At 59.7% G+C, this 56356-nt stretch carries 53 protein-coding genes and 8 pseudogenes (2 of these 61 cut by a window edge); 16 read left to right on the forward strand and 45 right to left on the reverse strand.

Going from position 1 to position 56356, the window contains the following annotated elements:
• The 5 genes and pseudogenes from melA to J3P73_RS38325 form a co-directional block, all read left to right on the forward strand.
• On the forward strand, positions 1-1183 hold the 3' portion of the coding sequence (gene melA / locus J3P73_RS29365) for an alpha-glucosidase/alpha-galactosidase (protein ID WP_130774322.1). It extends 188 nt beyond the left edge of the window; 1183 of the gene's 1371 nt are visible here — the last part of the coding sequence; the start codon falls outside the window, past its left edge; its stop codon occupies positions 1181-1183.
• Between the two features lie 358 nt (positions 1184-1541).
• Positions 1542-1781 carry a DUF982 domain-containing protein gene (locus tag J3P73_RS29370; RefSeq protein WP_075225209.1) on the forward strand — a complete coding sequence of 80 codons (240 nt, stop codon included), beginning with the start codon at positions 1542-1544 and terminating at the stop codon, positions 1779-1781.
• A 185-nt stretch (positions 1782-1966) separates the two neighbouring features.
• A complete protein-coding gene (locus tag J3P73_RS29375; protein WP_018069897.1) occupies positions 1967-2173 on the forward strand; it encodes a hypothetical protein in 207 nt (68 codons plus the stop codon).
• A gap of 211 nt (positions 2174-2384) precedes the next feature.
• Positions 2385-2606: a hypothetical protein gene (locus J3P73_RS29380; RefSeq protein WP_018069898.1), complete on the forward strand. Its 222-nt coding sequence runs from the start codon at positions 2385-2387 to the stop codon at positions 2604-2606.
• A gap of 169 nt (positions 2607-2775) precedes the next feature.
• Positions 2776-2907, forward strand: a pseudogene (locus J3P73_RS38325) (thermonuclease family protein); the annotation flags it as partial.
• Positions 2908-3246: 339 nt separating this feature from the next.
• Here J3P73_RS38325 and J3P73_RS29385 read toward each other — a convergent pair.
• Positions 3247-3543: a PRC-barrel domain-containing protein gene (locus J3P73_RS29385; RefSeq protein ID WP_128404151.1), complete on the reverse strand. Its 297-nt coding sequence runs from the start codon at positions 3541-3543 to the stop codon at positions 3247-3249.
• A gap of 511 nt (positions 3544-4054) precedes the next feature.
• On the opposite strand from J3P73_RS29385, the gene J3P73_RS29390 reads away from it, so the two are divergent.
• On the forward strand, positions 4055-4723 hold the full coding sequence (locus J3P73_RS29390; RefSeq protein ID WP_130698319.1) for a hypothetical protein: 669 nt from the start codon (positions 4055-4057) through the stop codon (positions 4721-4723).
• Between the two features lie 101 nt (positions 4724-4824).
• On the opposite strand, the gene J3P73_RS29395 is transcribed toward J3P73_RS29390, so the two are convergent.
• The 3 genes from J3P73_RS29395 to J3P73_RS29405 form a co-directional block, all read right to left on the reverse strand.
• Complete coding sequence (locus J3P73_RS29395; protein WP_130655405.1) at positions 4825-5196, reverse strand: RT0821/Lpp0805 family surface protein; 372 nt, start codon at positions 5194-5196, stop codon at positions 4825-4827.
• Between the two features lie 188 nt (positions 5197-5384).
• Entirely contained in the window at positions 5385-5873 is a 489-nt protein-coding gene (locus tag J3P73_RS29400) for a cupin (protein ID WP_024319925.1), read from the reverse strand.
• Positions 5874-6694: 821 nt separating this feature from the next.
• Positions 6695-7306, reverse strand: coding sequence for a L,D-transpeptidase (locus J3P73_RS29405; RefSeq protein ID WP_024319926.1), 612 nt, complete (start codon positions 7304-7306; stop codon positions 6695-6697).
• Between the two features lie 228 nt (positions 7307-7534).
• Between J3P73_RS29405 and J3P73_RS29410 the strand changes: the two are divergent.
• Positions 7535-7783: pseudogene (locus tag J3P73_RS29410) on the forward strand (SDR family oxidoreductase); the annotation flags it as partial.
• Between the two features lie 356 nt (positions 7784-8139).
• Here the strand turns inward: J3P73_RS29410 and J3P73_RS29415 are convergent.
• A complete protein-coding gene (locus tag J3P73_RS29415) occupies positions 8140-9231 on the reverse strand; it encodes a nucleotidyltransferase family protein (RefSeq protein ID WP_018069904.1) in 1092 nt (363 codons plus the stop codon).
• Between the two features lie 201 nt (positions 9232-9432).
• On the opposite strand from J3P73_RS29415, the pseudogene J3P73_RS29420 reads away from it, so the two are divergent.
• Positions 9433-9726 (forward strand): annotated as a pseudogene (locus tag J3P73_RS29420) (DUF1236 domain-containing protein); the annotation flags it as partial.
• A gap of 442 nt (positions 9727-10168) precedes the next feature.
• The gene (locus J3P73_RS29425; RefSeq protein WP_130774321.1) at positions 10169-12463 is read left to right on the forward strand and encodes a PBP1A family penicillin-binding protein; all 2295 of its coding nucleotides are present in this window, start codon (positions 10169-10171) and stop codon (positions 12461-12463) included.
• An 830-nt stretch (positions 12464-13293) separates the two neighbouring features.
• Here the strand turns inward: J3P73_RS29425 and J3P73_RS29430 are convergent.
• Positions 13294-13443 carry a hypothetical protein gene (locus tag J3P73_RS29430; RefSeq protein ID WP_157629658.1) on the reverse strand — a complete coding sequence of 50 codons (150 nt, stop codon included), beginning with the start codon at positions 13441-13443 and terminating at the stop codon, positions 13294-13296.
• 13 nt (positions 13444-13456) lie between these two features.
• On the opposite strand from J3P73_RS29430, the pseudogene J3P73_RS38330 reads away from it, so the two are divergent.
• A pseudogene (locus J3P73_RS38330) lies at positions 13457-13522 on the forward strand (LysR substrate-binding domain-containing protein); the annotation flags it as partial.
• Between the two features lie 316 nt (positions 13523-13838).
• Here the strand turns inward: J3P73_RS38330 and J3P73_RS29435 are convergent.
• The 12 genes from J3P73_RS29435 to J3P73_RS29490 all read right to left on the reverse strand — a co-directional run bounded on the left by J3P73_RS29435 (position 13839) and on the right by J3P73_RS29490 (position 26391).
• Positions 13839-15410 carry an amidohydrolase family protein gene (locus J3P73_RS29435; protein WP_130774320.1) on the reverse strand — a complete coding sequence of 524 codons (1572 nt, stop codon included), beginning with the start codon at positions 15408-15410 and terminating at the stop codon, positions 13839-13841.
• Entirely contained in the window at positions 15407-16456 is a 1050-nt protein-coding gene (locus J3P73_RS29440) for a questin oxidase family protein (protein WP_130774319.1), read from the reverse strand. Before J3P73_RS29440 ends, J3P73_RS29435 begins: the two co-directional genes overlap by 4 nt.
• A 41-nt stretch (positions 16457-16497) precedes the next feature.
• Positions 16498-16980 carry a nucleoside deaminase gene (locus J3P73_RS29445; protein ID WP_130774318.1) on the reverse strand — a complete coding sequence of 161 codons (483 nt, stop codon included), beginning with the start codon at positions 16978-16980 and terminating at the stop codon, positions 16498-16500.
• On the reverse strand, positions 16970-18658 hold the full coding sequence (locus tag J3P73_RS29450) for a CocE/NonD family hydrolase (RefSeq protein ID WP_018069911.1): 1689 nt from the start codon (positions 18656-18658) through the stop codon (positions 16970-16972). Before J3P73_RS29450 ends, J3P73_RS29445 begins: the two co-directional genes overlap by 11 nt.
• 2 nt (positions 18659-18660) lie before the next feature.
• Complete coding sequence (locus J3P73_RS29455; protein WP_018069912.1) at positions 18661-19479, reverse strand: creatininase family protein; 819 nt, start codon at positions 19477-19479, stop codon at positions 18661-18663.
• The gene (locus J3P73_RS29460; RefSeq protein ID WP_130774317.1) at positions 19476-20990 is read right to left on the reverse strand and encodes an NAD(P)-binding domain-containing protein; all 1515 of its coding nucleotides are present in this window, start codon (positions 20988-20990) and stop codon (positions 19476-19478) included. Before J3P73_RS29460 ends, J3P73_RS29455 begins: the two co-directional genes overlap by 4 nt.
• Complete coding sequence (locus J3P73_RS29465) at positions 20987-21784, reverse strand: ABC transporter permease (RefSeq protein WP_027689911.1); 798 nt, start codon at positions 21782-21784, stop codon at positions 20987-20989. Before J3P73_RS29465 ends, J3P73_RS29460 begins: the two co-directional genes overlap by 4 nt.
• On the reverse strand, positions 21781-22659 hold the full coding sequence (locus tag J3P73_RS29470; protein ID WP_130774316.1) for an ABC transporter permease: 879 nt from the start codon (positions 22657-22659) through the stop codon (positions 21781-21783). The genes J3P73_RS29465 and J3P73_RS29470 overlap by 4 nt, the downstream gene beginning before the upstream one ends.
• Positions 22659-23744: an ABC transporter ATP-binding protein gene (locus J3P73_RS29475; RefSeq protein ID WP_130774315.1), complete on the reverse strand. Its 1086-nt coding sequence runs from the start codon at positions 23742-23744 to the stop codon at positions 22659-22661. Before J3P73_RS29475 ends, J3P73_RS29470 begins: the two co-directional genes overlap by 1 nt.
• A gap of 2 nt (positions 23745-23746) precedes the next feature.
• Positions 23747-24832 (reverse strand): ABC transporter substrate-binding protein, encoded by a 1086-nt coding sequence (locus J3P73_RS29480; protein WP_244666078.1) that lies wholly within the window; start codon positions 24830-24832, stop codon positions 23747-23749.
• A gap of 134 nt (positions 24833-24966) precedes the next feature.
• A complete protein-coding gene (locus J3P73_RS29485; protein ID WP_018497080.1) occupies positions 24967-26007 on the reverse strand; it encodes a LysR family transcriptional regulator in 1041 nt (346 codons plus the stop codon).
• 138 nt (positions 26008-26145) lie between these two features.
• Positions 26146-26391 (reverse strand): adenylate/guanylate cyclase domain-containing protein, encoded by a 246-nt coding sequence (locus J3P73_RS29490; protein WP_392397922.1) that lies wholly within the window; start codon positions 26389-26391, stop codon positions 26146-26148.
• A 75-nt stretch (positions 26392-26466) separates the two neighbouring features.
• On the opposite strand from J3P73_RS29490, the pseudogene J3P73_RS29495 reads away from it, so the two are divergent.
• Positions 26467-26581: pseudogene (locus J3P73_RS29495) on the forward strand (IS481 family transposase); the annotation flags it as partial.
• A gap of 6 nt (positions 26582-26587) precedes the next feature.
• Here J3P73_RS29495 and J3P73_RS29500 read toward each other — a convergent pair.
• Together J3P73_RS29500 and J3P73_RS29505 are read right to left on the reverse strand one after the other, a co-directional pair.
• Positions 26588-27379, reverse strand: a complete 792-nt coding sequence (locus J3P73_RS29500; RefSeq protein WP_130774314.1) for an SDR family NAD(P)-dependent oxidoreductase — start codon at positions 27377-27379, stop codon at positions 26588-26590.
• A gap of 275 nt (positions 27380-27654) precedes the next feature.
• The gene (locus J3P73_RS29505) at positions 27655-28488 is read right to left on the reverse strand and encodes a helix-turn-helix domain-containing protein (protein WP_130690585.1); all 834 of its coding nucleotides are present in this window, start codon (positions 28486-28488) and stop codon (positions 27655-27657) included.
• A 286-nt stretch (positions 28489-28774) separates the two neighbouring features.
• Between J3P73_RS29505 and J3P73_RS29510 the strand changes: the two genes are divergently transcribed.
• Positions 28775-29668, forward strand: a complete 894-nt coding sequence (locus tag J3P73_RS29510) for a helix-turn-helix transcriptional regulator (RefSeq protein WP_130666362.1) — start codon at positions 28775-28777, stop codon at positions 29666-29668.
• 149 nt (positions 29669-29817) lie between these two features.
• On the opposite strand, the gene J3P73_RS29515 is transcribed toward J3P73_RS29510, so the two are convergent.
• The 10 genes and pseudogenes from J3P73_RS29515 to J3P73_RS29560 all read right to left on the reverse strand — a co-directional run bounded on the left by J3P73_RS29515 (position 29818) and on the right by J3P73_RS29560 (position 38240).
• Positions 29818-30654 carry an alpha/beta fold hydrolase gene (locus tag J3P73_RS29515; RefSeq protein ID WP_130666257.1) on the reverse strand — a complete coding sequence of 279 codons (837 nt, stop codon included), beginning with the start codon at positions 30652-30654 and terminating at the stop codon, positions 29818-29820.
• 63 nt (positions 30655-30717) lie between these two features.
• Positions 30718-31404 carry a YoaK family protein gene (locus J3P73_RS29520; protein WP_130666258.1) on the reverse strand — a complete coding sequence of 229 codons (687 nt, stop codon included), beginning with the start codon at positions 31402-31404 and terminating at the stop codon, positions 30718-30720.
• 188 nt (positions 31405-31592) lie between these two features.
• Positions 31593-31679: pseudogene (locus tag J3P73_RS38335) on the reverse strand (alginate export family protein); the annotation flags it as partial.
• A 55-nt stretch (positions 31680-31734) separates the two neighbouring features.
• Positions 31735-32643: a glyoxalase gene (locus tag J3P73_RS29530; protein ID WP_130666259.1), complete on the reverse strand. Its 909-nt coding sequence runs from the start codon at positions 32641-32643 to the stop codon at positions 31735-31737.
• A gap of 351 nt (positions 32644-32994) precedes the next feature.
• The gene (locus tag J3P73_RS29535; protein ID WP_130690550.1) at positions 32995-33426 is read right to left on the reverse strand and encodes a DoxX family protein; all 432 of its coding nucleotides are present in this window, start codon (positions 33424-33426) and stop codon (positions 32995-32997) included.
• A 26-nt stretch (positions 33427-33452) separates the two neighbouring features.
• Positions 33453-34079 carry a hydrolase gene (locus J3P73_RS29540; RefSeq protein WP_130690551.1) on the reverse strand — a complete coding sequence of 209 codons (627 nt, stop codon included), beginning with the start codon at positions 34077-34079 and terminating at the stop codon, positions 33453-33455.
• Between the two features lie 103 nt (positions 34080-34182).
• On the reverse strand, positions 34183-36165 hold the full coding sequence (locus tag J3P73_RS29545) for an amidohydrolase (protein ID WP_130690552.1): 1983 nt from the start codon (positions 36163-36165) through the stop codon (positions 34183-34185).
• On the reverse strand, positions 36165-36455 hold the full coding sequence (locus J3P73_RS29550) for a XapX domain-containing protein (protein WP_130690553.1): 291 nt from the start codon (positions 36453-36455) through the stop codon (positions 36165-36167). Before J3P73_RS29550 ends, J3P73_RS29545 begins: the two co-directional genes overlap by 1 nt.
• 67 nt (positions 36456-36522) lie before the next feature.
• Positions 36523-37212: a hydrolase gene (locus tag J3P73_RS29555; RefSeq protein ID WP_018069930.1), complete on the reverse strand. Its 690-nt coding sequence runs from the start codon at positions 37210-37212 to the stop codon at positions 36523-36525.
• A gap of 95 nt (positions 37213-37307) precedes the next feature.
• On the reverse strand, positions 37308-38240 hold the full coding sequence (locus J3P73_RS29560) for a VOC family protein (protein WP_130690554.1): 933 nt from the start codon (positions 38238-38240) through the stop codon (positions 37308-37310).
• 118 nt (positions 38241-38358) lie between these two features.
• On the opposite strand from J3P73_RS29560, the gene J3P73_RS29565 reads away from it, so the two are divergent.
• On the forward strand, positions 38359-39258 hold the full coding sequence (locus J3P73_RS29565) for a LysR family transcriptional regulator (protein WP_130666263.1): 900 nt from the start codon (positions 38359-38361) through the stop codon (positions 39256-39258).
• A 466-nt stretch (positions 39259-39724) separates the two neighbouring features.
• On the opposite strand, the gene J3P73_RS29570 is transcribed toward J3P73_RS29565, so the two are convergent.
• Positions 39725-40159, reverse strand: coding sequence for a hypothetical protein (locus J3P73_RS29570; RefSeq protein ID WP_130690555.1), 435 nt, complete (start codon positions 40157-40159; stop codon positions 39725-39727).
• A gap of 205 nt (positions 40160-40364) precedes the next feature.
• Between J3P73_RS29570 and J3P73_RS29575 the strand changes: the two genes are divergently transcribed.
• The gene (locus J3P73_RS29575) at positions 40365-41261 is read left to right on the forward strand and encodes a GGDEF domain-containing protein (RefSeq protein WP_130690587.1); all 897 of its coding nucleotides are present in this window, start codon (positions 40365-40367) and stop codon (positions 41259-41261) included.
• Between the two features lie 148 nt (positions 41262-41409).
• On the opposite strand, the gene J3P73_RS29580 is transcribed toward J3P73_RS29575, so the two are convergent.
• From J3P73_RS29580 to J3P73_RS29595, 5 genes and pseudogenes are all read right to left on the reverse strand, one after another.
• Positions 41410-41715 (reverse strand): hypothetical protein, encoded by a 306-nt coding sequence (locus J3P73_RS29580; RefSeq protein ID WP_130690588.1) that lies wholly within the window; start codon positions 41713-41715, stop codon positions 41410-41412.
• Between the two features lie 246 nt (positions 41716-41961).
• Positions 41962-42732, reverse strand: a complete 771-nt coding sequence (locus J3P73_RS29585; RefSeq protein ID WP_130774313.1) for an SDR family NAD(P)-dependent oxidoreductase — start codon at positions 42730-42732, stop codon at positions 41962-41964.
• Between the two features lie 120 nt (positions 42733-42852).
• Positions 42853-43479, reverse strand: a complete 627-nt coding sequence (locus J3P73_RS29590; RefSeq protein WP_130690556.1) for a hypothetical protein — start codon at positions 43477-43479, stop codon at positions 42853-42855.
• Positions 43480-43788: 309 nt separating this feature from the next.
• Positions 43789-43878 (reverse strand): annotated as a pseudogene (locus J3P73_RS38340) (VOC family protein); the annotation flags it as partial.
• Positions 43879-43913: 35 nt separating this feature from the next.
• Positions 43914-44153, reverse strand: a complete 240-nt coding sequence (locus J3P73_RS29595) for a hypothetical protein (protein ID WP_130690557.1) — start codon at positions 44151-44153, stop codon at positions 43914-43916.
• 205 nt (positions 44154-44358) lie between these two features.
• Here J3P73_RS29595 and J3P73_RS29600 point away from each other — a divergent pair, with 205 nt between their 5' ends.
• Positions 44359-45279, forward strand: a complete 921-nt coding sequence (locus tag J3P73_RS29600) for an ArdC family protein (protein ID WP_130690558.1) — start codon at positions 44359-44361, stop codon at positions 45277-45279.
• 63 nt (positions 45280-45342) lie between these two features.
• Here the strand turns inward: J3P73_RS29600 and J3P73_RS29605 are convergent, their stop codons facing one another.
• From J3P73_RS29605 to J3P73_RS29615, 3 genes and pseudogenes are all read right to left on the reverse strand, one after another.
• Positions 45343-45588: a WGR domain-containing protein gene (locus J3P73_RS29605; RefSeq protein WP_003554086.1), complete on the reverse strand. Its 246-nt coding sequence runs from the start codon at positions 45586-45588 to the stop codon at positions 45343-45345.
• Between the two features lie 105 nt (positions 45589-45693).
• Positions 45694-45787 (reverse strand): annotated as a pseudogene (locus J3P73_RS29610) (type IV secretory system conjugative DNA transfer family protein); the annotation flags it as partial.
• A 96-nt stretch (positions 45788-45883) separates the two neighbouring features.
• Positions 45884-46216 (reverse strand): mobilization protein, encoded by a 333-nt coding sequence (locus tag J3P73_RS29615; protein WP_130690559.1) that lies wholly within the window; start codon positions 46214-46216, stop codon positions 45884-45886.
• 282 nt (positions 46217-46498) lie between these two features.
• Here J3P73_RS29615 and traA point away from each other — a divergent pair, with 282 nt between their 5' ends.
• Positions 46499-49786: a Ti-type conjugative transfer relaxase TraA gene (gene traA, locus J3P73_RS29620; protein WP_130774475.1), complete on the forward strand. Its 3288-nt coding sequence runs from the start codon at positions 46499-46501 to the stop codon at positions 49784-49786.
• A gap of 83 nt (positions 49787-49869) precedes the next feature.
• Here traA and J3P73_RS29625 read toward each other — a convergent pair whose 3' ends face one another.
• The 6 genes from J3P73_RS29625 to J3P73_RS29650 form a co-directional block, all read right to left on the reverse strand.
• Positions 49870-52113, reverse strand: a complete 2244-nt coding sequence (locus J3P73_RS29625) for a bifunctional diguanylate cyclase/phosphodiesterase (RefSeq protein WP_130774476.1) — start codon at positions 52111-52113, stop codon at positions 49870-49872.
• 106 nt (positions 52114-52219) lie between these two features.
• A complete protein-coding gene (locus J3P73_RS29630) occupies positions 52220-53032 on the reverse strand; it encodes an ABC transporter ATP-binding protein (protein ID WP_018071043.1) in 813 nt (270 codons plus the stop codon).
• Positions 53029-54018 carry an ABC transporter ATP-binding protein gene (locus tag J3P73_RS29635; protein WP_018071044.1) on the reverse strand — a complete coding sequence of 330 codons (990 nt, stop codon included), beginning with the start codon at positions 54016-54018 and terminating at the stop codon, positions 53029-53031. The genes J3P73_RS29630 and J3P73_RS29635 overlap by 4 nt, the downstream gene beginning before the upstream one ends.
• Position 54019: 1 nt before the next feature.
• The gene (locus J3P73_RS29640) at positions 54020-54877 is read right to left on the reverse strand and encodes an ABC transporter permease (protein ID WP_018071045.1); all 858 of its coding nucleotides are present in this window, start codon (positions 54875-54877) and stop codon (positions 54020-54022) included.
• A 3-nt stretch (positions 54878-54880) separates the two neighbouring features.
• Entirely contained in the window at positions 54881-55885 is a 1005-nt protein-coding gene (locus tag J3P73_RS29645) for an ABC transporter permease (protein WP_018071046.1), read from the reverse strand.
• Between the two features lie 113 nt (positions 55886-55998).
• A protein-coding gene (locus tag J3P73_RS29650; RefSeq protein ID WP_130690562.1) for an ABC transporter substrate-binding protein crosses the window boundary here: on the reverse strand, positions 55999-56356 show its final stretch. Its footprint extends 1547 nt past the window's final position; 358 of the gene's 1905 nt are visible here — the last part of the coding sequence; its start codon lies beyond the right edge, outside the window; the stop codon is at positions 55999-56001.

A 56356-nucleotide genomic window follows, 5' to 3' on the forward strand; every position in this document is an offset into this window, starting at 1 on the left:
GGCGAAGGCGGAAACCTATTCCGACCAGCGCAAGGCGCTTTCGGGCGCCGATTTCGTCGTCGTCGCCTTCCAGATCGGCGGCTATGAGCCCTGCACGGTGACCGATTTCGAAGTGCCGAAGAAATATGGGCTGCGCCAGACGATCGCCGATACGCTCGGCGTCGGCGGCATCATGCGCGGGCTTCGCACCGTGCCGCATCTCTGGAAAGTCTGCGAGGACATGCTCGCCGTCTGCCCCGAGGCGATCATGCTGCAATATGTCAACCCGATGGCGATCAACACCTGGGCGATATCAGAGAAATATCCGACCATTCGCCAGGTCGGCCTTTGCCATTCGGTGCAGGGCACGGCGATGGAATTGGCGCACGACCTCGACATTCCCTACGAGGAAATCCGTTACCGCGCGGCCGGCATCAACCACATGGCCTTCTATCTCAAATTCGAGCATCGCCAGCCGGACGGTTCCTACCGCAACCTCTATCCGGACCTTTTGCGCGCCTATCGCGAGGGCAGGACGCCGAAGCCCGGCTGGAACCCGCGCTGCCCGAACAAGGTGCGCTACGAGATGCTGACGCGGCTTGGCTATTTCGTCACCGAAAGCTCGGAGCATTTCGCCGAATACACGCCCTATTTCATCAAGGAAGGCCGTGAGGACCTGATCGAGAAATTCGGCATTCCGCTCGATGAATATCCGAAGCGTTGCATCGAGCAGATCGAGCGCTGGAAAGGGCAGGCGGAGGCCTATCGTTCGGCCGACAAGATCGAGGTTCAGCCGTCGAAGGAATATGCCTCCTCGATCATCAACTCGGTCTGGACGGGCGAACCCTCGGTGATCTACGGCAATGTCCGCAATAATGGCTGCATCACCTCTTTGCCGACCAATTGCGCCGCCGAGGTGCCCTGCCTCGTCGATGCCTCCGGCATCCAGCCGACCTTCATCGGCGACCTGCCGCCGCAGCTGACGGCGCTGATCCGCACCAACATCAACGTGCAGGAGCTGACGGTGCAGGCGCTGATGACGGAAAATCGCGAGCACATCTACCACGCCGCGATGATGGATCCGCATACGGCAGCCGAACTCGACCTCGACCAGATCTGGTCGCTGGTCGACGATCTGCTCGCCACCCACGGTGACTGGCTGCCCGAATGGGCGCGCACGACCCGCAAGGTACAGGCCGCCTGACCCCCTCTCCCGGGTAAAGGCGTCAAGGAGCCCCGCGGTCGCAACAACCGCGGGGCTCTTTGCGTGGGGATGGGGCGTTTTGCGATTTGGGGACGTGACTCGCATGGCCGGATCGGCATCCTGTCACCACTTTCTTGAAGGCCCCTTCAAAGCCGAATCGAACGCGCTTAACCGAAGATATGGCGAAGCTTTCGAAGCACGGCGGTAGGACGCAGCGCAACAGCGACGGCTATCGCGAGCGATTGTTGGGTTAAAACGAAAGAGCCTCATGCTGCTGCCAAAATTCCGGCCGGATCGTCCGCTTGGAACAGATCTTCCTAATATACGTTTGTGGGAAGCCTGCCCCACGGAGGACGCCATGATCAGCATCTGGGATGCGAACGTCGAATTGAAGATAGATGATCGTTTTCACGTCATCAGGAGCGCTCGAGAGGCGGTCGCATTTTTGAAGAAATCCTGGCCCGAAAACAGGAGCGCGAGCTACGCGACAGCGCGGAAGGTATGCCTGGACGCGGCGAATGGCGTCGTTCCCGGTGCGGAAGCGCGAGCTGCGTTTGAGGCTGCGGCGAAGGAGGCCGGCATCCTGCGACAAACTTAACGTTGCTTCGTCCCAAGTGAGAAATTGGATCATGCCTCCCGCCCTCGACGTCCCGTGAGCAACGCGCTCGCCGGCCTCAACTGAAATCGGGAGCTTCATCGGAACTGTGCGAGGCCTTTAGGGATTACCTTGTTCGTTACCTGCCATCGAACAGGAGGCGCTGGCGCAGTGCCATGAGGAGCGACATGACAGAGAGTGATGCACTCCGCCAGGAAATCTATCGGCTTGCCGCGGCGGCCGATGCTGACCCAGAAACAACGTCGAATTTGAAGGCGCTGGCCGTGCAGCTCTGGGCAAACTTCGACGAATTCACGGTCGAGGAACTGGAAGATATACTGAGGGACGAATGGAGAACTCGCGGACTGCCGTTCAACGACAACGCGGAAATGTAGGCGCTTCTAGAATTGGAGGCGTCTGTGCTACCTCAGAGGCCTCTGTGCGGCGTTCGCATCGGGCCCCTAGCTAACCTTTGTTCGATCTATGACGCATGTTACTCATGAGCAGTGGCGCCGATATTTTCCGCGCGGCGAATTCCTCAAATTTGGGTACTTGAAAGTACCCAAAATGTCCCTATAGTTGAGTCCCTTGGAGAAAAATCGGCCAATGGACTTCGCACTCCTTTTCAACCTGTTCCGCAAGCCCAAGCAGGCCAAGGTCGCTGACGTCACACTCTGGCACAAATACGAGACACTCTTGCCGGTGCCACTCGTCGACGGCGCCGCCCGAAACCCGTCGGGACAAATCTGGCGCCGGCTGAACGGTGTGCAATGGGAATATCAGCAGGACCCCGAAACGATTGAAGAATTCGATGCTCGACAATATTGAGGCTTAAAGCCCAACCGTCGCAGGGAAATTGTCATAAACTCCCCACCCTTTTGCGAGTGATTATCGTCGTCAGCTATACCCGCGCACATAGGTGCCATTCTTACGATAATAGCCACCCGCATAGACACTCCCGCCATAACTCGGCGCTGGCTTCGCCCATGACGAGCGGATCCGGTTGAATGGGATCGATGCTCCGGAACGCTGGCGGGCCTGTCGCGACGTTCAGGGAGGCCGTACCGTTGCGGCAAGGATGCCGCTCGCACTCGACGAGTTCCTTTCGAAATCGCGCCCGATCCGCTGCGTAGGCCACGGCAAAGCCAGATAAGGCGATTCACATCGAATTTCGCCCGGCGGAGCAGGACGGTATAGAGGCTGAAACAGGACGCGCCCGCGACGATTCACAGGCATGTCCCGGTTATGCCGCAGGTCCCGTGCGCTGCAGATGAAGGCGCGGCACTTCGTCTATTGAGGACGACCTCCAGCCCCGGGGGGACCCGCGACGATGAAAACGCAGCATTCTCGATGACCAGCCGCTTGCTGCTTGGGACCGATCGCCGACGAGCCTCGGCAGCTTTTGCGCCAGTATGCGCCCTGCAGCGTCAACGACTACCCCAGGACAGAACGCATCATCTGATTATGCTCAGTCGCGGTGCTCGGGCATCTGCTTGAGCTCGTCCTTGGTCCAGCTCGTGACGGCATGAACTTCGCCGTCTTCATCGCGCATGAACTCAAGATCCGAGATCGGAACGGCAACAGGCTTCGCGCCGATACCCAGAAAGCCTCCGACGTCGATGACTGCGGAGCCGCCCGCGCCCGCGCCGTGGATATGATCGACCTTGCCGATCTTGTGATCGTCGGCTCCATAGATGGTGGCGCCCTCGAGGACGGCAGGGGTAAGTTCCGAAGTCGTCAAGCGTACGTGGTTGGTATGATCCATGATCGTTTCCTCCTTTGTGGAGGAGGGGTAATCGGAACGCAAACCGAATGTTCCGGCAGTAGGCGAATAATCAGGATCCGCACATCTTTCTCACCAGATTGATCAATGCCGATGCCCTGGCCGGGGATGCAAGATGCTTTGACTGTGGGGCAAATATCAAACAAGAAGGCGGGGTAGTTTTGCTACAAGCCGCCCCACTCAATCAACAAACGGTCCTTGAAAGCGATACCGTTCGATCTCACTTTATATGCTGACTTCATTTTGAACTGACAGCTCCTTGCCAAAGAAGCTGCCGCCGGTGTTCAGCAAAGACGCCTGGTGACGTCAGGGAAACCAGCATGGCTATCATTGACCAAATTTTTGTCTCCTCCGGTCGCTCAATAGTGGGCGGATGGGCGAGGAAACAGTGTTCCTTATCTTCTCAGTTCGCGGCACATTGGAACGGAAAGTTCTGATTCCGTCTGCGCGTGCTTTTGACGCGGCCCGCATCTCCAATCGAATGAGGTGACTTTTGACGCAGTTCTTCGAAACCACTCAAGGGATAATGGCAATGGGAGCGCTGATTGCTGCCGGTGGCTTTACTGTTGGCGCCTGCTTCCCCACCGTGATTCAGCTTGCAAGAAAGCAGATCAATCGGCGCCCGCGAAGCGAGGCGAGAAATCTGGCAATGATGACGGTGTTGGCGCTCGACGACTTCGTCGGAGCGAGCTATGCGGCAGTCCGGGACACCCCCGAATTCAATCCGATGGACGAAGGCGAATTCGCGTTTCACGTTCCGGATCCTGTCCTTTCGCTTCCGAAGGACGCCGATTGGAAGCTTTTCACCACCGAGTTGTCAGACGAAATCTTGTGGCTGTCGAACCGGGTCAAGAACCTCAACTATGCGTTGGATAGCCTCGATCTGTCTCGGCCCGGGTTCGATGGATTCTTTGAGAAGCGTCAGGAAGGTTATGCGGGTCTTGCAGCCGAGGCCATGGACCTGATTGAGCGTATGCTCGAAGAGTTCGGTCTGACGCTGCCTACCAAGCCTGACTACTATCGCCAGCGTGAGGGCCTCGTATCGGCGATCCAGAGCGTGGGAGAACGAAGCTCCGGCCGTCGAGCGACTGGGACTGTCACGCAATCGAACGGATCGAATGTCCTGCAACTATTTCCAAAGACAGGTGATGAAGCCGACTGATCTAACGCGCTCTGCTGAGGGCAGGAAATTTCGATTGAGATCTGCAATAGGGAGTTGAAATGCAAGAGCAAGCGCTGAACCCGATTTAACTTGCCACGTTGCTAGTGCAAGCCCGGTGAGCCGTTTATCTTCCAAGACCCATCTGCCGGACAAGCGACACCATTGAACCGTGTCACGCCCTCAAGACTTTGCTTGCTTGTGACGAAGTCGCGGCATCCGTTTGGATTGTCTGTGCCCGGCCGGACCTGCTCGATAACCCCGGCGCTGCCAGTTGACGGATTGGCCCAGGCAAGCGGATCAGAACCGACCGTGGCCCGTCCCACCGTCTCGGCAATCACCGCTTGGTCAGTGATCGGAACTGCCGTCGCAGCGCCCGGAGCGACCGTGGACGTCTGCAGGGGCTCGGGATGTGAGCAAGCGGTCAGCACCAGCGCAGGGGACAAGATGGCAATCACGATCAGTTTTGAAAGCATAGAGTGCAAACCAGCCTTTCGGACGCTGCGTATGACATCGCATTGTGACCAGATGCGGGCGCGATTGACTGCTCATTTCGCCGGACAACAACAAAACTCTCGAAAAGTACGGCTCGAATTCTCAAGGACCCAATAGGCTGGGTCGCAAATTGCGCATCTTCAGGAAATCGGTCGCGGTGCGCCAATGACTACCGCCATTTCTCCGTGAGAAATCCCGACGATCCTTGGACGGGGTCGGTGTGGGGCAGGGGGACTGACGAGATTTTCGCCAGCATTTCGCTTGAAGGAGCGCACGTCTGAATGTCGGCATGCTGTCCCTTAGGATAAGCGCCTATCACTTGGAAGTCCGACGTGCACCCGAGATTTCGGTGCCCTGTCCCGGCTGGAAGTACCAGGCAGTCTCCCGCTATCACATCCAACTGTTGACCGCCCGGACCGCCGATCAACAGCGTGGCGCTACCAAGCGCAATTCCCAGCACTTCATGGGCACCGGAATGGTAATGCTGATAATCGAAGACACCGTTTGTCCAGATGCCTGTCCAACCGTTTGCAGCGAAACGACGGTCGAAATCGGTAGCTCCACCGTCAGCAAAAAGGCCTCTGTAAATCAATACAGGAAGATGCGGATTGTTCGGGACCCAGTCGCTCGGCTTGAAAAATATTGTCTCGGTGTTCATGCTGAATTCCCAAGGTCGTTGTCGATTGCCGCGACGCGACGGCCATCGATCCGTCGACGTTGTTCGCCCAAATCTTACGCCGCGTTTCCATTGAGCTCATCTGCGACGATGTTCTCAAAGCTAAACTTTGGGGGTCACCAGCGGTTCCCTGACATGCCCTAGTTTCGGAAAGGCGCGCTCCGACGAGATGGACGTCATCGGCGGAATGGCGGTAGTTGTCGGAACCTCATCGACGGGCGGGAATACGTGTGAGGAATCGCCTTTCGTCGTCTCCTTCCCGAGGGGACAAAATCCACGGATTGATGGTCCGCTCGGTAGTTGCTTTCCGGTTGCCGTCAAAGCGCCGGAGGGCGAACTCACGCTCTCAACGCCTGCGACGCCGAACCAACCTGGTCAGAAATGGCAGTGGACGGCCAGCATTGGTGTCAAAGAAGTCCAGGGCGATACCTTCGTTGCTGATACGTCAAAGGGCCGGGTCCAACTGAGAGAGCCTTCGGTTACGCATCCCGTAGGCCGCTGGATTATGCGGAGGTGGCCCCTGAGATCGACCGCCTAGCAGGTGTGCCGACAAAGCGTTGGCCCCGGCAAATGTCCACGGATCAGGAAGTCGTTGTCGTTGCAGACCGAGCTTCGAGAACTGTCATCTCGCTTGGAAGCCGTCCGGGGAGAAGATCAAGGTGAATCCCGACGTGAAATATGGCGTAAAAGGCGAAGGCGGAACTTCGTCAGTGGCGGCTAAATGGAACTAGGACGACAGCAGGTCCGACCAGATGACTTCCCGGGATCGCTGAAGCCCGAGCTGGCGACCGTTTGACGAACAGTCACCGTTGGACGACGACCTGCGTTCCCGGCTGAACCATCTCGTAAAGCTCCTCCACGTCCTGACGGTACATCCGAAAGCAGCCGCTCGATGCATTGGTGCCGATGGAGGAGGGATCGTTGGTGCCGTGGATGCGGAGCAGTCCGTCGGCAAGATAGATCGCGCGGGTTCCAAGCGGATTGGCGGGACCGGGTTTCACGACTGCCGGAAGCCTTGGATTCTTCTGCCGCATGCTGGCCGTCGGCCGCCATTCAGGATGCAATCGTTTCGATACGACCCGAGTTTTTCCGTACCACTGCTTGCCCTCACGGCCGACGGCAATGGGGTAAGCGAACTGCTCACCCCATGGTGTTGTGTAGATAAGGGTATGCTCACTCGTGGCGATGACGATGGTTCCCCTCCCAATTCGCGTTGATGGCTCCTGACGTTCTTGCAAAGGTTCCCGATAGCTGGGCTCTGGCTCGTAGTAGGGAGGAGGGGGATAGGGGCTGTAAGGGTCATCATAGCCATAGCCGTCGTATTCATCGTATCCATCATACGGTGCGTAAACTTGGGCTTGGGCATGCATCGCTGTCGCAAAGAGGGCCGCAGCAAGGAAAACCAGCAATCTCATTCTTCGCCATCCGCTTGTTATACAGGCATGATTGGGCGGAATTCTGTGGCGGCACTATGGCGGGGTCGGTCTGGATTTCACGGTGATCTTCGTCGCTTCCGTCACTTCGATGAAGCTCATGTCCTACGCCCCCTTTATGCCCTCCTGATCGCCGCCGTCCGCGCCCTCCCGTTGGGCAGCCCATGTGAGCAGCGCGTCTAAGCGGGACACAGGGCCTGGCCCCAGTCCGTCAGGTCGCCGGGCGGGATCGAGACCGACGCCGCCGTAGCCCTGGCACAACGGCTCGCGAGGGAGGCCGGCACCGATTATGAAGGCGGCAAGAAGATCATTATGAACTCTCTCGGCGGAATTCGGCTCGGGCGACCGGCGAAACCCGGCGAGGTGGCCGATCTGATAACCTGCCTGGCGTCCCCACGCGCTGCGGCGATAACCGGAACCGAATATGTCATCGACGGCGGGACCGTTCCCACCGCTTGAGAATTCCGAGCGCAGTGGTGGCGATCCCTCCGCCAGTTTTCGCACAGCCTAGGGTGGTGCGCCCCAAGCGGAACAGCTTGCCGGGGGCAGTCGTCCCGGGTTCCGCTCGTTCCGAGCGGCGCGATGCTAACCCTCCTGCGGCTGCCCTTTTAACCGGTCAAGCCGTGCGCGAACTGGCGCCGGCGCGGGAGCGCCTTTGCCTGGTATGCTCATTGTTTGGAGGGGCGCCCTTGCCGTGCCGGGCACGGCGGCGTTCCTCGGCGTCATTTTTCCGCCATTCCTGCTGTGACTATTCTAATCCCTCGTCCTATGAGACTCGCATGGACAGTCCGATAGCTGCCCCTTGCTCTTTTTCCTTACTGTGGATCGTCCGTCTTCTCTTTGCCGATTTGCTGGTTGCCCAGCCGCAGGATCTGCGAGAGCATCCGCTGGCCGTCCTTCGAAAGCATGTCCTTGCCCTCCTGCAGGGCCTCACGCCATGCAGGGCCGCGCTCCTCAGCCTCGTCATAGGCGAGGGCGAAGTCAGACGATCTCCGTGTCTCGTAGAGCGCCTCGAACAGGAGTTCCGCTTGCCGGAGATCTTTGTCGCGCTTCAGGACGAAGTGCCCGTCTGTGCGCCGTTTGGTAGCAATGATCAGCTTGTGGACAGCGTACCGGGGCGGCTCCGGGACGTTAACCGGCACACCGCTCTTGTGAAGCAGCACGGTCCTCATTGGCTCTCGAATAAGAAAATCCAAGAACTGGAGCGGATCTGCGCTGGCGCCGCCGAGAGCAGGCATCTTGGCGGGCTGGTCGATGTAATCTTCCGAGCCACGGTTTGATGTTAGGAACTCGACCCGGTAGCCGCCCTTGGTTTGGAAAGCGGTCGAAGCTGCGGCGCCCGATCGATGAGGAACCGGACGGAATGTCGGATCGACCGTCTGCAGCAGATCGAGGATCGGGGGCAAGGTGTCTTCGACTTCACGGGAGATCGCATAGTCCTGGGCGATGTCCGCATCCCCCGTGAGGATCGCAGCCATAGGCAGGCGGACGCCGAGGAGTCCGGAGTAGGTCTGGAAGGCGACCGTGCCGATTAGGACGGCGCGGAGCCGGAACAGGCCAGCGACCGAAAGCGCCTCGACGATGTCGCCTGACATTGGGTCGGGCGCGATCATGCCTCCCTGTCGCGTCAGGCTCGCGACCATGCGCCTGCGGTCGCGCAGAGTGTCCTTGTCGCGCTTAAAGTCCTCGACGCGCTGCGCGATCTCCGGATCGTCCGCAGGGCCGACGTAGCGACGCTTCTTGCCGCCTGATCCATCCGGCATGTCGAAATACCAATACCGTTTGCCCTTGACCTCCATTGTGATGAAGCGGCCTTCCGAGGGGAAGTCTGCTGTCCATGCAGCGTCCATGGTCCGCTGCGCCAGCTCGGCCAGCATGGTCTGGTACATCAGATCGACAGTCTTCATGGCAGCTCTCGCTTGTTATGACCACTTCAACAAGGATGGTAATAACCGAAGTAGCGCCGGAGAGGAAGAGGGTTGTCTCATGGACTATTGTACGGACTGCGGCTGCGGCGTTCTTGTCCACCGTCTCCTTCAAGGCGTTGATCGCTTCGCGGATCTGCAAATCGCCGCCGGCAATTGCTGCCGTGGCATCGAATGGGTGCGACGACGAGCAACCAGACTTCGGATACCAAGACCAACGTCAATGTTACCGTCGAGTAGCGGACCGAAATTCGCCAAGTGGTGAAGGAGGTCCATGTCGAACCTGTGAAGGAAGTGAACTTCACGGTTTCCGACGGAACGAAAATCCCGAAGAAGCTTCGGCTTGAACGGGCGCCGCCGCGCACTGTGAAGATCGTTCCGCAGTACCAAAGCTACCGCTTCTTCATCCTTGCGGATGGCCGGATCGTCATTGTCGATCCCGATGCTCTCACGATTGTTTACATCATCGCGGCTTAGCACGCATGTCCCGGCGGCGTCTGTTGCGCCGCCGGAATCCCAGATGCCGTCAGACGGTGCACTGCTGCAGTCGCTTCGTGTCGCCGAGCTGAATGGTGGTGACGGTCGAGTCGATCTGCACGCCATCTACAACCGCTCGAGGACTCCTATCGGATTTCGCGTCGGCTGGGACGAGTGCCTTGATGAAAGGAAAAGGAAGCGCAGGCCTGTCGAAGGGCGTCTCGGGAGCCTTTCACTGTCGTATGTCGACAGCTCGACGGCCGGAAGATCACCGGTATCACAAGCCTCTACCGCTGCTGATATGGGCAGCGGGAAAACCCTATCAATTCGGCATTTATGGCCAGACGCAAGACTCTCGGAACCATGGGCGCCTTTTGCGGTAGAACACACTGTATCGCCCGGCTATAAAGGTCAGGCTGCGTTTGTATTTTAGCGGTAACCGATGCCCAATTCTGACGAATCCTCAGGCAAAAGCGTTGGCAGCTCAAGCACGAGCGGCAATCAGACGGTGGATTCGGCAGCGCAAGTGGCCACCTCGGATTCGCCAGGAACCACCCAAGTCGACGACCCGCAACCGCCCCATGGATCCTTCGGCCAAACTCGAGGAGCCGCCAGGACGCTTTTACGTGCGCTGCGCCAAGATTTGCAGGCAAGCTCTGATTTGGCCAAGATCAAGACGGCCGCTTTGTTTTCGAAGACGAAGCTGAGGTCGACGCGGTTGGGGATAACGTCAGCTCCGCACAAATGGATCACCACCGCCTTGGTCAATGCCGGGCGCGGTATTCGCGATCAGCGTTCAAAGCCCCGTGAACGTCGCCGGAGCGCATCGCTCATTGCGAGCTGGTGGAAATTTGCTGTGGGCTTGGCCCTTCTTGTCTGCCTCCTCGCAGGAAGCGTGCTGGTGTGGGCGCTAAAAGACGTGCCCTGGAGCGAAATCCGCGATGGAACGTTAAAGCCGGTCGTCGTGCTGGAAACCGCTGACGGTGCGCCCTTGGTAAGACAGGGACCTTATCAAGGGCCCTATGCTCGATACGACCAGTTTCCGCCCAATCTTATCGACGCGGTCCTTTCAATTGAGGATCGCCGGTTCATGGATCATTTCGGCATCGATCCCAAGGGCATCGGGAGGGCGCTTCTGCGGAACCTGGAGGCTGGCTCGGTGGTGGAGGGTGGCAGCACGATCACCCAGCAACTCATCAAGCTACAATACCTCGACAGCGACCGAACAATAAAACGAAAGATTCAGGAGGTTGTCATTGCAGTCTGGCTGGAGTGGAAGCTCGGCAAGCGGGAAATCCTGACGCGCTATCTCAATAGCGTCTATCTTGGCGCGGGCGCTACCGGCATGCCTGCCGCCGCGCGCATCTATTTCAATAAGGACATCGGCGCCCTCGACCTGCCGGAGTCGGCTATGCTGGCTGGGTTGCTGCGGGCACCGAGCCAATGGAATCCCATCGACAATTTCGAAGGCGCCCGGCAGCGCACGATGGTCGTTCTCGACGCGATGGCGGCCAATGGCAAGATCACCGAGCCACAAGCGGCGGAGGCCAAGACGAGCTTTGCCAGGCTGCAACCAACGACGCCCACGCCGCGCTCCGGAAGCTGGTTTGCCGACTGGATTTCGCCGCAAGCGAGTGAAATCGCCGGCTCCTCGCCAGGTTCGACTTCGGTGCGCACCACACTGGTGCCGCAGTTGCAGCGGATCGCCGAAAAGGTCGTGAAAAGTGCCCTGGACAGTGAAGGAAAGACGGTCGGAGCATCGCAGGCCGCGTTGGTTGCTATGACGCCCGACGGCGCGGTCGTCGCGATGGTTGGCGGCCACGACTACAAGGCAAGCCAGTTCAACCGCGCCGTCACCGCGATGCGTCAGCCGGGTTCCACCTTCAAGCTATTCGTCTATTACGCAGCATTGAAGGCTGGGCTCACCTTGTCTGATCGGGTTCTGGACGCGCCCATTGACATCGACGGCTGGGCGCCAGAAAATTCAGGTGGCAGCTATCGCGGTTGGGTAACGCTTGCCGAGGCGTTCGCGCGATCGCTCAATGCCGCGTCTGTGGCGCTTGCCGAAGAGGTAGGTCTAGACAATGTGATTGCCGCAGCGCGCGAACTGGGCATCGATGCACCGCTGGCCAACACGCCGTCTTTGGCGCTTGGCACATCCGAAGTAAACCTGCTCAACCTCACCGGCGCGTATGCGTCCGTCCAGCTCGGCAGGGCACGCGTTAGGCCCTGGGGCATTATCGACTTTCAAGCGGCAGGGCAGCCCAAGACGTTTCGAGTTGGCTCACAATCAAAGCCGAATGTCGATCTTTCGCCCTACCAGTCCGACCTCCTCGCCCTCCTGCAGTTGGTGGTCGAGCGCGGGACTGGACGTGGAGCAGATCCTGGCACGTACGCGGCAGGTAAGACCGGCACGAGCCAGAACAATCGCGATGCCTGGTTCGTCGGTTTCACGGAAGCGCTCGTCGTCGGTGTTTGGGTTGGCAATGATGATGACGCGCCGATGAAGGGGGTGACGGGCGGCGCCCTGCCAGCGCATATCTGGCGGGATTTCATGCGCGAGGCGACGACCGAACCGACGCTGAACGGAGTGCGATCGACAGAAGCCGCAAGCGATGATCAAGGCGCACAGCAATCCTGCAATATCACCGCGTGCTCGCGCAGTTATCGCTCCTTTCGGCCGTCCGATTGCACCTATCAGCCATATTCCGGCAGCCGACGGCTTTGTGAAAAGTGACGTGGTTCGGCAGAGATCGAGCACCGACTGTCCTCGCCCCACGCCCCGGTTTTCCGATCGGCCGCGAACCCAACCGCCTTTTACCCTTACCTTGCCGGTTCATTGTTCTCTCCGTGGTCGAGACGAGCGCTCGCCACATCACCGAAGAAGGTTTCAACGCCCGGGTCTGTTTTTGGACGAGGCGAAAGTAAACAACCATACTGGTTGTGGCTCTAAAGCGGTCGAAACGCCCTCGATGGGCTAGTAACCGCCCATAGTGCCGCGAACTGGGCCAATCCCCTGCGGTTGTGCGTAGGTTGTGTTGTACGATCCACTGGTTGCGCATCCTGATAGTGTCAGGAACATGATTGCTGCTGCGGCCAAAATGTTTTTCAGAGGCACGGCGTTCTCCGATCATGGCAGGCTGCTTAGACCACAAGGGCCACGTCGAGGACTTTCCGCCAAATCGCCTACGTTGGCAAGCGCCTGATCAACTGGCGGTAAGCAGTGACAAGCCTCTTCAAGCGTCTCCCTGACGGGGTAGTAGCTCGGCGAGGCATCTTTTCCCAGCACGCTGACAATGAGCAGGCGAGGGATCACCTCAGAGCCGGCGCATAGGCTCCCCGCAGGCCGATACACGCGCTTTCCTCATAACCGGTTGGCGGCGGCCAAGGTGCGTCTTTGCGTGGACTTCCTCGCGGCAAGTCTGAAGAAGGCGTCGCCCGAACTGTAAGGGGGACGTCATGCACAACTTCGTGCCGAATGCCGGCCCCAGCGAGGAGAGGGTGGGCTGGGAACCGGAACCGTTCCCTCTGTTGCACCACAGACCGAAGCGGCGCCCAGGCTCGCGGCTAGTCTTCGATCTCGATCATCCGGCAGCTCCTTTCGATGCAATCGACAGCAGCGCTCAGGTTTTCGCTGGTGCAGCGACCATGGACACCTTCGCGCTCGCCGTTCCGGACGCGGTCGCGCTCCCAGAGGAGGGCAAGAAAAAGGCGCATGGTGAACCTGCCTGTCTCGGCCGGCCTTGGCATCGGCTTTGCGCCGGAATGGACCGAGGGCTTGCCGAACCGGGCGTTCAACCCGCTAGCTTTGGGATATGCCTTTCAACCAATTGCAGGAATCGTCGGTTGCGTGCCCTCCATCTCGTCCTACGTCGCAGCATGTCAGACTTCGACAGACTGCTATGCATTATCTCACTCGGCTGGCTGCTCGGGGCTCATGCTCGGCGAGGAGAGGCACAGCGCTGGCCGTCCAGGCCTGATCTTCGTCCGCCATTGCAGGAGCCGGTATTAGGCCATACGAAGGACAGGGCAAGTTGTATCTTGGCAATGCGCGGAGCCTTCTCGAGGCCTCTGCATAATCTGCGAAATCTATCACGATGCGCAGGTCGCTTCTACTCGCCGTCTGCCATTGCGTTATATCGATAGGGCCGATATCCGGCTGCCGGCGTGAAATCGCGGTGATAGGCCGCAAGATGGGGCAGGAGGGCATCGATCGCATCCCAGGCTTGCCTTTCACCTTGCGTTTCGGGCCGTTCCAGTTGCTCGCCGATTTCCGCAAGAACCGCTTCCCTGTCGATTGTCACAACTTTCCCGTTATCGACGACGAGACGGCCGCCGACGAACACCTGCGTGATGGCATGCGGTCCGCCGCGATGCACGACACTCTCCACGGCCGGCGTCCGGGAGTTCACATGCGGCCTGCCGATCTTGCGGCGGTCCATCAGCACGATATCGGCCCGTTGACCCGGTTCGAGCCGACCCGTGAAGCCGCCGAACCCGACGGTTTTGGCGCCATGTTCGGTCGCCATCTGCAGCACGGCACCAGCATCGGGACGGTCGTTCCACAGGCCCGTTTCGCGGTGCAGTGCCCAGACCAGTTTCATTTCCAGCGTCATGTCTCGGTCGTCGGCTATGTTCGACTGGTCTATGCCGAGCGCTACCGGAATGCCGCGACGGCGCATTTCGTTGACGGGAGCGATGCCGCTGCCGAGCCGCAGGCCGGATGAGGCATTGTGGCACATGCTGCAGCCGCAATCGGCTATAATGTCGAGATCCTCACGGCTCATCCAGTTACCGTGCCCGAGCGTGACGTTTGGCCCGAGGCATTCGAGTGCCTTCAAATGCTGGACGGCGGTGTGGCCGAATCTGTTGTGGGCGAAGCTTGATTGCCGCTCGGTCTCCAGAAGATGCATATGGACCTGCGCGTCGGTTTCGCGGGCCGTCTCGAAAATCGTCTGGAGGCATTCGTCGGTGCACCAGTGCAGATTGGCGGGGGCGAGATTGACGCGGACGTGATCCGGCCGTGCGTCGAACCAGCTTTGCCTGAGCGCGCGATAAAATGTCATCAGGTCTGCGATCGGGATGTTCGACGCGTCGAGTTTGGGGGCGATCCAGCTGCGAACGGCTTCGGGAAGGGTGGCCAGCGCCTTGGCGTCTTCGTCATAGGTCAGAATATTGCGATCGCGGATCATGAAGGAAAAGCCGGCCCGCATGCCGATATCGGTATAGGCCTTGAGCGTGGCGTCGGCCATCGCCATCCAGCTCTCCGGTGCGCCCACAAGTCCGCTGTTGATATGCTGCACCGTCGTCGTTCCGCTTTCCAACATCTCGATCGCTGAATAGAGCGTATCCAGCCGGACATCGACCTGCCGCATCGCCCGGAACTGCGGCAGCCATAGTTCCAGAGGCGCGAAGGGCACACCCTGCATCAGGGGCGTGATCCCGAAATGGTGGTGACTGTTGACCAGCCCCGGCATAGCGATCATGTCGGGAGATCCGAAGCGGGCAAGATGGTCGTTGCCGTAGCCAACGGCGGCAAGAGGCCCGATCTGCGCAATCATGCCGCCAGCGACACGGAGGCCGACGTCGTGGCGCATGGACATGGTGCCGTCAGGCAAAATACCGCACAGCACGGTTCCGGCTTCAATGATGCAGTCGCCCGACATCGGCTCTTCCAGGCTCATTTCGTGTAGTCTCCGATCAATCCGAGGCGGCGGGCGACCACGACGCGGTAGAGCGGGTCGCCATAGACTTTCATTTCCTCGCTGGCGGAAAAGGCGAGACTGATATCGTGCTCGTCGTAGCTTTGCGCGGCGATCGCATGCATTTCGGGCCAATCCGGCACCTGGATATGACGCCAGCGATCGACTGCCGTTCTGTCCGGCATCTCGGGAAACCCGAGTTCGCCCATCAGACCGGCGATCCCCTGCCAGAACACCCGCAACATCCGATGGAGGGTCGCCTCATCGCAATGCGGCTCAAGGAGACGGATCCAGTGCAGCCCTGTAATGATGTGCAATGCGGCGAAATGCTGGGTTGCTGCAAATATGGCGAGCGCAGTCGCCGCCATTTTTTCCATCGTGTCCGGCCCGATGTCGAGCCAATCGACGACGGGCGCAAATTCGAGCACGTTGCCTGCGTCACGCATGTTCTGCCAGAGAAGGTCGTGAAGCTGCATGCCATGCAAGGGCTTGATCGCAGCGGTCATGGCCAAGACTTCGGCCGGGTCGTGCGTGATCGGCGGCGCCCCTGTTGCTTCGGGAAGCGGCAGATAGGTGGCGCTCCAGTAGGCGAGCGCAATGGCGACATCGGTCTCGTCGGCGCGAAGTACCCCGTAGGCTGCTCGCATCAGCGCGTGAAAAGCGCTGGCGGCAATGCCGTCGGCGAGATCGGGAAGATAAAGCTCCAGTGCCTCGTGTATTCCGAGCCGCGTCACCTCGCCGGCAAAGAAGACGCGCAGATCGGGCTCACGCTCCCGCATTCCGACGGCGGCTTTCCAGCTCTTGCCATCCAAGCGCTTCAATGGCTGGGCGAAGGGCGCAAGCTGCTTGGCGTCTCTGTAGTGATGGAAGAACCGTCGAAGCTGAGCCGACCCGCCGCCGATCCGGTCCAGCGCGACGAGGACCATCGGCGCATGATTGGCGAATGTGCGCGAAAATTCAGAACCCCATGCCGGCATGTCGGCTAGCAGCGTTCTCAGTTCGTCCGAAGTGTTTTCTTTTGGTACCATGGATCTAAACTCCTCGTTGAAAACGGAATGCCCGCTTGCATTCACACCGTTGGTTGCCAGGCGTCCCGGTGAACAGCTTCCGCTTCCGTCTCAATCAAGGGTCCAATGACCTCGATGCTTTTCTGGCCCGCCGAAAACACATCGCGCCATGGCAAATTCATTGTCGGGTTGTGCGGGTGATCCCCTGTCATGGCCTTCAGCCGATGTTCGGAAAGGCCATAGACGACCCGGCCGATACCGACCCAGTCAATGGCGCCGGCGCACATGGCGCAGGGTTCCGCCGAGCTGTACAAGGTACCCTGCGCCAGAAACGGCTCGCGATAGAGCTTCGAGGCACGCGTCGCCAACAGGCGCTCGGCATGGGCCGTTGCATCGAGGTCGGGGAAATATCCGTTTTCTTCCTTAAGAAGAATTTCGCCGCCGGGACCGGCCAGAAGCGCGCCGAAGGGCATATTGCCATGCGCTTTGGCTCGGTGCGCAATCTCGAAGGTCAATCTGAGAAGGCTTTCGTGATCAAGGCTCATGTCCGTTCTCCTCTACCGTATGCGATTGGCTGTCTTTCGCATCGGCCTGCCGCATCACGGGCAATCGCACGGTGGAGGGGTAACCATCGCCTGACCGGAGCACGAGGGTCGTGACCAGCCGATCCGTTACGGCCGCGTCCTGCGGGCGTGCCCCGGTGCCCGGATTGACGGGGAAAGCGGGAAACGACGCCGCCTGTATCGATAGACGCAGGCAATGCCCCGCCCGCACCGTTACGTGGACGGGCCGCAGCGCGACGGAAACCGGCGATTCTCCGCCTTGCGCCTTTACGGTTTTATGTCCCGACGTCACACTGATGGCGGCCCCATCAGAGGTGAGCATGCTCAAGGTGCAATCCAGGTCGAAACTCGGCCTGTCGGCGGTGACGAAGAGGTCCACTTTCGGGGCTCCGGTCAGCAGGAGCGGCCGATCGAGCGGATCGGAGGTGTAGACCAGCACGTCGGCCCTGTCGTCGATGGCGGCCCTGTCGGCGAAATCCGGCGGCGCTCCGAGATGCAGCCCGACGCTCGGGGCCGGCCGCCATGGATCGTGGACGAGATAATCGGCGCTCGCAAGCTCCGGCTTCTCGGCAAGTGTTCCATCGATGCTCGTCGCGGCCGCCCGGCCGCCCGACGAGAGATGAAGCACCAGCGTCTCGGCTGTAGGCAGGCTTTCGAAACCGGCCCAGGTCCCTTTGACGATATCGTAGAGCCGGACCTTCGGGTAAGGATTCTCGCGGCCTTTGAGCGCCTCGTCGAAGAATGCGACGATCTCGCGGTCGATGCCGTCTGCAGCGTCGGCTCCGGCATCCACTGCCCCGACCCGTCGTCCCCAGGGGATATGCGACCACGGTCCGATGGAGAGCCGCTGCAGATTGCGACTCGCGGAAAATGCCTCGAAGGCGGCGAAGGTGCCCTCAAGCATAATGTCGTTCCATCCGCCGACATGCAGGACGGGGACGTCGAGTGTCACGCCCTCAAGCAGCGATTGCGGTGACCTTATCCGCCAATAGGACGGGTCATCGGCAAGCCAGTCATGATAATGCGTGTATCGCGATGCCTGCTCCAACACGTCCGGCCGTGCCGAAACCGCGCCTGAATGCAGAGAAGGCAAAGCGGCATGCAACATATGGGCGGCATCGAGGTCGCCGGCCAGCCGGGTGTTTTCGACGGCCATCTGGCACGCCCACATCTGGTTGGACTGCAGACGGAACCCGTCGCCTTCGAAGGCCCAGTGGTTGCGCACATCAAAAGCCGCCATGGCGATCGCCATCGCATCGGGCACTTTCCCGCCGGATTTTCGAGCGCCGGCAAGGGCCAGGAACTGGTTCATGCCATGGTAGCTGAAGCCGTAGCTTGCCACCGTGCCGTTGCCGCCGGGAAGATCGGCAGCCAGGGACAATGTCTGCGCGCCATCTGCGACATCGTCCTCGAGGATCCTGAAGATCCCTTCTGAATCTCCACGGCCACGAACATCCTGCACCAGCACCACGTAACCCTGGCCCGCATACCATGCGGGATGGGCCAGAACGACCGTCGAGGCGACCTTTCGGCCATAGGGCAGGCGCATCACCAGAACGGGATAGCGCTCCGGGCCGACGGGACGATAGACGTCGGCCGCGAGATGAACGCCGTCCGCCATGCGCATCCGAAGAGTTTCGATGTCGCGGAGTGCCAGCATGCTTATCTCATGACCGAAAAGCGGGTTTCGGAGGTGAGCCTCTTCATGTCAAATTTGCGCGTCGCCTCGATGACGCGCACCAAACCTGCCGCGGCCCGGTCAAGCACCAGCGCGCCTTTGACGGCGTCGGCATTGGCGGCATTTCCGCTAACGCCTGCGGGATGAAGGTCCTGCGCCTGCCAGCCAAAGCCGACCGCGCCTTCCGCCGTCAACGGGCTGCCGGACTGCTCGATGCCGACGGTCAGCGGCACGAAATCTTCGGCCTTATCCATGGCGACCAGCTCTGGCGCGATGGCCAGCATCATGCTGGTTTCGATATCGCCGCCGTGAATGCCGTGAACGATTTCCGCGGACGAAAACAGATCGTCGACCGGCGTGATCCTGAACCAGGAGCAGGCGACCGCCAGCATGTCAAGTTCGACACGGATATCGCGGCAGGTCATCTCCATCAGCGAGATCTGCCCGCCATGAGAATTGAACAGGATCATCTTTCGAACGCCGGCCCGCTTCACGCTTCTGGCCATATCGAGCCAGACGAGCCGCAGGGTTTGCGCCGATATGGTCAGCGTCCCCGGATAGGCGAGGTGCTCATCCGACTTGCCGACACCGAATGCCGGCAGGATGAGGACGTCCGCGTTTGCGTCAAACAACGGCACCATCCGATCGATGATGGCGGCGTTGATGGCGGCGTCAACTTGTACGGGAAGATGGGGGCCATGCTGCTCGACAGCCGCAATCGGCAGGATGACGACGGTCTCGCTCAGATCGCGGGACGCAAAATCCGCGGTCGAATAATCGGCCCAGTAAAAGGAACGCGTCATGCGCCACTCCGCATGGCCGGCATGCCGGTATCGGGCGAGCTTGCCGATTGCCGATTGGCCTTGGCTATCACGATCTCGAAGTCGTCGGCGATTGGCAGATCCGGTGAGACGTAAGATGCCAGTTCCGGCAGGATGACCGCTTCCCGATCGAGCAGCAGCCGGCGCAGGACGCCGCGCACGAGCCGTGGAACGGCATGCTTGTGCCCACTGATCGACGTAGAGTGCGGACCGTGACTGACGAAACTGCTGCTGTTGAAGGCAAATACCCGGCTGACCCACGTCTCATCCGGATCTTTCGGGATGAACCCGTAGAATCCGTCGAGATAGGGAAACCGTGCCAGCCGGGCATCCATGTGGCCGTCTTGCGGCGTGTAACGTTCGCCCCAAAGCGCGACCTTGTCATGAATGGTTTTGAGTTCAGGCCTGACGGCGAGATCGACATCCATCCCCGTTGCAAGAAGCAGGTGATCGAACTCCAGAATCCCGTCCGGGGTGGTGACGCGGATCGCATCTGGCTGTTGAGAGACCTCCAGCCATGGTGTTGCGGGACGAAGCTTAAAATTTTCAAGGCTCATTGCGGTCTCGAAACTGCGCACCGGCGGCGGCTGATCGACGCTGCGAAAGAACCGGGCGATATCCCAGCGGGTTGTCTCGGAAAGGTCAGGGTAATGCGTCATCATGCCGGGCGTCTCGACCGCTCGGTGGGGATTCGTGCGCGGCAGGCGCGCGCGCCGGAAGCAGAGATCCACGGAGGCAGCACCGGCTTCCAGCGCCTTGATCGCATTGTCGAACGCAGAGGCGCCATGGCCGAGCACGCCGACGCGCAATCCCTTCAAAGCGTCGAAATCGACGGGACCGTTCGTGTGATCGAACTTTTCGGGCGCCAGTGCCTCTGATACAAAGGATGGCACCCGCCATGCGCCGGCGCCGTCATACCCGGTGGCCAGCACCACGGTTCGCGCCAGAGATTTTTCAATCCTGCCTCCGATGCGGGTCGTAACCGCGATCAGATCGCCCTCCGGCGCGACGTCCAGGACGTCGCAATGATTGGTGATGGCGATCTGGAAAACGTCGGCATACCAGTCGAGATAGGCCTTCCAGTCTGTTCGCGGAATGCGGGACAGATCCGTCCATGCCTGCTGCCCATAGCGCGTTTCGAACCAGCGGCGGATGGAGAGATTGACGACGTTGAACTCGTTGCCGACCTGGGTCTTCGGGGTGCGTAATTCCTCCATGCGCGCAAAGGTCAGCCATGGCCCCTCAGCCCCCGGCGCGCCGCTGTCCAGGACGCGGATGTGCCGGAGCCCGTCCCACTTAAGGGCTGCTGCGATCGTGACGCCTGACTGGCCGCCACCGACGATGATCGCATCGGCGATATCAGCCGCGTCTGGTCTCGGCAGGTCGCTGAGCCATGCTACGCTCGGGTAGCCGAGGGCGGCAAGATCGGCAAGGGCTGCCTGCTTCAGGTCGTCAAGTGTCACGCGCGGCGCATCGATTGGGGCAATCATCATAGGTAATCTCGTATATGGGCCATACGTCCGCGCAGGCGGCGTCGGCGATTGATTTCGGTCAGCGCCACGATCAGGGCCGTCAACACGAGGACGGCCACCTGCATGGCATTGAGGTCGGGCTTCAGCTCGCGCCGGAATTCCGATGCGACGATCAGCGACAGGGGCTGCGTGCGGCCGGCGAGGAACATGGAGATCGTCAGGTCGGCCAGCGACAGGATGACCCCGATGGAATAGGCGGCACTCAGCGCGACGCTCAACTGTGGCAGCAGAACGCGCCGGAAGCTCTGCCACGGGGTGGCGCCGAGATCCCGCGCCGCTTCTTCAAGCCGCGGGTCGAGCCGGACCAGCACGGCGGCAAGGATTGTGGTGGTGAAGGGAATGACGACCAAAGTCTGCGCCAATATGAGCGCGGTTGCCCCACGGCCCAATCCCACCCAGCTCATGAGCATGGCCTGCGCAATGGAAAGCACCGTCTTCGGCACCAGAAAGGGCACGAGGACCAAGATGGCGAATGCTGCCCGGAACTTCATGCGTGGCGACGTCACGGCCAATGCTGCCATCAGCCCGATCAGCGCGCCGAGCAGACCGACGGGCTGTGCAATCAGAAAACTGGTGACGAAGCCGCCCAGAAAGGCTTCGTTGCCGAAAAGATCGGCATACCAGATGAAAGTAAAACCGCTCAACGGGAAGGCCATCGTGCTTGCGGCGTTGAAGGAAAAAATTCCGAGAACGACGATCGGCAGATAGAAGAAACACACGGCAAGGCCGAGCGTGAGGATGACCAGGCGGCTCATCGTGCCCCCCGCCGAAAGACTGCCCGCGCACCATCGAACCGAAGAAGCATGGTCACGAACCCGGTGGCAAAGGCGAACAGGACGACAAGAAGGCTGAGCGATAGCGCGGAAGCCAGCGGCCAATCGAACGCCGTCCCGAACAGGTTGTCGATCATCGCCATCGGGGTCGCACCCGACGTCCCGCCCAAAAGGCTCGGCGTCATCATGTCGCCGGCGGCGAGTGCAAAGACCGTAAAGACGCCGACAGCCAGTCCGGGTGTGGTCAAAGGCAAGATGACCTTGAAAAACGCGTCTATCGGGCGAGCCCCGAGATCCCGTGCGGCTTCGATCAACCGTTTGTCGATAAATTCCGCCGAGATCCAGATGGCCAGCACCATGAAGGGCAGATTGTTGTAGAGAAGCACGAGATGCGTGGTGAACGGCGAAAACAACAGGAATTTCACCGGCTCATCGATCGCGCCAAACCATTTCAGAGCAGCGTTGACCAGTCCTTCGGAGCCGAGAACGACCCGCCAGGCATAAATTCGGACGATCTCGCCGGTGTAGAGCGGCGTCAAAAGGACGATGCTGCCGATGCCTTTCCACAAAACGGGAAGCCGCGTCATCGAGACGGCGATCGGGTATCCGATCAAAGCCGCCAGTAAAGCCGTGCCCGCGCCCGAGACGACCGACTTGCCGATCAGAAAGGCGAAGACCGGATTGGTAAACATCTGAGCCCAACTCTGTCCGGAAAAGGCCGGAACGAGCGTGAAGGCATCGAGATCCACCTCGAACACGCTGAAAACCACGAGCACGGCAAGCGGTAGAACGCATCCGAGGATTAAAATACAGGCGACTGGCACCGCGAGCTGTGCCCGGTGAAAAACCGAAGCCATCAGTCGATCCTCGTGATGAAGGCGCGGTCTTGATCGACGACGAGCCCTACGTTCGCGCCAGGCGAAAGCGGGTTATCCGCCATGAACCGCAAAATGACGCCGTTAACCTCGGCCTCGGCAAGGTAGCGATCTCCTTTGAACACCACATGACGGATCGTCGCGTTCAGGCCATCCGTGCCAATACGGACATGCTCCGGCCGAATGGCGAGCACTGCCTTAGCCCCTTTCGCCAATCCCTCCACTGCCGGGCATTGCACGATACCGGTGGCCGTATCGATCGCAGCCGATCCGGAGCCCCCGCCGGCATCGACGATTTCGCCTGGAATGAGTGCCGCGGCGCCGATGAAGTCAGCAACGAAAGCGTTGGCAGGGCGGGCATAGATTGTCAGCGGCGCAGCCCTTTGAACGATGCGCCCCTTGTTCATGACAACGACGATGTCGGAGAGCGCAAAGGCCTCCTCCTGATCGTGCGTGACGTAGACGAAGGCAATACCGAGACGCCGCTGCAAATCCTTCAGTTCGATTTGCAAATGCCCGCGCATCTTTTTGTCCAGTGCAGACAAGGGCTCGTCGAGAAGCAGCAGATGCGGCTCGGCGATGATGGCGCGGGCCACCGCGACCCGCTGCTGCTGGCCGCCAGAGAGCTGGTGTGGATACCGATCGCCGAACTCCGCCATATGCACGGCGTCCAGAGCCCTTTTGACGCGCGCGGCCACATCGACATTGCTGTGGCGCCGCAGTGTCAGCGAGAACGCGATATTTCCGAATACGGTGAGGTGCGGAAACAGCGCGTAGCTCTGGAATACGGTGTTGACCGGACGTCGCTCCGGCGGAACGCCGGAAAGCGACCGTCCGTCAAGCACGATCGATCCCGCGTCCGGCGTCTCGAAGCCGGCGATCATGCGCAAGATCGTCGTCTTCCCGCATCCGGAAGGGCCGAGAAAGGTGGTGAAAGCCCTTTCCGGAATATCGAGATCGACGCTATCGACCGCGCGGTCCCTGCCGTAATTCTTGGTCAGACCGCGCGCCGAAAGCAAAAGCCCGGATCTTGACGGATCGGCCGCCATGTCAGGCGTCGCCGTCACGATCAGCTTGCCTTGACTTCATTCCAGATCTTCAGCCACTCGGAATAATTCTCCGGGGCGACCGGCCACATGAACGACTTCATCACGTCCATGTCGTCGACGAAGATCGCTTCCTGCTGCTGCTTCGACAATTCGTCGCGGATGATCGAGGATGTGGTCGCATAGTTGCCGATCTTAGCGATCTGGGTCGCGAATTCCGCCCCAAGCAGATAATCGATGAACTTGTAGCCGATCTCGCTCTTTTCCGCAGACAGCGTGGCCGGCATGGCAAAGCAGTCGCACCAGCCCATAATGCCGGCTTTCGGCTTGGCCATCCCCATCGCCAGCTTGTCTTTCAACGCATCATAGGGAACCCGCCACGAAAACGCGCAGGAAACCTCGCCGGTGGCAAACAGATTGGTGAGATCGCCGATCGTCTGCCAATAGGTGCGCAGCAGCGGCTTCTGCGCAACCAAAAGCTTCTTGGCTTCCGCCAGCTCCTTGGTCTCCATGAGAAAGACCTTGTCGCGCGGCACGCCGGCGACCAGACCGGCGATGCCAATGGATTCCAGCGCATAGTCGCGCATGGCAAGCTGGCCCTTGTATTTCTCATTGAACAACGTCGTGTAGTCAGGCTCGCTGTCGAACTTGTCCTTTCGGTATACGATTGGATTGAGGCCCCAGAGATAGGGAACCGCGAACTGCTTGCCCGAGGCATCGAGAACCTTGGGCGTGGTCTTGAAGACGTCGTACATCTTGGCGGCGTTGGGGATCTTCGCCATGTCGATTTCTTCAAGCAGGCCTGCCTTGATATAGCGCCAGCTTCCATTCAGCGACGGATTGATCATGTCCCAGTCGGAAGCCGTGCCGGTTTTGAGCGCCGCGAACTGCGCGTCCTCGCTGGAAAGATAGGATAGCTTTACCTTGACGCCGGTCTGCGCCTCGAAAGCCGCAATGTATTCAGGGTGCCCGTTGGAATCCCAGGTCGCCCAGACCATTTCGGAAACGGCAGCTTTGGCACTGCTCAGTGAACCGAATATCCCCGCCGCCGCGCCGGCGGCGATCCCTGCAAGCACTTCACGTCGGCTAACTCCTGAACCTGCCATCATGCCCTCATCTCGTTGCGAGTGAACTGCGACCAATGTCGTTTGTTTGGACAGGAAAGCCTATAACCGAACCCAAATAGACTATATTGCACTGCGCAAAAGCCCGGCGACCTCGGCCGCGATCCCGCGAGATTGGTTTAAACGAAGACCGGCGCTCCGGACCGCAGGAATGTGATCGGTACCGACTCCGTCGGATCGAAGACGCGGACGCCGGCCGCAACCGACTTGATCATCTGCCGGAGCCAGACGTGATCGGGAGACTGGTGCTTGCACTCATGCCAGAGCATGTAGAACTGCATCTGTCCGAGTTCTCGAGGTGCCTCGAGAACGACGAGCGGAAAGGCCTGAGCGATCTGCTCGGCAAAAATTCGGCCCGTGGTGAACACGAGGTCCGATTGTGTCAGCACGTAGGGCGTGATCGCATATTCTGGTACGGATACAGCGATGTTGCGCTTGAGCCCGAGTTCGATCAGCCGCCCGTCGATCGGGCTGAGATGGGCCCGCTTGTCGGAAGTCGGAGAAAGATGCTTTTCCTTCAGGAACTCGCCCATCGAGATCGGCTCACGTTGACTTGCCAGTCTATGGTTCGGGCGGACGACGCAGACAATGTCGGTGGTTAACAGGGGAGACATCCTCAGATACTCCGGCGGATGCGGCCAATTGCCGATGACCGCATCGATGGACCCGTCCGCAAGCTGGCTGATAAGATCATCATAGCTCGGCATGTGGGACGCATCGACGCCGACATTGGGTGCCTTTTGTGCAATTTTTCCGACCAGCTGAGGCAGAAACACGGCTCCGAGGCAATTGTCTGCGATGATGCGGAAGTTTCGCGTCGCATTGTCCGGGTCGAAGGTAGCATGAGGCGACAGATGCGCGTCGATCTGGCCGAGAATGTCGCGCAACGTCTCCTTCAGGGCGAGACCTCGCTCCGTTGGTACCAGCGCCCCTCCGGACCTGACCAGAAGCGGATCGTCCAGCATTTCCCGCAGCCGTTTCAGCGTCAGGCTGACCGTCGGCTGGGCCTGCCCCAGAATGTCGGCGGTCTTTGAAACGCTGCATTCCGTCAGCAAGGTCAGGAGCGTGCGCATCAGACGCACATCCATCATGCCATTCGCCTGTCGCATCATGATCAGCCTTCCCTTGTCGAACGGTGCAACAAGCTTGAGAAGAGGCATATTTCATGCCAGCCGGGGAGCTCGCTGGTCATGCCTGCAATTACTGCGATCAAGAGTATTGAAAGTTGTCGGGCAGAGGATCGCCCGATTTGGAGGTATTCCCGCACGGGGAATTTGCGCCCACTACCGTGTCCGGGGCTACTCCAATATATCCGGTAACGCGTGTTGTTCGAGGCGCGCCGCAACATTCACGCCGTCGCCGAACACATCGTCCTCGGTGATCATGACCTCGGCGTAGTTTATACCAATTCGAATTTTAAGAGGATCGGTGCCGCTGGCGGCTACAGCCTCGCTGGCCATCAGATGCTGTACCTGCAACGCCGTCGAGATGGCGACGGCCGGGCTTTCGAATAGCGAAAGTAGGCCGTCACCCATAACTTTGATTGTCCGACCGCCACTTGTAGCCGCAAAGTTGAAGTGTCCTGTTTCTGCAAAGTTGGAATGTCACTCTCCCCCCATCTGCCAAGCTGGACCCATATGTACAATTGGCATCGTCCGCACGGCAGCCTGAAATCAAAAACACCCATCAGTCGCCGGCCTCAACCGAGACAACCTCTTGAGCATCCACAGCTAGAGCGTGTCAGAGCGTGTCGATCAGCCCTCCGTCCACACGCATCGAAGCGCCGGTCGTTGCGGATGCCAAAGGTGAGGCCAGATAGGTGACGAGATTGGCGACTTCCTCGACGCTCGCAGCTCGTTGGATGATCGAACCGCTGCGGTGCTTCTTGACGAAGTCCGCTGCGACCTCCTCGATCGGTTTCCCCGTCTTTGCACGCTCCTCGGCAAGCATCGCCTGGACGCCTTCGGACAGCGTGGGGCCCGGAAGGACGGAGTTCACGGTGACGCCCGTGCCAGCCATGCGCTTGGCAAGGCCGCGGGCAACCGCGATGTCTGCGGTCTTGCTGACGCCGTAGTGGATCATCTCGACCGGAATGTTGAAGCCGGATTCCGACGCGATGAAGATAACGCGGCCCCAGTCGAGTTTCTGCATGCCGGGAAGATATGCGCGCGAAAGCCTGACGGCGGACATGACGTTCACCTGCCAGTGGCGGTCCCACACTTCGTCGTCCGCCTCGAAGAAGTCGAGGGGCTGAAAGATGCCCGCGTTGTTGATGAGGATGTCTACATGAGGAACTTTGGCGACGAGAGCGTCACATCCTTCAGCGGTTGCGAGATCGGCTGCCACGGCGGCTACGCTTCCCCTGGCACCTTCGCCTTTTAGGCGATCGGCTGCCTTGGCGGTCTTTTCTTCGGACCGGCCGTTGACCACCACGTCCGCGCCCGCCCTCGCGAGCTGGCGGACGATCGCGTAGCCAATGCCTTCGGTGGATCCGGTAACTAGAGCGGTCTTGCCTGTGAGGTCGATCTGCATCTGCTGCTCCTATTGAGGCTGGATCACGGAACCTATGGATTGGCGAGCGGTCTCGCAACAGGCAAATATCCGAGGCGGTTTGCATAGTCACACCCCGGTGGGTAACCCGCGGCCCGCCCTGCAAGCACCAATATCCCGACCAAGTGAGGATCTAAGCAAGGATTTTGTTTGTGACTTGGCGGACCGAACAGCAGGGCGCAAGCTGGATTGTCCTGCCTTCTGCTGCTGGCCGGATAGCTGTAATCCCCGGGGCGGACGGGTCGGTTTCAAATGGACTACACGTTACGCCGCCAATTGCCAGGTGTCGCGCCAACGACACTTGCGAAAACCCTTGTGAAATGACTTTGATCGGCGAAGCCGCAGGCGATGGCGACTTCGGCGAGCGGCGCGTTCGAGGTGCGCAGCAGGGTGCGGGCTCGATCTATTCGTTGGCTGAGAAGCCATTGATAAGGCGTCATGCCCGTCGTCTCGCGAAAGGCGCGAATGAAATAGCCGCGAGACAGATTGCAGGCCTGCGCCACTTGCTCGATCGAGATGTCGCCTTCAAGGTTTTCGAGAAGCAGACCTTTCGCCAGATGCTCGTGCGAGCGCGACAGGCTTCGTGATCTATTGGGGGTTGCAACGGACCGGCCGCCATAGCGTTGAACCAGGTAAGTCCCGATGGCTGTGGTCATCTGGTCGATGAACAGCGCACTTGCCTCCTCCGGTTTTTCGAGCGCCGGGATCAGCGCCCGAGCGAGGTTGGCAAGCACGATGTCTTTCGAGGCGGTTTCGGCTGCAAGCGAGGTGATGCCCGAAAGTTCCGCATCATCGGCAATCCTGGTGAGAGCCGCAGGCGAGATTTCGAACAGGAGAAAATCGAAAGAACCGCTGAGATCTGCTTTGTAGGCCTCGGACAGATCGCGAATGTAGATCGAGTTCTCCGCAAAGTCGTGGGTCGTCACATGATGTTGGTGATGGATGCGCCGCGTGTGACCGCCGATCGAAGAGACACCGACAACGAACCCTCGGTCGCTAGCTGATGTCATGACCTGATCAAGCCGCACGACGCTCGTTCCCTTGCGAAAGACCGCAATATCAGAACCTGCCAGTGCCTGGTTGATCGACAACTGTTTTAGAGGACATCCGAAGGTGTCGGTTGCCGTTGCGCCGAGTGATTTCACGTGACTGTCGGACATAGGAACCAAGACGCCCAGCTTTCGTTTTTGGAAGACCAATCTCGCGGCTCAGCCCTTCAGCCCAGCCTTCTGGAAATTCGCCGAATCTCGTCGACGAGGATGCTTTTGTGCAAGATAGATGCTTCGAAGATGTATAGGAACTCTCAAATCGTGGCATCGCAACGGTCGGGCTATACCGTTCCCAGCCCGGAGGATCGAGACACATTTGAGTGAAGCGTTGGCGGTCAGCGACAGGATTGCAACATGTTTTGGCATCGGTGCAGCGAGGGCCTTGGTCATCAGGCCTCTTCGCGAGGCGAAGCTCTCTGTCGTTCATCTTGACCACGTTTATGGAGATGCGGAGCATCCGGTCTTCCTCCCGGCCGATGATGCCTTCCTGCTCATGCTCTATCTCGTCGATGTCGATCATCGCGACATCCGTCCGGACCAGACCGTGGCACCCTTGAAGACCTATCCCAAAGGTTCTGTCTGTCTCATCAGTCTGAGGAACGGCGCCGCAATCTCGATTGGCGGTCATTTCGAGGCGCTTGCCTTTCATATCCCGAACTCGCACTTTGCCGAGCTCGCCGAGGAGGCAGGCGAGCCGCGCGTCGATGACCTTGCGACCTGCCGAGGCATTGACGATCAGGTGATCCGCAATATTGGTGGAGCACTGATGCCGATGTTCGACATGCCGGACGAAGTCAGGGATCAGCTGCTTCCCCATATAGGGCTGGCGTTAAACGCCCATCTCGCGCATCGTTACGGACGCTCACCCGCACAACGGCTGTCGGCCAGCGGTCGGCTGTCTCCCATGCAGGAAAAGCGCATCAAGACGTACATGGCCGCAAACCTGTCGGCCAACATGACCGTCGATCAGATTGCCGAGGCCACCGGTTTTTCAGTGGATGAGCTGCGTTCAGGCTTCTTGAATACAACCGGGCAGTCTGTCGCCGAATGGATGTCGGCGTACCGCATGACCAGGGCCCAAGCACAGCTCAGCAGAACCGGTGATACTATCGCGCAGGTGGCTGCGACGTGCGGTTTTGCTGATGAGGACACATTCATCGACACCTTCTCGAAGACTGTGGGAGTGGCTCCGGCGGAGTGGCGCTCACGCAATCGGCACTAGGAGAGTTGAAGCTGGAGCGGCGCTGCACCGCGATCTTTTCCCTGATCTCGGTTTCAAGGAAAGGCGCCGATAACGTCTTGGTGAAAACAGCTTCAGACGCGTTGTGCGCCGTCCGGATGCGGCACTAAAGCCGCACCCGGACCGACCAATCAGGCTTCGACGAACGCCAGGAGATCGGCGTTGAGGACATCGGCATGGGTGGTCAGCATGCCGTGCGGATAGCCCTTGTAGACTTTCAAAGTGCCATTCTGCACCAGCGTTGCGGACAACCGGCCGGCATTGTCGATCGGCACGACCTGATCGTCGTCGCCATGCATGACGAGGGTCGGAACCGTGATCGCCTTCAAGTCTTGCGTCTGGTCGGTTTCGGAGAAGGCCTTGATCCCATCGTAATGGGCCTTGGCGCTGCCCATCATGCCCTGCCGCCACCAATTCTGGATGACGCCAGGGTAGACCTTCGCGTCGGAGCGGTTGAAGCCATAGAACGGACCGGTGGGGAAGTCGATGAACAGCTGCGCGCGGTTATCGGCGACGCCCTTGCGAATGCCGTCGAAGACTTCCATCGGAAGGCCGCCTGGATTTGCCTCGGTCTTCAGCATGAGCGGCGGAACGGCGGAAACCAGAACGGCCTTGGCAACGCGCCCGGCCGGCTGGCCGTATTTTGCAACGTAGCGGGCGACTTCTCCCCCGCCGGTCGAATGGCCGATATGGACGGCATTCTTCAGATCGAGCGCTTCGACGACAGCGAAGGCGTCGGCGGCATAGTGGTCCATATCATGTCCGTCGGAAACCTGTGCCGAGCGGCCGTGACCACGACGGTCGTGGGCGACGACGCGATAACCCTTCGACAGGAAGAACAGCATCTGTGCGTCCCAATCGTCCGACGAGAGCGGCCAGCCATGGTGGAAGACGATCGGCTGGGCATCCTTGCGCCCCCAATCCTTATAAAAGATCTCGACGCCGTCCTTGGTGGTGATGTAGCCCATTCTCTTGTCTCCTTGATTGAGGTGGGGGGGTGAAAATCTTGGCCGCAGATCGCGGTTGAGCAGTTATTTTGCGTCGCCTTCCGGTGTCTCGACCTCGGCCATCAGGGCCAAGAGACCGAGCAGCGGCGGGATCGCGAGGCACCAGATGCCAAGCCAAATGAAGGCCGTAGCGGCTGCACCGCAGCCGATGGCGAATGCGCAGACACTGGTCAGCATCTTGATCATCCGTTTCTTGGCGGCATTTTTCGCCTCCAGGCTTTGGCCGCGAATGACATCAGCCAGATCGATCATGATCTGAGTGGTGTTGCCGGTCATCATCGTCGTCGGTGGTGCCTTCGCGAGATGGATCTTGTGTGCGGCATTCTGGATCGCCATCGCGGCCACGAGCACCATGCCTGTCAAGATTGCCGGCCATCCGTCCCCCTTCGGGAAAGGACCATAGGAAACCGCAAGGGTTGCCGCTACGATCAGCAACAGGAGCTTCACCCTCATCATCGTGCTCAAAACCGGGTATTTGCGCCCGGCGAGCCAGAAGCTCGCCAGTCTGGTTACGAGAATAACTGCGCAGAAGACCGGGAGAGCGAGAAGCTTGGCGATGATCCCGGACGTGCCGAGCACAACGGCTGCGCCGAATGTCACGAAATTTCCTGTCACATGCGCCGTAAACAGTCCCTGAAGCGCCAGAAAGCCTGCTGTGTCGACGTATCCGGCATCGAAGCTCAAAACTGTTGCGAGAGAGATTTTTTTCATGTGTGCTTTTCCTTGCCGTCCCGTTACCAGGAGAATTTCAACTCGGCGCCGAGATGGTTGCTATTGTGGCCGCCGGCCCGGCGGATTCGTTTCGCCAACGTGGTAGTGAACGGCCGCTAGGGCGCCCGTCAGCTTTGCATTGAAGGCGTAGTCCGCGCGCCTCAACAGCCGCAATCGGCCCCGACGGTGAAGGACTGCCTGACATTCGGTTCGTCGCGCGATGAAACGAAGCGCTGCAAGTCGAAGGCAAAGTCCTGGCGTCCGCAAGACGCCTTGCGGCGAGGGGTGTGAGATATTCTGCGTCATCATGGCAGGCTCTCCAAGCGGTGGTCACTCTGAGACAAGTGGTGCGTGGATCTCGGCGATGTATCCGCCGGGGAACTGAACGATGGCTGCCTGACGCTTCTCCGACTTGTAGGGCTGAACCAGCACTGTCGCGCCCGAAGCGGTGGCCTTTGCGACGGTTGCATTGAGATCCTTCACCGCATAACCGGTGGTCTCATAGCCATAAGGGTAAGGAAGGTGACCATCGGTCACGAGGACCGACATGTTGCCGAAGTCGGACGTAATACGGACGCGCCGGTAGGTGTCGCTCGGGCGACCGATCTCGACGCCGGGCGCCCTTCTGTCGTCGGAGACGATCTTGCCCTTTGAGAAGGTCAGAAAATCATGAATGAAGGCGCCGACGGAATCCTTTGAAACATATATCCGGTTTTCAGGGACCGTATCGAACTTCGGATAATCCGGCGCCTTGGTGTGCCAGTAGAGCTGCATGTTGACGCCGCCTGGCCATTGGATGACGGCATCGCGCCCGATCGGATCAGGGAAGGCATCGACGATGACTGAGGCTCCGGCATTTCGAGCATCGCGGATCGCCCGGTCCATGTCCGTCACGAGATATCCTGTCCGTTCCCTGCCGAAGGGATAGGGGATCGGCGTCTTGAAGCCGAACAGCGAGACTGTGCCTGCAGGAGTTTGGATCAGTTGCGAGGTCGTGCTGCTCGGTGTCGGCGTCACCGTGGCGACCATCTGCTTGGTCGATGCACCGCCGAATGTGGCGACGAAACTCGCCGCAAAGGCATCGACGTCGGTCACCGGAACATAGACATGAGTGGTGTCGTATTGCGCGCCAACCGCCATGTTCTTGCCGGCAGCCCCGGCGGCTGTAGCAGAAGAGGCCATGATCGTAGCGACGGCGATGGCGACGGCGAATTTCAATCCAGCTGATGGAAAGGTCATGGATACATCCTCATGGTTACGTCGGGACCGGCAGGCATCTGTCTATGAAGGGATAGTGGCTCAGGCGTCAGAGGTGAACAATTGCAATAATGCTGCCGATTGAATTGCCGGTTTTGCAATAATTGGGGCGCCGAAGTCTGGTCGGACATATGGTTTTGATAGCTGGCTGCCGGCGATTTTGCGCCGCCATTTCCTGGAGGTCGAGTTCACGCTCGGTCTGTCGCATGACGGTCCCGTGGATCTCGCCAGCGCTGATTTCTAGATCTCAGCCCGACCGGCTTTGTTGGCCGCAAGGACGGCTCCGAAATGTCGGGATTTGATGTCATCATCCCAGGCCCCGGACGACGCGCTCTATTTTCCGCTCGCGCGTTTGCGCAGGTCGACAAGCGCGACGAAGAGGAAAGCACCGCTAAGACCGATGTGCTCGAAGAAGCCGTTCATGGCGGCCGAATGCTCGGGTCCGGCGGGGATCTCCCAGAACCGCAGGGCAAGGTATGTCGCCATCAAGGTGAATATCGCCAATGCAAGAGCCCCCAGCCAGCGCAAGCGCCCCGAAAGGATGAGGGCAGACATGGCGAGTTCAAAGATCGGTACCCCGACTGCAAAGAGTGGCGCCGGAGCCAGCCCGAAATGGTTCATCTCGGCGACGGCCCCCTGAAAGTCGAAAACCTTCGTCAGCGGACCCTGAATGTAGGCGGAGCAGAGCGCGAGCAATGCCAGGAAGTCGGCGCCGAAAGCCTTGCCGGCGGAGCTGCCGGTATCTTGAGTATGGATGGACGTCATTATGAGTATCCTCAAAAGACCTGTGATCAGAGCGGGTGGATCATGTCGCGGGCGTAGGAAAGACCAATGCCGTAACCGCCGGCATGCGCTTCGACGATCGCTCGCGCGTCAATGTAGGTTTCTTTTCTCGTCCAATCGCGCTGAAGCTCGAGCAAGACCTGCAGCCAGGACGTCATCGTCGCACCCGCCGCCTCCATTCTGCGCAACGCAAGGTTATGGCTATCGGATGTCACGCCACCGCATGCGTCGGCGATGACGGAGATCGCATAACCTTCGGCGAGTGCCGAAAGCACGGGGAACGAGACGCAGGCTTCCGTCAGAAGACCCGAAACAAGCAGTGTCTTGCGGCCAGTGCGTGCGATCGCTGCCTTTGCTGCATCGTCTTCCCACATGTTCATGTTGCGGCGCTCGATGGATGCGACCTCGGGCATGACGCTTTGAATTGCCGGCATCATGGGCCCGCTATAGACCTTCGAGGCCGACGTCGAAGCGATCACCGGGAGCTTGAATGCTTTCGCTGTCTTTGCCAGTGCGACCATGTTGCTGAGAAGGACCTGACGATCCGTCGACCCGACGCCAAAGGCGAGACCGGCTTGCTGATCGATCATCAGCACGGCTGGCTGAGCCGGTTCAAGGAGTGGAATAGCGGACATGATTTCTCCGGGCTGCGGCCATTTTCAACGGGCCTCATCGTTCGTCGGGAAGCCCCTCTACAGATTGTGCCGAAGAGGGAGTTCGTATTGACAGACCGCGTTCTCAGACGGCCCAGCACGAGCAGCCAAGGGCGCCAAAGAAACCCTTCAGATCGGCGATAGGAAGCTTCGATGTCCAGGCACCGGCATGATCGTGGCCATGGACACCGCAATCGCTGGCGCAGCCGCAGGAGGCGATCGCCGTACGGCGCAGCGAGTGTCTGCCTGCACCGTCGGGCTCGCCCCAGGCGGCATAACCGCCGAACTTGCGAACCGGTGACCAGTCCGGCATGGCGGGCGGAATATCGCTCTCATCCAGAGTGGCAAAATTGTCGGCACCGTAGACGATCTTGCCGCCCACCATGGTGAGTTCCGACGTCAGGAACGAGATCTCGTCCTCGGCGCAGGCGAAGAAGTCCTTGTCCGGGACAATCAAATCGGCAAACTGGCCCTTTTCGATGCGTCCCTTCTTGCCCTCCTCGTTGGAGAACCACGTGACCTTTTCGGTCCACATCCGCAGCGCCGTCTCACGGTCGAGACAATTGGCACGCGGGTAGAGCTGCATGCCGCCGACAGTCTTGCCGGTAACCATCCATGACAGCGAGACCCAGGGATTATAGGAGGCAACGCGGGTCGCATCCGTGCCGGCCGAGACGTTGACACCCTTGTCGAGCATGCGCCGGATCGGCGGGGTGGCTTCGGCGACACCATGGCCGTAGCGCTCGACGAAATATTCGCCCTGATAGGCCATGCGATGCTGCGTGGCGATGCCGCCGCCGAGTGCTGCGATGCGATCGATCGAGCGATCGGAAATCGTCTCGGCATGATCGAAGAACCAGTTCAGGCCCTCGAGCGGAATATCCTTGTTGACCTTCTCGAACACATCGAGCGAGCGGCTGATCGTTTCGTCATAGGTGGCGTGAAGCCGCCAAGGCCAGCGGTTTTCGGCCAGCACCCGAACGACGTCTTCCAGTTCGCCTTCCATTTCCGGCGGCATGTCCGGGCGGGGCTGGCGAAAATCCTCGAAGTCCGCGGCGGAAAACACCAGCATCTCACCGGCGCCGTTGTGACGGAAATAATCGTTGCCCTGCTTGTACTTCACAGACTGCGTCCAGTTGAGGAAGTCTTCCTTCTCGCCCTTCGGCTTCTGGGTGAAGAGATTGTAGGCAAGCCGGACGGTCAGCTGATGTTCGTCCGATAATTTTTGGATCACAGCATAGTCGTCCGGATAGTTCTGAAATCCGCCGCCGGCATCGATGACGCCGGTGATGCCGAGCCGATTGAGCTCGCGCATGAAGTGACGGGTCGAATTGACCTGATAGTCGAAAGGAAGTTTCGGACCCTTGGCAAGCGTCGAATAGAGGATACCCGCATTCGGCTTGGCCAGCAGCAGGCCCGTCGGATTGCCGTTGGCGTCGTGCGTGATCTCACCGCCGGGCGGGTTCGGCGTATCCTTGGTATATCCGACGGCGCGAAGGGCCGCGCCGTTCAGTAAGGCCCGGTCGTAGAGATGCAGCAGGAAGACTGGCGTGTCGGGCGCGACGGCATTGATCTCCTCGATCGTCGGCAGGCGCTTTTCGGCGAACTGGTGCTCGGTGAAGCCACCGACGACGCGCACCCATTGCGGGGCGGGTGTGATGGCCACCTGGCGCTTGAGCATGTCCATCGCATCGGCGAGCGAGCGGACGCCGTCCCAGCGGAGCTCCATGTTGAAGTTGAGACCGCCCCGCACAACGTGAGTATGGTTGTCGATCAGACCAGGCAGTACACGTTTGCCCTTGAGATCAATGATCTTTGTATCCGGTCCGGCGAGTGCCATGACGTCGCGGTCGGTACCCACGTCGATGAATAGGCCGTCCTTGATGGCCACTGCGGTGGCGTTCGGATTTGCGCGATCAAGCGTCGTGATCAATCCATTGTGAAGAACGATGTCTGCGTGCATGGAAGCGGCTCCGGTCTTGTTGGGATCGGCGGCATTGGCCGGTGAAAACAAGTTTGAAAAGGCGAGGCTCGATGCTGCGCTGAGGAATGTGCGGCGCGTCGTCATCAGCTTTTCCCCGATGTTGAAGCTTCATGGGGTGGGTTCACCGCCACCACGTTTTTTCCGCCCTTCGGGAGGTGACCGAACATGTGCGGCTTGACCTGATGAAGCCAGGAGACGGCGACAGGCTCGCGAGCCCAAATGCTCTTTGCCAGTGGCACAAGCTGCTCGCCGACAAGGATGCCGAGCAGCCCGATGAGCGCGACGACAGGCGGGGCAGGCGAGCGGACATTGATCAGGCTGTAGATCACGCCCACCAGCAGGCCGGCACCGAGTGAAAGAAGATAGAGTTTCATGGGGGAACCTCGCGTGGTGAAGGAAAATCACTCCGGCAGGAAGCGGCCGGCCGGAGTGATTGACGGTTTATTTGGCAGGGTTCGGGCCGATCCGCTTGCCGTGCTTGACGCGTTCGGCGCCGCCGTGGACATGCGTAACAGCATAATCGATGCCCATGCCGTACGCGCCGGAATGCTCCTTCACCAGCGACGTGACCGCGTCGTAAGTTTCCTTGCGGGCCCAGTCGCGCTGCCATTCGAGCAGGACCTGTTGCCAGGTGACCGGGACGACTCCGGCCTGGACCATGCGGTCCATCGCATATTTGTGCGCATCGACGGACGTGCCGCCGGAAGCATCCGCAACCATGTAGATTTCGTAGTCGGTATCGTTCATGCAGGAGAGCGCGAAGGTCGTGTTGCATACCTCCGTCCAGAGGCCGGCGACGACAATCTTCTTGCGGCCATCGGCAGCGTGCTTGGCAAGCGCGTCGCGGACGTTCTGGTCGTCCCAGGAATTCATCGACGTGCGCTCAAGGATATCGTTGTCCGGGACGACAGCGAGCAGTTCCGGGAAAGTGTTGCCCGAAAAGCTGTCGGTTTCGACGGTGGTGATGGTGGTTGGGATGTTGAATATCCTTGCCGCCTTGGCAAGACCGACGACGTTGTTCTTCAAGACCTGGCGATCGATCGACTGAACACCGAAGGCCATCTGCGGCTGCTGGTCGATGAAGATGATCTGACTGTTCTGCGGGGTGAGGACCTGAAGCTTGCTGGACATCTCGTGTCTTCCTTTGACTAGGTTGAAGGTAGGTAATGGGGCAGGGAAGGCGGCACGTCTTGAAAGTTATGCCGCCTTATTGTTGGAAAGCGACGTCAGGCGGCGAGCGGCGTCAGCCCGGCCTCGATCTGGTCACGATAAGGCTCGTAGCGAGCCGGCAGCTTCAAAACCTCGCCGAGATGTGCCGTATCTTCGTCGCGGTCGAAACCGGGTTCGTTCGTGGCGATTTCGAACAGGACGCCGCCGGGTGTCCGGAAGTAGATGGCCCAGAAGTAATCACGGTCGATGACAGGTGTTACCTGGTAGCCCGTATCCATCAGGGACTTGCGGACTTCGAGTTGCTTTGCGCGGTTCTCGACGGCGAAAGCGATGTGATGCACCGAACCTGCGCCCTGCCTTGCGAAAGGCGTTTTCGGAAGGATCTCGAGGTCGATCGTGTCCGCACCATTGCCGCCGGGGATGATGAAGCGGGTCACGTCACCATCCGTCTCAGTACGCTGGTAGCCCATGAAACCGAGCAGTTCGGACGTGGCAGCGGCGTCATGCAGGCGGAACTTGGCACCGGTGAAGCCGCGGATGCCGACGCTTTCGTCGATGCCGGCGCCATTCCAGGCCTTGCGGCCGTCGTTTTCCGCTTCGACAAGGGCAAACGCTTCGCCGTCCGGCCCTTTGAACAGGAGGCGGTCAGCACCGAAGGCAGTGTCGGCCTGCAGGTTTCCGGCTCCCTTTGCCGAGAGGCGATCTTGCCAGAAGGAGAGCGAGCCCTTCGGCACCGCGAACTGTGTTTCGCTGACTTCGCCGACGCCTGGGCGGCCGCGCATCACGTCGGGAAACGGGAAGTAGGTCATGACGGAGCCGGGGGTGCCGGCCTCATCACCGTAGTAGAGGTGGTAGACGTTGGGGTCGTCGAAATTCACGGTCTTCTTGACGCGGCGCAGGCCAAGCGCATCCGTGAAGAACGCGTTGTTCTGGCGGGCATCCGATGCCATCGACGTGATGTGATGCAGTCCCTTGATATCCTTGATCATGATGCTTGCCTCCGCGGCTGGGTTGGTTTGTCTGGTCTGATTGAAAAGCTACGCCCGTTGATCAGTGACCGGAATTGCAATAATAATTGTCAGTGAATTGCCAGGGATGAAATAATCGATGAACGACTACAAACTGCTTCGAACCTTTCTGCTGGCCGCCGAGAAACGGAACTTCGCGCAGGTCGCCCGTGAGCTCGACATGACCCCGGCAGCCGTCACGCGGGCGATCGCGGCGCTGGAAGAAGACCTTGGCGTGCAACTCTTCGTGCGGACGACGCGCCAGGTGTCGCTGACAACCGACGGCGCGATCTTCGCTGCCCAGATCCAGCCGGCGGTGCAGGCGCTCGACAACGCGCGCAAGGATGTGATGAATACTCACAAGGCGGATCACGGACGTCTGCGGATCAGCGCGCCGACCTGGTTCGGCCAGCAGGTCCTGCCGCCAATCCTGTCTGCATTCAAGGAACGCTATCCGAAGATCAGCTTCGAGATATCGCTCGCGGATGGGCTCGTGAATATTATCGACGATGACTATGACCTGGCGATCCGCATTTCCGCGGCACCGTCGGACAAGTTCACGATCTGGCGCAAGATCAGCGTCGTTCGCCGGATCCTCGTCGCAGCGCCCGGCAGCCGGTTTTGCGACATGGAGCATCCGAATGAACTCATTCCCGACGATTGCCTTGCCTATAGCGGCGAGAGCAAGCGGGAGACCTGGACCCTGTCGGACGGCAGCGGCAGTACCACGATTTCTGCGGGCCGCGCATTCAGCGCCAATAGCGGGGAGGTCCTGGCAAGCATGGCTGCCGATGGAAGCGGGGTCGCCATGCTGCCCAAGTTCCATGTGGCCGAGTATCTGCGCACCGGACGCTTGGTCCACGTCCTCAAAGACTGGTCGCCGCCGGACTTGTGGCTGACCCTGTACTACCCCCCGTACCAGGCACTTCCGCCGCGCATCGCCTCATTCTCGAAGTTCTTCGAACAACAGATTCCGGCGTTTATATCGGCGATCGAATGAACTTCGAAGGAGCGTGGTGCCGCTGCTGTTTAAGAATCTCAGATATGACAGCACCACGGGGCCAAGTTTTCGACAGCAAACACATTTTCCTGTTGTCGCAGAAAACGCTATCTGCCGGCGGTTCTGGTCGTATTCTGGAACTGGGAGGACGTCGATCCCGCGAACAAAGTAAACCACCAGTTGTCGCCCGGCCAGCGCGTGACCTTTAGTGCACCCGCGGGTCGTCCGTTTGGTTGTCCACCGCGCCAATTCCCTGCGGGTGGTCGGCCAGCGCAGAAAACTTAGACCCGGCAGTTGACCAGCAGGAACCAACTGCTTCAGAAATCTGCCCCCTCAATGTGTCAGCGATAGTCGATGCCGCAGGAGCAACGACCCGACCGGTCTGGCTTCGGTCGTCGCACGTGCCACCCGCGTCGGGGATCGATGCATCCCCGACCAGCACGTCAGATGGTGGCTTTAGCTTCAATCAGCCGAAGAACGCACGAAGCTGAGCGAAAAACCCGTCTGGTTTGCAACCGGCCATCTTTCGCAAACGGCGAGCGACTGTTGCCGCGCTGACGCGTTCACCGAAATGGCAGAAGCAGACAAGGTCATGCAATTCCTCGTCGCTGAGTTCGAAGAACCGTATGGCTTCTCCGTAGCTATCGCTTTCCATTCCTGCCGCCCGCAGAATGGGATCAGCGAATGCAACAGAGATCGGTGTGCCGTCATCCCTAAGAGCAAGCCGATCTGCAATCGGCCGATATTCGGTTTCGTGAAGCGTCTTGAGATGCGGTCTGGGGCTGCGCTCAAGACTTTCGGCCCACCGTTCAAGCCGTTCGCGCCGCGTCATTTCAAGGCGCTTGCAGGTCGTGCTGACCTTGGCGACGGTTTTCAACTGGTCGAGTGCGTACTGTTCCATTTCGGCCTCCTATCTCCGGAAAAATAGATGGTCCGCCTCCCGAAAACAGCGTCTCTCAGGTCGCAGCTGATGTCCAATCACGATTGAAAACGGCATCTCGTTGACGTTTCCGTAATCGCTGGAGGCGCCTTTTGGTTGCTGACGAGCTCTTTTCTCATAGGGTTTCTGCGCCATGTCATACCAAGGCAACCAGACAGGGTTCGGTATGGACGAGATATTCGAACAGCTTCTGCACCTTTCTGCACGCACCGAAACGCTCATTGCGGTCTACGATGGTCATGACCGGCTGCAATACGCCAACAGCGCCTTTCGTTCGGTCTATTTCATCGAGCCGGACGAGACTCCCCTCTGGCCGGATCTCATGCGGCGCAATTTCGAGCTGCGGCGAGGCACGGTCATTCAAACGAGCAATTTCGACGAATGGCTGCGGTCGACACAGTCGCGCCGCGGCAAGATCGGCTATCGTGCTTTCGAGACGGACCTGCACGATGGCCGATGGTTTTGGATGACCGAGGCGGTCCAGACAAACTGTTGGATGTTGTGCATTGCGAGTGAGATCACCAGTTTGCGAGCTCATGGCAGGATCGTCCGGCAAGATCGCGATCAGGCAATCAAGGCGTCTTACACCGACGAACTCACGGGTGTCGCCAACCGCCGCTTTGTGATGGCACGGGTCGACGACATGCTGGCGGCCGCCCAGCATGGAAGCATTGGCTGCCTTGTCGTGTTCGACATCGACAATTTCAAACACATCAACGATCGGCTCGGTCACCAGGCCGGGGATGTCGTCCTGCGCGATTTTGCGCATCGCATTCATCAGAATGTTCGCCGCAACGATTGTTTTGGGCGGGTCGGCGGAGAAGAGTTCGTTCTGGTGATGCCGTCAACCGGGCCGGAAGACGCCATTGCCATGGTCGAGTGCATGCTGACGGTGATCCGCTTCTCCCGGCCCCTGCCTGAATCACCCGATTTCAGCTACACCTGTTCTGCCGGCATCGCCGCTTGTGCCCCGTCAGACAGCTCCTCGGACCTTTATCGACGCGCCGATCAAGCACTTTATGCTGCCAAGTTAAGCGGCCGGGACAGGGTGCGCGCTGCGTAGGGCCCAATGCATGTCGCCCGGAAGTGTGCAGCGGTTCCGGGGTGCGCCGTTCGCAGAGCAGGGCCTTCGTCGCGCGCCGCAGTCGTGGAGGACGGCGATATGGGGCCTATTCGCTGAGGCAGGAACCAATGTGATTGGACGTGATTTCTTAAATCCCTGATCCGTGGAGCTCTTGGTCATCGTCGCCTTCCCAAGGGGAGGGCATCGCGGTGCGATTGAGGTTGGCCGAGGGCATCGGCATCCAACACTTCAATTCCGGTTCGGCATATTCGATGATGTGCCCGGGCGAGGAATCGGAGGCGCGCCAGCCTTCTGCTCCGAACTGATCGCCATTCGACCAATAGGCGAGGTCAACTTCTGCCGGCCCCTGTTCGGACGGGCGAATCGTGACGAGGATCCGGCTACCGTCTCTCGGTGCGCTTGCCATGTCGCGCCAACGGTCTAGGTCGTCCATCGTTTTTCCTCCTGCCTCGCTGCTGGTTGCGAGTGTCGCCTCGCCATCGGAAACGGTCAATTGAAACTTTGCAGGACCACAAAAGAGAGGAAAGTCCTCACCCGTGGCCTTCATCGAAGGTCTTCGTGTCGCGCCCTCTGATCAGGGCTGAGGAGTTTGGAGTGCTGAGGTTTAGTCCCGATCGATATCCGGGGAAATCGTTGTCCTCGTCTGGATAAGATTTGCGCTGCAGGTTGCGCCTCGGCCTTAAGCGACGGACCATCCACCGTCCACCAGCAGGTTCGCGCCGGTGATCAGGCTCGCAGCCGGCGATGCTAGGAAGACCACGGCACCCACCACATCGTCGGTTTCACCGATCCGGCCGAGTGGAATGTGACCGATCGTCGCTTTGCGATTGTCGGCATCGGATAGAAAAGGTGCTGTACCATCCGTGTGGATGAACGTCGGCGATACGGTGTTTACAGTGACATTATAGGGTGCCCATTCGGCTGCAAGGCAGCGCGTGAGGTGATTGATTGCCGCCTTGCTCATGCAATAGATTGCCTCGCCGCGCAGTGCCACGGTGCCGGCCTGTGAGCTGATGTTGATGATCCGGCCCCCATTGCGTTTGATCATGTGACGCCCGACTGCCTGCGCCATCAGAAAGGTGCCCTTGATGTTGACATCGAGTATCTCGTCAAGGTCCTTCTCCTCGACGAGTTCCGCGAGATTGCCTGGAGCCACGCCGACATTGTTGACGAGGACGTCGATCCGACCGAACGTAGTAAGCGCTGCGTCGACGGCTTGTGCGATATGGGCCTTATTGGGAATGTCCAGTTCAACAGGGAGGACTTTTCGTCCCGCGTCCTCGAGTTCGGCGACCAGACCCGCCGACGCCGCGACATCGCGGACCCCCAAAACAATATCGGAGCCTGCTCTGGCACAGGCAAGTGCGCAAGCTCGACCGATGCCACGGCTCGCTCCCGTCACCAACGTCACCTTGCCCTCAAGGCTGAAGTCCGGCGCATTCTTCTGCATCGTCATGCCTCCCTCGATGAAGCTCATTTATGGCAGCGTCGGTGTGCGGATGCCAGATGTTCTGCTCATGCTGAGGAGCGTCCCCCTGACCAATAGGCGATCCCCCAACGTGGGACGCTCTTACCGGAGCAGCCCATCGCGGCGAAACTCTTCCCACCCGGAGAGGTCGACGGAGGCATCGTTGGGGCCTGACGATGATGCAATCTTGCTGCCGCCACTCTTCAGCGACCGCGTTAGCTTCGCCTTGTAGGCGGCCCGTCGCCGATTCTCCGCAGCCGCTGCAGCATCCTCTTCACGCCAGTCTTCGACAACGCCCCGATCGAGCAGGTGTTCGACCATGCGCGGGTCGAAGACGTGGAAGGTGATATTTCGCGCGCGACCGCGCAGTTTCACTGTGCGCGTCCCTGCACTTGGCAGGCGGCCGTCCTTGAGCCAGCGATGACGCTCGGTCGTCGAGATCGAAAGTATGTCCTGGATTTCGCGCGGGATCACCGGGAGGGTTTCGATGTTCTCCAGCGCCTCGGCGACAACGGCCGACGCGGCATGGAATTCGGCTTTCGAACTGGCCGGCATCGCCAAAGCAAGTTCACCAGCATCGATGTCGAGCGACTTCTTCGTCGCCGATGGAAGCCGCGCGCGAATTTCGAGGAGTATGCCTTTAGCGCGGACTGTCGATCCCAGCGTAGCCGCTGTTGGCAGCGCCCACGTCTTCAGCAGCTCGACGTCGTTCTTTTCTTCCTTCGGCATCATTGAGTTAGATGGGCAGGCGATCCTGCCTCTTCAACAGGAACGAGTCGGGACAAGCGTCGGTGGATGAAGACTGCGTGGCGCCGAACGCTTCATCCGAAGTCATGGCAATAAAAAAGGCCGGGGCGAAATCGCACCGACCTTTCAAACATCGCTCTTCACACCAGTGCCAGTACATCCGTGGTCAAAAGTAGCCGAGCAATTTCGGCAGTCGCGAACACTCCCTTGGAGCGCTCACCAGCAACGCCGATGACCGTGATATAGTGGACCACTACGTTCCTTTCAAGGCTTCGGGCGACGGATGCTCTTCGCGATTTGGTGATTTGCGATGACGGTCGGCTTGAGGAAGCGGGAGAGTTCGAGCCGGCTGTGGCCATCCGGTGCGCGCATCAAAAATACAGCTCTGGTTCAGGCATCTTCGCGATTGGGAATCCTCAACGTCCTGATCTGATCCGCGAGAACGAGGAACGCCCCGCCACCGTCTGATCGGACATCGACTCCGCGCATCTCGCCATGTCGTCGATACTAGCTCGGCCGATTGAACCAGCGGGGCTCGCGCCATCGATAATCTGGTCGATAAGCGGCGTCGTCTGGCGCGGCCGGGCAGAGAAGCGATCTGCGCTGCCGTTCATCGGCGATGTGTGCGGCGTGATGCCGCCTCGCGGATCTGCCATGTCTGCCTCCATCAGAACCTCCCCTGCGATTGCGGCCATCGCGTCCTGCCCCGGCTTTGGGTCCTGCCAGGCTCGCGCCGCCGGCAACGGCTTTGCCGTCCTCCACTGCGTTGCGGCCCTGCGGGTGCAGGCGGCACTTGCCGCCCGGCTTTCGGACCGCCGTAGCAGGTCGCGATGGCCGCGACCTCGAAACGGAGGTTCCAACATGAGCAGGCAGCAAAGCAATCAACGATCCGATATCTACAGCCGCATCACCAACACGATCATCGCCGATCTTAAGCAGGGCGTGCGGCCATGGACCAAACCCTGGACGACGGGACATGCGACAGGTGAGGTCAGCCGGCCACTGCGCCACAATGGCCAACCCTATTCCGGCATCAACGTCCTGCTGCTGTGGTCGCAAACCATCGCCCGCGGCTTTGCCTCATCACGCTGGATGACGTTTCGCCAGGCAATCGAACTCGGTGGCGCCGTTCGCAAGGGCGAAACCGGCACGACCATTGTCTTTGCCAGTTCGTTCAGCCGCACCGAGACGACCGAGACGGGCACTAAGATCGAACAGGACATTCCATTCCTCAAGACCTACACGGTGTTCAACACCGATCAGATCGCCGGTCTTAACGGTCGCTTTGACGACATCGCACCTGTCGAGGATCCGATCAGCCGGATCGGCGATGCCGGCCGCTTCTTTGCCAATACCGGCGCACTGATCCGGCATGGAGGTACGGCTGCCTATTATGCCGCTCAGCGTGATTACATCCAGATGCCATGCCTGGATGCCTTCCGGGACGATGCCGCCTATGTCGCCATCCTCAGCCACGAGATGACGCACTGGACCGGGGCACCGCGACGGCTGGATCGCGATCTCAGCCGCTACGCAAAAGACCGGAGCGAACGTGCCCGCGAGGAACTGATTGCCGAACTCGGCAGCGCGTTTCTCTGCGCCGATCTCGGCATCGTCCCCGAGCTCGAACCACGCCCCGACCATGCAAGCTATCTCGATGGCTGGCTCAAGGTTCTGAGCCACGACAAGCGCGCCATCTTTTCGGCGGCAGCACATGCGCAGCGCGCCGTCGACTATCTGCATTCCTTGCAGCCGGAGCTCGATGAGGAGGAGGCGGCGTAAGCCGTCTCTTCCTTCACTCAGCCGTCTTTTCCTTCACTCAACCATGAGAGACGCGGCTGCCGATCACTGCAGCGGAAGGTAGCCTCGCGAGCGCTTCTTGCGCAAAAGCGTGAGCAGGAGATCGACGGCTTTTGCCTCGCTGTCGAAGACATGGATCTTCTGCTGCCCGCGACTGCCGATGCGTCCCCAGCTGCGCACCAGCGATGTCTCGCCGAAGAGGTTCGGCTCGATCGACAGCGCATAAAAGCGCGCCATGTTCTTCGATGGATCGATGCGTTCGATATAGAGACGATAGGGCTGAACTGTCATGCCGGCAGGATCGCAAACGCCAGGCGGCGGCGTCCAACGACATTTGTGAATCGGTCAGGCCCGATCGATTCATCGGGGTGATGTGAACCGCTTGGTTCATCTCACTGCGATCTTCACATTCTCGCCTTTCGGGTCAAATGCAGATGATCGAGCGATCGGCGCTCAGAAGGTTCGGGATGATGGTGCCGACACCGTTGCCGCACCCACGACGAATGACTTTGCGTACCGAACCGGAAACGTGCCGAGGGCGACGATTGCCCAGGCCGGATCGCAGGCGCCCTGCGCATCATGTTGATCAGGGCGCCTTTGACGAGACCAAACCAGATCCTCGGTCGACCTCGTGGTGAACGATAAATCCGCCTGGCGGCTGTGTTGCCAGCAAGTCGGTGAACAATTGCTTGTCGGCGTCGCGGATCAGGAATTTCGGCAGTTCGGATCTGAGCCAGGCTGCCAGTCCTCCGCCGATCTGCACATCGCGATCATTCTCCAGCCGATGCAGCACCAAGGCACCGATCAGCACCTTGCGGCGCGTATCGATGGCACGTTCCTGCTTGCTGAGCCGGATCTGCAATGTCTTGCGCTGCGCCTCCAGTTGGGCGAGCCGTTCGTCGATGGTTTTGCGTGCCATGATGATCTTCTCCCTGTTCCACAATCAGCGATCGGCCGAACGGCATCAGGACAATGACCGCACGCGATCGCATGCGCAGATGCTGCAGCGATGGGTGCATGTCGGCTACTCGCAAATCTGCGCGTGGAATCAACCGGCTGAACGGCTTACGAGGTCATCGGGCGATTGCCGCGTGCTCCCACCAGTGCCCGAAGACGCGAAGCGACGAAGGCACAAGGGCGCACTTACGAGTTGCTGGCGCAACTCCAGTAGCGAAGGCCGGCAGAGGCGCGAAGGCAAGCGATGGCGATCTATCATCTCAGCATGAAGCCGATCGCCCGCAGTAGTGGCCGCAGCGCCGTGGCGTCGGCCGCCTATCGCGCCGCTGAGCGCCTCACCAACGAGCGCGATGGGCTGACCCATGATTTTAGCAACAGAACAGGTGTCGAGCATGCCGAGATCGTCTTGTCGGCTGGTTCTTCCGCTTATTGGGCGATGAAGCGATCGGCCTTGTGGAATGCCGCCGAGCGTGCCGAGAAGCGCAGCGACGCCCGTATTGCCCGGGAATTCGAAATTGCGCTGCCGCACGAATTGAGTTCCGACCAGCGACTGGCGCTGACGCGTGCGTTTGCGCTGCATCTCGCCAACCGCTATGGCGCTGCCGTCGACTTCGCCATCCATCGGCCAGGCGAGGGCGGCGACATCAGAAACTGCCACGCGCATCTGATGATGACGACGCGTGAGGTGAGGGTAACCGGGCTTGGCGACAAGACGCTGCTTGAGCGGGAAAACCGATGGCTTCTCGCTAATCACCTGCCGCCATCGCAGCTGCAGCTGAAGGATCTCAGACAGGCGTGGGAGCATCTTGCCAACACGCACCTTGAGAGGGTCGGCCTCGATATCCGTATCGACAACCGTTCGCATCTGGAAGCCGGGATCACGATCGAGCCGACCGAACATGTCGGTGTGCATGCGACGCAGATCGATCGGCAGGGTGGGGCAGTCTCGCGCGTCCGCATCTCACCGCAATCGGCCGACCGAAATGCCGAGACCATTCGGCGTCGGCCCGAAGAGATATTGCGGCTGATTACCAACGAGAAGAGCGTCTTCAACCGCTATGACATTGCCAGGGCTCTGCATCGCTATATCAACGACGATCCGCAGACCTTCCAGAACGCTTTTGCCGCGGTCATGGCGTCGAAGGCTCTCGTCGAGCTCAGACCCGACAGTTCAGGCGTTCGCGGCCGTGATGGCGAGGCACGCTATTCGACGGTCGAGATGGTGGCGATCGAGGGCGTGATCGCCAGCAATGTCATGGCGATGAAGACGCGCCAAAACCACGGTGTCTTCAAGCGGCATGTCGATGCGGCCATCGCCGATCAGGACAGATCGATCCAGGCGGTGAGTGCGTCACCGGCGCAGGGGCTGTCGGCGGAACAGCGCCAGGCGATCGAGCATGTCACGGCTCCCGGTCAGATCGCCGTGGTGATCGGCTTTGCCGGTGCCGGCAAGAGCACGATGCTGGCGGCTGCCCGCCAGGCCTGGGAAGCGCAAGGTTATCGCGTTCATGGCGCGGCTCTAGCCGGCAAGGCGGCAGAGGGCCTGAAGGAATCGTCGGGCATATCGAGCCGCACCTTGGCGTCGTGGGAATATTCCTGGCAAGCCGATCGTAGTCGGCTCAATGCTCGCGATGTCTTCGTCATCGACGAGGGCGGAATGGTCGCAAGTCGTCAGCTCGCCCGCTTCGTCGAGGAGGTCAGACGGGCCGGCGCCAAGCTCGTGCTGGTCGGCGACCATGAACAGCTTCAGGCGATCGGAGCGGGCGCACCGTTCCGGGCAATCGCCGAAGCGGTCGGTCATGCGCAGCTTTCGGACGTCCGACGGCAGAAAGCGGATTGGCAGAAGCAGGCGTCGGTTGACTTTGCCTCGCATCGGACCGCGGAAGGGCTCACGGCCTACAAGGCACATGGCAACATCCAGCTGAAAGCGAACCGCGCTGAAACGCTGAAGGCGATCATTGCCGATTACGTCGCTGACCGATCGGCACATCCCGACGACACGCGCATTGCGATGGCCCATCGACGGATAGATGTGGCTGCGATCAATGCCGGCATTCGCGCTCAGTTGCAGGATCGCGGTGAGCTCGCAAAGGCCAACAACCCGTCTGGTGATAAAGGTGAGGAACTGAGCTACCAGACCAACAATGGGAAGCGATCCTTTGCGCGCGGCGACCGCATCGTCTTCCTGGAGAACGATCGTGACCTCGGCGTCAAGAATGGCATGCTGGGCGAGGTGATCGCCGTCGCGCCGGACGCAATACAGGTTCGGCTTGACGGCAAGGCGCAGACGCAAGATGGGCAACGCCAGGTGACCGTACCGGTGAATAGTTACCAAGCCTTTGACCACGGCTACGCAACGACGATCCACAAGACGCAAGGGTCCACGGTCGACCGGAGTTTTGTCCTCGCGTCGACGACGATGGACCGGCATCTGACCTACGTCGCGATGACCCGTCATCGTGAGGAGGTACAGCTCTATGCCGGGCTCGATGCGTTCAAGACGGAGCGCGCCCTGACCGAGGCACTGAGCCGCTCCGGCGTGAAGGAGACGACGCTTGACTATACGCATGACTTTGCCAATCGGCGCGGCATGGAGGATCGCCGGGGGCAGGGCGAGAGTGATGTCGCATCTCAGGGAATCAGCAAAGGGGTACAGCCCATCCCGGACACGGCGGTTCCGAAGCCAACGCAAGAACCGCAGCCGCTCGCAGCCCGCACCATCGCCGATGGCGGCTCTGCGCACCAGGATCCCAGTGACGATGCACGTGGCGATGAACGCCGCGTGCTCGTTGCGGCCGTGAAGACCTATGCGATGAGCGTCGAAGCGGTCGGACGGTCAAAGGCAATGGTGGCATTCGACCGAGATTGGGCGGCGGCAAAGCAGCTTGCGCCGCAGCTGTTCAACGACGCGCCAGCGGCAATGGACGTGTTGCGCGGCCGCATCTTGGATGAGAACGCAGATCCGGTCGCGCTCGCCAACCAACTCAGCGCTTCGCCCGAGACGTTCGGTGCGCTCGCCGGCAAGACAGGCCTGTTCGGAGACAACGCCGAACGCAAACACGCGCTCGGTCGGATCGATGCGCTGGCATCGCATGTTCGTCAATCCGCCAAGACCTGGCAGCGTCGCCTTGCGGCCGAATGCGGCTCGGAGCGATGGAAGCGAGAAAAGCAGGACGTGGTCGAGGTTCTGGGGCCGAGCCGCCGGAGTGAGGCGCTGCTGCGCCAGCTCGACGATCTGCCTTATACGGACAAGGCAAAGTTCGTCGAGCAACTGGCGGGGACGCCGGAGGGGCGTCGCGCGCTTGCCGAGGCGAAGGACATCGTTACTGCGATCGAAACGCGCTTCGGTCGCGCCGATCCCTCAGATCTCGCAGAACAGCTGAAGCGCGTCGGTCCCGATCAGGCTGGGGACATCGAGCGGATCCGCCAGGTCGCGCGCCTTGCCGACCGTAGTCATCGTGCAGAACTCACGCAGCAGATGGAGCTGGAGCGCTCACTGAAGCGGGGCAGGACCTTGGGGCTTGGGATGTAGATGTGTTGGTTCGGACCACAAGCGATTGGCGGCGATGAGTCTAGGATCGACGGAAGATAGTCACACAGGGAATGCGGATTTGGCTATCGGCCTGCCTCTGCCATTCCTTTGTCCTTTATACGGCAAAATTCGATCAGCTGCTCCGAAGTCATTGGTCGTGCCAGAGCGTAACCTTGCAGTATATGGCAACCGAGATCTTTCAGGATCTTCGCATGCTCCATTGTCTCCACGCCCTCTGCAACGATGTCGATGTTCTGCGATCGGCCGATTTCGATAATGGAGGAGACCAGACGACGCTGAGATGGAGACGCAATGATCGGCTTGATAATTTCTCGATCGATCTTAAGCCGTCGCGGCTCAAATCGAAGCAAACTGACGATACTGGCATGTTCGGTGCCGAAGTCATCGATCTCGATTTCGATGCCAAGCTTTTTGACGGCTGGAATGATCTCCTTGAGAACAGGTTGAAGATCATTGAAGGAGATTGTCTCGAGCAGCTCGAAACACAGGCGACCCTTCGCTATGGGAAGCTCGGACAGCTCCGCAAGCAGATTTGCCTGCGCCAGTCGACGCGCTGAAATGTTGACCGAGACACGTGGAATTTGCATTCCCAGGCTGTCCCATCTTGTCAGCTCGAACAGGGCCTTTTGCAGGATCAGCCTATCCATGTCGCCAGTGCGCCCTAGTTTTTCCGCGACCTCAAGAAATTTGTTCGGGGCAAGCAGACCCTTTTGCGGGTGATCCCAACGGGCAAGTGTCTCGACGCCGACAATATCCAATGTGTCTGCATTGAACTGCGGTTGAAAGAATGCGACGAGTTCATTACGATCGAGCGCATGATTGAATTCGTCCGCCAATTCCTTCGAATGGATCGCGGCGCTGCGAAGCTCTTCTGTAAAAACCGCCGCGCGGCCGCGGCCCGCCTTCTTCGCCTCGTAGAGAGCCAAATCGGCATTGAGAAGCAATTGGCCGAGGTCCCGCCCGAGAGCACCTTCAGTCTCCCACGCGACGCCGACGCTTGCCCCGACAACACACGCCACGCCCTCGATGAAGAGGGGTTGCTCGAGCGCGTCGACAATCTGCTGAGCCAATGCGTTTGCCTTCGGCTCCGGATCGGCACTCCAGCTGGCGAAGATGAACTCATCTCCGCCGATCCGAGCCGCTACGTCGTTGGGACCAGCCAAATCGGCAAGGCGCGAAGCCGTTGCTTGCAAGACCACGTCACCTCCGGCGTGCCCTTTTGTGTCGTTGATCTCTTTAAATCGATCCAGGTCGATATGAATGAGGATCAGACAATCTTGAGGACGCGGTCTCGGCGGTTGCGAGATCAACTGGTCGACAAATCGTCGATTGGGAAGCCCCGTCAATGCGTCATGCAATGACAGGTACTCCAGCCTCTGCCGTGCTCGAACGAGCTTTTTCTTGTGAAGGCGAAGCTTTTCGATCGTTCTTTGGCGTGATTTGGTCAGAAAGCCGATCCAGACAATCGGTGCAACGACACAGAATGCCAACAGGCTCGCGTAGAACTCAAAAGTGCCGATCCCGCTATTTTGGCCCCAACCCTGCTTTGGCAGTGCGGCGAGGGTCCATCGACCATAAACCATATCAACGGATGTCTGGACCGGTTTCCTGGAAAAAGTTGCCAGGCTGCCGAAAAAAACCTGTTTGGGCGTGTTCGGCTCCGGTACGGTGCTGATGGCGATCTCAAGCTCGGTCGAACCAAGGCCACTTTCCTGGTAAAGCTTCGGTATGTCGACTATTCCGGAAAGCAGGCCCCAAAAAATCTGGCTTGATCCGTCATTGATGTAGATTGGGCACCTGACCACAAAAGCGGTGCCACCTTGGACAAGCTCCACCGGGCCTGTCAGAACGATATTGTGCGTGTTGCGCGCCAGCATCGCGGCAGCCCGTTGCTTCTCGTTGGTTCGGTAGTCGAGCCCGATGGCCTTTTCGTTTCCTTTCTCCGGATAAACCCACCTGACCACCATGCCGGGCGCGGCGGCGAAGCTTCTTAATTGTGAATCTGGCTTCAGAATCTGCGCGGCAAGCCTGGAAAATCCGCTTTGGTCCATCGCCGGATTGACTGCGATGCCGGCCGCCAGCCCCTGCAACAGCTTCACATTGCTGTTGAGGTTCGTCTGAAGGCGGGAGGATATGGTGGCAAGCTCGCCGGCAACGATCGCGCGTTCATCGGCCAGCGATCGCTCCAGCCGCCAGTTCGTTGCCACCCAGACGACGATTGCCGCAATAATGGCCGCAAATATTGCCGGAGCAAATGCGCTGGTATGGCTTATTACAGAGCGAGCGAGATTTCTTCGAAGGTTCATCAGGTTGCCAGCGTGGATGATAAGCCCTCATCCTTGCACAGTTTCTTTAAGGCAACGCTAAACCTGACAACCCTCATAAAGGAAAGCTGCCTGTTCGTTGCAGCGCTTACGTCGCTGGGCTGAAATCGGCGGCAAGCACCGCATCCTTGAGCGCCCGCGAATAGGGATGCTGCGGATTGTCCAGGACACTGCGCGCCTGGCCTCGCTCGACGATTTCGCCTTTGCGCATGATGATGATGTTGTCGCTGATATAATATGCTGTGGCGAGGTCGTGGGTGATGTAGACGATCGAGAGCCCGAGCTCGTTTTTCAAGCGACCAAAGAGATTGACGATCGCCATGCGCAGCGATGCGTCGACCATGGAGACCGGTTCATCGGCCACCAGCAGGCGGGGTTGCGGGATCAGCGCGCGGGCGATGGCGACACGCTGAAGCTGGCCGCCCGATAGTTCGTGAGGGAACCGTCCTTTCACTTCTTCCAGGGTCAGGCCAACATGGACCAATGCGGCATCCGCCATCCGCTCCGCCTGCTGCCGGTCCGGCCTTTTTCCCGAGAACGAAAAATTGCGGGCGGTCTCGAAGAGATAACGATCGACACGTTTCAGCGGATTGAAGGCTTCGAAGGGGTTCTGCAGAACCGGCTGGACCTCTTTCATGAAAGCCTTGCGTTCGGATCTGCTATGGATGGCGACGGTCCTGCCGCTGAATTGAAGCTCGCCTTCCGTCGGTTCGGTCTGACCGAGGATCATCGCCGCGATCGTCGATTTTCCCGATCCGGATTCTCCAACGATCGAGAGAATCTCCGGCTTCTCTCCCAGTTCGAAGCTGACATCCTTGACCGCCGTAATCAGACGCCGGCCGAGCATACCGCCCTGCCGGTAGACTTTCGTGACATGCGAGAGGCGAAGAAGAGCGCTCAAACCTGATCTCCCGTAACGGCAAAACATGCCACGCGCCGCTGCGGCTCGACGGTGACGAGCGGCGGAACCTTCTGCGAGCAAATCTCCATGCGCTTCGGACAGCGCGGGTGAAACCGGCAGCCTTCCGGCGGCATGGCGAGGTTCGGCGGACGACCCTCCAGCGAAGGGCGGGCCGTCGCATCGCCGATGCGCGGCAGGCTGCCGACGAGGTGCTGCGTATAGGGGTGGAGCGGCATGCTGAAGAGTTTGGCGGTTGGCGCCTCCTCGACAAGACGCCCGGCATAGACAATGCCGATGCGGTCGGAGACGGTCGCGTGAACCCCCATATCATGGGTGACGAACAGGAAGGACGAGCCCATCTCGCGCTGGATTTCGCGGATCATCGACAGCACGTCGCGCTGAACGATCACGTCGAGCGCGGTCGTCGGTTCGTCGGCGATGATGAATTCCGGCGTCAGGATCGTCGCCAGCGCGATGGTCATGCGCTGGCGCATGCCGCCTGAGAGCTCGTGGGGATAGGCATCGAGCAGATGCGGATCGAGCTTCAGCCGCTGCAGATGGGTGGCGACCCTTTCGAAAAAGACTGGGCCGCTGACCTTCATGTGGCGAAAGGCGAAATCGGTGAATGAATGACGGATTCGGCGCACCGGATTGAGCACATTCATCGAGCCCTGCATGATGTAGGACAGATGCCGCCAGCGCAGCGCCAGGCGCTCTTCCGGCTTCATCGCATAGATATCCTGGGTGCCGCCGTCGAAATGGAATGTCACTTTCCCCGACACGACCCGCAGCGGCGGCCGGATCGCGCCGGCAATGGTCTTGATCAACGTCGTCTTGCCGCTGCTCGATTCACCGGCAACGCCATAGACCTCGCCGCGGGCGATGGTCAGGCTGATATCGTCGACGGCGCGCACCTCGCGATCGACGCCGAAGAGGAAGGCACGGTAATAGGCTTTCAGATTCTCAATTTCGACCAAAGGATCCATACTAACTTCCCATCCGGTTCAGCCGGCTGCGCGGATCATTGTATTCGTTCATCGACATGGACAGCAGGAAGAGCGCCAGGAAGAGGACGACGATGACGGCGACGGGGGCGGCCACCCACCACCAAATGCCTGATATCAGCGCCGAATGCGCATTGGCCCAATAGATCATCATGCCCATGGTCGGCGTCTCGATATCTGTGAAGCCGAGCACCGACAGGGTGATCTCCATGCCGATCGACCAGATCATGTTGTTCATCGTGGTGGCAAAGACGATCGGCAGAACGTAGGGCAGGTGCTCCTCGACGAGGATCTTGCGCATGCTCATGCCGGAATAGACGCTCTGGGTGGTGAAGGATCTCGTCTTCAGGCTGATGGCCACCGAACGGATGAGGCGTGCATCATAGGACCAGCCGAGCGAGGCCATGATGAGGATCAGCGCCGTCCAGGTCATGCTGTCCTTCAGCACGAAGTAGAAAAGGATCAGCAGCGGAAATTGCGGAATGACCATGACGCTGTCGTTGATGGCCATCAGCACCCGGTCGACCGCGCCGCCGGCATAGCCGGCGACGAGACCGACGACCAGCGAGATGATGCGTGAAATGAAGGCGACGCCGATGCCGAAAAACAGGGTGTTCCTAAGCGCGGTCGTCAGTTGCCAGAAAACGTCCTGGCCGCGCGATGTCGTGCCCAGCCAATATTCGCCATCGGGCGGCATATCGGGTGGCAGAAGATAGATGTCGGTCGCGCCGTAAGGCGAGAAATAGGACACCACTATCAATCCGACGATGACGGCAAAGAGCAGCAGGCCGCAGAGGAATTCCATATTCTGGCGCGCGAGGTCGCGGACAATCGTAAACATGCTCTATTCCACCTTGATGCGCGGATCGATCAGCGGGCTCAGAATGTCGATGATGAACACGGCGGCAGCAACGCCGACGATCGACAATGCGCTGAGGCCGAGCACCAGGCTGTAGTCGCCGGCATGCACCGCTTCGATCAGCAGGTTGCCGATGCCCGGATAGCCGAAGACGATTTCGGTGATGACCGTGCCGTTGAAGATCGCGCCGAGCGACATGGCAAGCCCGGTGAACTGCGGCACCATGGCATTGCGGGCGATATAGGAGCGCAGGATCTTTCGCTTCGGAACGCCACCAAGCTCGGCGAAGACGACATAATCCTCGGTGATGATGTTGGAAACGAGCGCGCGCATCCCGATCAGCCAGCTGCCGGCTCCGACCATGATCAGCGACAAGGCCGGCAGAATCGAATGTTTCAGGATATCGAAGACCAAGGCGAAGGAGAGGTCCAGATTGGCGTTCATCTCGTAGCCGCCATTGATCGGCAGCACCGGCCAGAGATAGCCGAACACAATCAGAAGCACGAAGGCCAGGATGTAATAGGGAATGGGAAGCAGGGCGATGAAGACGAGGCTGACGGCCTTCAGCACCATGTCCTTGCGGTAATAGCCGGCGAGCGCGCCGATCGCATTGCCGAGCACAAAGGTGATGATGGTCGACACCGTCATCAACCCGATGGTCCAGGGCAGGGACCGCAGGATGATGGTGGAAACGGGCGTCGGAAATGCCGACAGCGACGGACCGAGATCACCTGTGGCTAGCCGAAGCCAGAAATGCAGGTATTGCTGCCAGATCGAACCCTCCATTCCGTAAAGCTCGCGAAGCGACTGACGCATCAGTTCGATCGCATTCGGATCGGACTGCCCCATCTGGGTGATGGCGCCTATGCTTTCTTCGACCGGATCGATCGGGGTCAGGTGGGTGACGAAGAATGTTATCGTCACGCCGAGAAATACAACGAGCAGAAACTGACCGAACCGCTTCAGCACAAAGATCAGATAGGACGTCATAGGGCGGTGGTTCCTCTCTGGTTCCCTTCATCAAGTGGAAAGGATCGACGGACATGCCACATGCCCGTCGATTAGGAGGCCGGCGCGCAACACTCGCGCCGGCGTTGGGAGGATTATTTCGGTTGTGCCGGCTTCAGCTTGACCATCATCAGCCTGGAGTTGGCCCAATTCGGCACTGGATCGGTATAGGGATCTGATATCGTCGGATAACCGGTCCAATAGGTCGTATCCATCGAGGTGAAGACGTTATACGACATCAGCGGGATCGTCGGCATTTCGCGGGCGACCAGCTTCAGATAATCCTTGCCGAGCTCGACGCCCTTGGGATCGTCGGCGCTGATGCCGCGGATGCTTTCGATGATCTTGTCGAGCTCCGGATTGCTCCAGCGCTGCCAGTTGCGCGGCGGCTGATTGTCACCCTTCTTCGCCACGAACTGCGAGTGCCAGCTGTCGAGGAAGAACGACAGGTCG

Origin of the sequence: Rhizobium ruizarguesonis (assembly GCF_017357285.1) — a bacterium.
GTDB lineage: Bacteria > Pseudomonadota > Alphaproteobacteria > Rhizobiales > Rhizobiaceae > Rhizobium > Rhizobium ruizarguesonis.

Coding starts and splice junctions, on each gene's coding strand:
- J3P73_RS29580 (WP_130690588.1), bottom strand. CDS start 41,715: ATGGACGACCTAGACCGTTGGCGCGACATGGCAAGCGCACCGAGAGAC.
- J3P73_RS29440 (WP_130774319.1), bottom strand. CDS start 16,456: ATGGTACCAAAAGAAAACACTTCGGACGAACTGAGAACGCTGCTAGCC.
- J3P73_RS29415 (WP_018069904.1), bottom strand. CDS start 9,231: ATGAAGACTGTCGATCTGATGTACCAGACCATGCTGGCCGAGCTGGCG.
- J3P73_RS29530 (WP_130666259.1), bottom strand. CDS start 32,643: ATGACCTTTCCATCAGCTGGATTGAAATTCGCCGTCGCCATCGCCGTC.
- J3P73_RS29640 (WP_018071045.1), bottom strand. CDS start 54,877: ATGTTTACGATTGTCCGCGACCTCGCGCGCCAGAATATGGAATTCCTC.
- J3P73_RS29540 (WP_130690551.1), bottom strand. CDS start 34,079: ATGTCCGCTATTCCACTCCTTGAACCGGCTCAGCCAGCCGTGCTGATG.
- J3P73_RS29520 (WP_130666258.1), bottom strand. CDS start 31,404: ATGAAAAAAATCTCTCTCGCAACAGTTTTGAGCTTCGATGCCGGATAC.
- traA (WP_130774475.1), top strand. CDS start 46,499: ATGGCGATCTATCATCTCAGCATGAAGCCGATCGCCCGCAGTAGTGGC.
- J3P73_RS29465 (WP_027689911.1), bottom strand. CDS start 21,784: ATGAGCCGCCTGGTCATCCTCACGCTCGGCCTTGCCGTGTGTTTCTTC.
- J3P73_RS29545 (WP_130690552.1), bottom strand. CDS start 36,165: ATGACGACGCGCCGCACATTCCTCAGCGCAGCATCGAGCCTCGCCTTT.
- J3P73_RS29570 (WP_130690555.1), bottom strand. CDS start 40,159: ATGGAACAGTACGCACTCGACCAGTTGAAAACCGTCGCCAAGGTCAGC.
- J3P73_RS29485 (WP_018497080.1), bottom strand. CDS start 26,007: ATGCCTCTTCTCAAGCTTGTTGCACCGTTCGACAAGGGAAGGCTGATC.
- J3P73_RS29385 (WP_128404151.1), bottom strand. CDS start 3,543: ATGGATCATACCAACCACGTACGCTTGACGACTTCGGAACTTACCCCT.
- J3P73_RS29515 (WP_130666257.1), bottom strand. CDS start 30,654: ATGGGCTACATCACCACCAAGGACGGCGTCGAGATCTTTTATAAGGAT.
- J3P73_RS29435 (WP_130774320.1), bottom strand. CDS start 15,410: ATGAGCCTGGAAGAGCCGATGTCGGGCGACTGCATCATTGAAGCCGGA.
- J3P73_RS29405 (WP_024319926.1), bottom strand. CDS start 7,306: ATGAGATTGCTGGTTTTCCTTGCTGCGGCCCTCTTTGCGACAGCGATG.
- J3P73_RS29645 (WP_018071046.1), bottom strand. CDS start 55,885: ATGACGTCCTATCTGATCTTTGTGCTGAAGCGGTTCGGTCAGTTTCTG.
- J3P73_RS29445 (WP_130774318.1), bottom strand. CDS start 16,980: ATGAGCCTTGATCACGAAAGCCTTCTCAGATTGACCTTCGAGATTGCG.
- J3P73_RS29455 (WP_018069912.1), bottom strand. CDS start 19,479: ATGACGCGTTCCTTTTACTGGGCCGATTATTCGACCGCGGATTTTGCG.
- J3P73_RS29425 (WP_130774321.1), top strand. CDS start 10,169: ATGCCCAATTCTGACGAATCCTCAGGCAAAAGCGTTGGCAGCTCAAGC.
- J3P73_RS29565 (WP_130666263.1), top strand. CDS start 38,359: ATGAACGACTACAAACTGCTTCGAACCTTTCTGCTGGCCGCCGAGAAA.
- J3P73_RS29605 (WP_003554086.1), bottom strand. CDS start 45,588: ATGACAGTTCAGCCCTATCGTCTCTATATCGAACGCATCGATCCATCG.
- J3P73_RS29470 (WP_130774316.1), bottom strand. CDS start 22,659: ATGGCTTCGGTTTTTCACCGGGCACAGCTCGCGGTGCCAGTCGCCTGT.
- J3P73_RS29585 (WP_130774313.1), bottom strand. CDS start 42,732: ATGCAGAAGAATGCGCCGGACTTCAGCCTTGAGGGCAAGGTGACGTTG.
- J3P73_RS29500 (WP_130774314.1), bottom strand. CDS start 27,379: ATGCAGATCGACCTCACAGGCAAGACCGCTCTAGTTACCGGATCCACC.
- J3P73_RS29370 (WP_075225209.1), top strand. CDS start 1,542: ATGATCAGCATCTGGGATGCGAACGTCGAATTGAAGATAGATGATCGT.
- J3P73_RS29380 (WP_018069898.1), top strand. CDS start 2,385: ATGGACTTCGCACTCCTTTTCAACCTGTTCCGCAAGCCCAAGCAGGCC.
- J3P73_RS29375 (WP_018069897.1), top strand. CDS start 1,967: ATGACAGAGAGTGATGCACTCCGCCAGGAAATCTATCGGCTTGCCGCG.
- J3P73_RS29395 (WP_130655405.1), bottom strand. CDS start 5,196: ATGCTTTCAAAACTGATCGTGATTGCCATCTTGTCCCCTGCGCTGGTG.
- J3P73_RS29615 (WP_130690559.1), bottom strand. CDS start 46,216: ATGGCACGCAAAACCATCGACGAACGGCTCGCCCAACTGGAGGCGCAG.
- J3P73_RS29625 (WP_130774476.1), bottom strand. CDS start 52,113: ATGAACCTTCGAAGAAATCTCGCTCGCTCTGTAATAAGCCATACCAGC.
- J3P73_RS29480 (WP_244666078.1), bottom strand. CDS start 24,832: ATGATGGCAGGTTCAGGAGTTAGCCGACGTGAAGTGCTTGCAGGGATC.
- J3P73_RS29450 (WP_018069911.1), bottom strand. CDS start 18,658: ATGCTGGCACTCCGCGACATCGAAACTCTTCGGATGCGCATGGCGGAC.
- J3P73_RS29535 (WP_130690550.1), bottom strand. CDS start 33,426: ATGACGTCCATCCATACTCAAGATACCGGCAGCTCCGCCGGCAAGGCT.
- J3P73_RS29560 (WP_130690554.1), bottom strand. CDS start 38,240: ATGATCAAGGATATCAAGGGACTGCATCACATCACGTCGATGGCATCG.
- J3P73_RS29400 (WP_024319925.1), bottom strand. CDS start 5,873: ATGAACACCGAGACAATATTTTTCAAGCCGAGCGACTGGGTCCCGAAC.
- J3P73_RS29460 (WP_130774317.1), bottom strand. CDS start 20,990: ATGATGATTGCCCCAATCGATGCGCCGCGCGTGACACTTGACGACCTG.
- J3P73_RS29555 (WP_018069930.1), bottom strand. CDS start 37,212: ATGTCCAGCAAGCTTCAGGTCCTCACCCCGCAGAACAGTCAGATCATC.
- J3P73_RS29430 (WP_157629658.1), bottom strand. CDS start 13,443: ATGCGCCTTTTTCTTGCCCTCCTCTGGGAGCGCGACCGCGTCCGGAAC.
- J3P73_RS29595 (WP_130690557.1), bottom strand. CDS start 44,153: ATGGCAGATCCGCGAGGCGGCATCACGCCGCACACATCGCCGATGAAC.
- J3P73_RS29600 (WP_130690558.1), top strand. CDS start 44,359: ATGAGCAGGCAGCAAAGCAATCAACGATCCGATATCTACAGCCGCATC.
- J3P73_RS29590 (WP_130690556.1), bottom strand. CDS start 43,479: ATGCCGAAGGAAGAAAAGAACGACGTCGAGCTGCTGAAGACGTGGGCG.
- J3P73_RS29575 (WP_130690587.1), top strand. CDS start 40,365: ATGGACGAGATATTCGAACAGCTTCTGCACCTTTCTGCACGCACCGAA.
- J3P73_RS29635 (WP_018071044.1), bottom strand. CDS start 54,018: ATGGATCCTTTGGTCGAAATTGAGAATCTGAAAGCCTATTACCGTGCC.
- J3P73_RS29550 (WP_130690553.1), bottom strand. CDS start 36,455: ATGAAACTCTATCTTCTTTCACTCGGTGCCGGCCTGCTGGTGGGCGTG.